This window comes from Comamonas sp. CAH-2 (genome assembly GCF_009668305.1).
Classification (GTDB): domain Bacteria; phylum Pseudomonadota; class Gammaproteobacteria; order Burkholderiales; family Burkholderiaceae_C; genus Comamonas; species Comamonas aquatica.
Genome location: NZ_VSWF01000027.1, coordinates 1 through 50,718, shown reverse-complemented (window position 1 = coordinate 50,718; position 50,718 = coordinate 1). Strand labels below are relative to the sequence as shown.

Genomic DNA, 50,718 nt, shown 5'->3' with positions numbered 1-50,718 from the left:
CGGCTACCATGCGGTCACCGCTTGCCCGCACCCGCCATGGCCCCGCCCTCCCAACGCCGCGTCGTCCTCACCCTCGGTCTGGCCCAGACCCTGGCCTGGGCCTCCACCTACTACCTGCCTGCCATGCTGGCCGCCCCCATGGCGGCCGATCTGGGGCTGGCCACGCCCACGGTGTTTGCCGCCTTTTCCCTTGCGCTGGGGGTGGCCGCCCTGGTGGGGCCGCGCGTCGGCCAGGCCATGGACCGCTGGGGCGGGCGCGCCATCCTGGCGGCCACCAGCGTGCTGTTTGCCGCCAGCCTGGTGGCCCTGGGCCATGCGCAGGGCCTGTGGTCGCTGCTGCTGGCCTGGTGCGGCCTGGGCCTGGGCATTGCCAGCGGCCTGTACGAAGCAGCCTTTGCCACCGTGGTGCGCCTGTACGGGCAGCAGGCGCGCACGGCCATCACCGGCATCACCTTGCTGGCCGGCTTTGCCAGCACCGTCGGCTGGCCGCTGACGCACTGGATGCAGCTGCACTTGGGCTGGCGCAGCACCTGCTGGGTCTGGGCCGGCGTGCACCTGGTCCTCTGCCTGCCGCTGTACCTGTCCCTGCCCAGCGACCGGCAGGCGCCCACGCCCGCACCGGCACCCACGGCGGGGCCTGACGGCGCACAGCGCCCCCGGCTCGATCTGCGCACGGGCCTGCTGGCCCTGGTGTTTGCGGCCTCGGGCTTCATCAGCAGCGCCATGGCCGCGCACCTGCCGGCACTGCTGCAGGCCTGTGGCATCGCGGCCGGGCTGGCCCTGACAGTGGGCATGCTGATGGGACCGGCCCAGGTGGCCGCGCGCCTGCTGGAGTTCAGCCTACTGCGCCACCTGCCGCCGCTGGTCAACGCCCGGCTGGCGACCGTGCTGCACCCCGTGGGCGCCGCCCTGCTGTTGCTGCTGGGCCCCCCCGGGGCGCTGCTGTTTGGCGTGCTGCACGGCGCGGGCAACGGCATGCTGACGATTGCCCGGGGCACGCTGCCGCTGCAACTGTTCGGGCCCCAGGGCTACGGCCACCGCCAGGGCCTGCTGCAAGGCCCGGCGCGCGTGGCCCAGGCACTGGCCCCGTGGCTGTTTGGCGTGGCGCTGGCGCAGTGGCAGGGCCAAGCGCTGTGGTTGTCGGCCGCGCTGGGCCTGCTGTCCGTGACTGCCCTGCTGGTGCTGTCGCGCCGCATGGCCAAGGACTGAGGGCCTCGCCCCCACTGCGCACTGCCGGCGCCGCCAGGGCTTTCAAATCCATAGCTGGTCGCGCTTGCTGGGCCTGCGCGCAAGCCCGTTTTTATGCCGAACTCAGTCTGCGGCGATTTGCGCAGCGGTGACGATGACCTCGATGCGGTAGTCCGGGTTGATGGCCGGCGCAATCACCGTCGCACGCGGCGGCGTGTGGCCGGGCACGATCCAGGCGTCCCACACCGCGTTCATCGCTGCAATGTCCTGCGCCTCGCGGATGAAGATCTGGCACATCAGGATGTGGGCCTTGCTGCTGCCGGCCTCGGTCAGCAGGCGCTCCACGTGGCCCAGCACCTCCTCGGTCTGCACGCGCATGTCGGCGCCGGGGCTGTGCTCGGGGATCTGCCCCGCCAGATAGACGGTGCCGTGGTGGATGGCGATTTCAGACAGGCGGGCGCCCACATGGTGGCGGGTGACGGGGCCGGAGGTGGAAATGGTCATGGTGCAAAAACAGCATTGAAGCCAAAAACCCGAGGGTAAAACGCTTTCACCCGGTTCTGGATCAGTAGAAGGGTTTTGACATGTTTTTGCCACTTGACGCAGGTGCCACCAGAGCAGGCAGCTATGGTTTCCTACACCCCCACCCTAGCGGGAGACTCGCTTCTGCCCAAAGCCCTGCTCTCAGCCTGCAGGCCAGGCGGTTAAAAAACCAGAGCCTTTTGCCCCAACTCAAGCCCCTGCCTTTCTCCAGGCAACGCGCCACAACGCACACATTCTGTGGGCACACCGCCGCCTACACTTTGCGGCAGCACCACAAGACCGAGGAAGCTTGCCCATGCCCCGCCAAGGCATCCATATCCGCGACAATGACCTGGAAGTGCTGCGCCCCGTGCTGCAGGCCTGGATCGACGGTACCCAGCGCTACGTCAACCTGTTCCAAGGCGACGACCTGCCCTATTGGTACAACGAACGCGCTAACGTGGGCATGCTCAGCGCCGCTGCGTGGCAGGCAGGCATGGTGGCACTGGAAGAATTCCAGAGTCTGAAATATGCGGTCCCCAGCCTCGACGCCACGTCCACCCCAGACAACAGCCCCGCGTTGAACCCCCACCGCAAGGGCCGCTGCGACCTGTACTTGGCGAATGCGACCGAAGAGTTCTACATCGAGGCCAAGGTCACCTACCCGCGCCTGAACAACACCGCCACCTGCTTCCAGCTGGGCCTGGAACGCGTCGCCGACGACGGGCGTAACGTGGCCGACTACGGCTACCACTTGGCGGCTCTGTTTTGTGCCCCCTGCGCACCCGGCGAAGCCACGAACCTTCAGGACGAGATCGACCACCACCTGGAATGCGCCCAGGCCCTGCCCATGGACGCCCACGCCTGGATAGCTCCTTCGTTGGCCCACCATGCCCTCAGCCACAACGGCTACCGCTATCCCGTCGTGTCCCTGTTTTTGCAGGTGCTGCAAAAACCGGCCCGCCCCAACTGGGCGTTGACCATGGCCTGACGACTCGCCATGCGGCACTGCGGAAAACCGCTTCACATCGCTGGCAGCGCTGATGTTGCGCGATCAAGTCAAAAATCAATTTTTGATTCAAATAACGCGAGAGGGAGAAAACGGAGACGTCACCCTCACGCCAGCCACAAGGTTGGTGTGCCTCATTGCAGTACTTCATGCTTACTGCGGCTGTATGAGCGGAGCGTTGCACGCGTGCAGCGAGTTCCCCCGGACCAGCCCGCTGCAAGCAGCGTCTTTTCTTTCCCCGGTTTCTTTTGACGAAGCAAGAGAAATCGGTTCGTCGCTGGGCGACTACCGGTCTCTGTAAGCAGGGCACGAGCTGTCGCTCGCAAGCAGCACAACACCCAAAGCAAAAAGGCTGTCAACTCCGCAAAGAGTTAACAGCCTTTTCAGCCTCCAGCGCTGATCCAACAAGCGCCTCCAGCTATCCAATTAGCAGATCCTCACTCCGCCCGGAAAATCCCCGTGGGTTTGAACGTCCACCCCGTGGTCTTGCCCTTGGCGCCGCGCTTGCCCAGTGCGGCATTCAGCGAGCGGATCTCCAGCGATTCCTCCCGTTCCTTGCCGCCGCGGCCCACGCCGGTGATGCGCACGGAGCGGGTGTAGGCAGCGGCGCCGACCAGGGCGTCCTGGTCCTCGACCTTCATCAGCTGCAGGCCGCGCCCGCCGGTCATGAGCTTGAGTTCGGACAGGGCATAGGTCAGCACGTTGCCGCTGGCCGTCAGGCAGGCGACGTGGGTGGCATCGGGCAGTTCCACGCTGCCGTTGGTGCCGCCGATGACGGAGGGCTGGCACAGGGTTTCGCCGTCCTGGATGGTGACAAAGCCCTTGCCGCCCTTGTTGCGGGCGCACATGGACTCGACCTTGGCGATGAAGCCATAGCCGCCGCTGCCGCTGATCAGCAGTTGCGCGCTGACCGGGCCGGCGAAGTAGCTGGCGATTTTGCTGCCGGCTTCCAGGTCGATCAGGGTGTTGATGGGCTGGCCATCGCCACGCCCGCCCGGCAGGGTGGCCACGGGCACGCTGTAGACGCGGCCGTTGGTGCCGAAGACGATGAGCTGGTCCACGGTGCGGCATTCAAAGGTGCCCCACAGCTGGTCGCCGGCCTTGAAGCTGAAGTTGCCGGCCTCGTGGCCGTGGCCCTTGTGGGTGCGCACCCAGCCCTTGTCCGAGACGATGACGGTGACGGGTTCGTCCGGCACCTTGATCTCGGCGGTGACCTTCTTCTCTTCCTGGATCAGGGTGCGGCGCTCGTCGGCAAAGGTCTTGGCGTCGGCCTCGATCTCCTTGACCATCAGGCGCTGCAGGCTCTTGGGGTTGGCCAGGATGTCCTGCAGCTTGCCTTCGTCCTCGCGCAGCTCGTTCAGTTCCTTTTCGATCTTGATGGCTTCCAGCCGCGCCAACTGGCGCAGGCGGATTTCGAGGATGTCCTCGGCCTGGCGGTCGCTGAGGTCAAAGCGGGCGATCAGTGCGGCCTTGGGCTCGTCGCTCTCGCGGATGATGGCGATCACCTCGTCGATGTTGAGCAGCACGATCTGCCGCCCTTCGAGGATGTGGATGCGGGCCTGCACCTTCTCCAGCCGGTGCGTGGAGCGGCGGGTGATGGTGGTCTGGCGAAACTCCACCCACTCCTGCAGCATCTGGCGCAGCGATTTCTGCACCGGACGGCCGTCCAGGCCGATCATGGTGAGGTTGATGCTGGCGTTGCTCTCCAGGCTGGTGTGGGCCAGCAAGGTGGTGATCAGGTCCTGCTGCGGGGTCTTGCCGGTCTTGGGCTCGATCACCAGGCGCACGGGGGCGTCCTTGCTAGACTCGTCGCGCACGCCGTCCAGCACGGACAGCACAGTGGCCTTGAGCTGCTGCTGCTCCTGCGTCAGCGCTTTTTTGCCGGTCTTGACCTTGGGATTGGAAAGTTCCTCGATCTCTTCCAGGATCTTCTGCGCCGACACGCCGGGCGGCAGCTCGTTGACCACCATCTGCCACTGGCCGCGCGCCAGCTCCTCAATACTCCAGCGCGCACGCACCTTGAGGCTGCCGCGCCCGGTGCTGTAGGCGTTGCGGATGTCCTGCTCGCTGCTGATGATCTGGCCGCCACCGGGGTAGTCGGGGCCGGGGATCAGGGCGTACAGCTCGTCGTCCGACAGGCCGGGCTGCTTGAGCAGGGCCACGCAGGCGCTGGCCACTTCGCGCAGGTTGTGGCTGGGGATTTCCGTGGCCAGGCCCACGGCAATGCCGCTGGCGCCGTTGAGCAGGGCAAACGGCAGGCGCGCGGGCAGCTGGCTGGGCTCCTGCGTGCTGCCGTCGTAGTTGGGCACGAAGTCGACCGTGCCCTCGTCGATTTCGTCGAGCAGCAGCGTGGTGATCTTGGACAGGCGCGCCTCGGTGTAGCGCATGGCGGCGGCGCCGTCACCGTCGCGGCTGCCGAAATTGCCCTGGCCGTCGATCAGCGGGTAGCGCTGGTTGAAGTCCTGGGCCATGCGCACCAGGGCGTCGTAGGCGGACTGGTCGCCGTGCGGGTGGAAGCGGCCCAGCACATCGCCCACCACGCGGGCGGATTTGACGGGCTTGGCGGCGGTGTTGTTGTTGGGGCCGGAATAGCTCAGGCCCATGCGCTCCATCGCATACAGGATGCGGCGCTGCACGGGCTTCATGCCGTCGGCCACGTCGGGCAGGGCACGGCCCTTGACCACGCTCAGCGCGTATTCCAGGTAGGCGCGCTGGGCGTACTGGCCCAGTTCCAGGGCATCACCCGAAGCCTGGGTGGAGAGGTCCAACAATGGGGTGTGTTCGCTCATGGTTTCTTCGTTGTGGCTGCGGGCACTCGGCATCTCCTCCAATGCCGGGGCCCTGCATCTGAATCAGGGACGTGGGTGCGGGCGGTGCGCAACGCGGCGCCGCATCACCGGACGGTGCGCCCTCGGCGGGCCGGCAGGCTGCTGCGCAGGCGCGCGCTGCGGGCCACGCTGCACACCTGCTGGGCAGGCATGTTGCACAGGGTGGAGACGCTGTCGCCGCCCCAGCGGGGCTGCAGGCTCTGGTAGAGGGTCATCACGGTTTTCACGTAATTTTGTGTTTCTTGGTAGGGCGGAATCCGGTTGCCGTAGCGCTGCACAGCCCCCTCCCCGGCGTTGTAGGCGGCCACCACCAGGTCGGTGCGGCCCGGGAACAGGGTCTGCAGGTGGCGCAGGTAGCGCGCGCCCAGCGGCACGTTGATGGCGGGGTCCTTGAGCTTTTGCTCCAGCGAGCGCTTCTTGTCGCCCTCCACGCCAAAGCGCAGGGCCGTGTCCGGAATGACCTGCATCAGCCCGATGGCCCCCTTGGGCGAGACCGCCTGGGCGTTGAAGCCCGACTCCGCCGTGGCGATGGCCTTGAGCAATTGCTCGTCCACGCCATGCTGGTCGGCGGCGGCACGCAGCTGGCCGGCATGGCGCTGGTAGCCGCTGCTTTCGGCAAAGTAGCGCGCGGCGGCTTCGGGGTCGGTGTGCGTCGCTTCGGCCAGGGCACTGGCGGCCGCGCGCACGTCGACAAACAGCGGGCCGTCACCCGGGGGCAGCGGGCTGATGGAGAAACGGTGGTAGCGCTCGTCCACCTGCTCGGTGGCGTAGTGCAGCTCGCCCTGGAGGTCGACGAAAAACCAGGTGTCCCCTGCGGACGGCGCCGAGGTCTGGACCTGGGCCTGCACGCTGGCCACCATGCCCAGGCTGGCCAGCGCCAGCTGGCGCAGCGCACAGCGCGCACGCGCCAGGCGGGCGCTGGAGCACAGGGTGGTCGAGGGGGCAGCGTTAGTCATCACTCACATTTAAGCACTGTGCGTGCCGTTGGCAAGCCGGACAAATCAGATATCCACCTCCACCGCGTCGCCGTGCAGCTCCATCAGCTCGCGGCGCGCGGCGGCTTCGCCCTTGCCCATCAGCTGGCCGAAGATGTGGGCCGAAGCGGCCGCATCCAGGCTGCTGACCTGCACCGGCAGCAGGCGGCGGGTGTCGGGGTTGAGCGTGGTTTCCCACAGCTGCTCGGCGTTCATCTCGCCCAGGCCCTTGAAGCGGCTGATCTGGCACTTCTCGCGCGCCACGCCTTCCTTGGCGGCCTTGTCGAGGATGGCGTTCAGTTCGCCATCGTCCAGGGCATAGACCTTGGCGGCGGGCTTCTTGCCACGCGCCGGCACGTCCACGCGGAACAGCGGCGGCAGCGCGATGTGCACATGACCGGCTTCGATCAGCTTGGGGAAGTGCTTGAAGAACAGGGTCAGCAGCAGCACCTGGATGTGCGAGCCGTCCACGTCCGCATCGCTCAGGATGCAGATCTTGCCGTAGCGCAGGCCGGACAGGTCGGGCGTGTCCTCGGGGCCGTGGGGGTCGACGCCGATTGCCACGGAGATGTCGTGCACCTCGTTGTTGGCGAACAGGCGGTCGCGGTCCACCTCCCAGGTGTTGAGCACCTTGCCGCGCAGCGGCAGCACGGCCTGGGTGGCCTTGTCGCGGCCCATCTTGGCCGAGCCACCGGCGGAGTCGCCCTCGACCAGGAACACCTCGTTGTCGGCAATGTCGCGGCTTTCGCAGTCGGTCAGCTTGCCGGGCAGCACGGCCACGCCGGAGCCCTTGCGCTTCTCGACCTTCTGGCCGGCCTTCTGGCGGATTTGCGCGGCCTTGATGGCCAGCTCGGCCAGCTTCTTGCCGAACTCCACATGCGCGTTGAGCCACAGCTCCATCGCGGGCTTCACGAAGCCCGAGACCAGGCGCACGGCATCGCGGCTGTTGAGCTTTTCCTTGACCTGGCCCTGGAACTGCGGGTCCAGCACCTTGGCCGAAAGCACGAAGCTGGCGCGCGCGAACACGTCGTCGGGCATCAGCTTGACGCCCTTGGGCAGCAGGGCATGCAGCTCGATGAAGCTTTTGACGGCCTGGAACAGACCATCGCGCAGGCCGCTTTCGTGCGTGCCGCCAGCGGTGGTGGGAATCAGGTTGACGTAGCTCTCGCGCATGGGCGCGCCCTGCTCGGTGAAGGCCAGGCACCAGGCGGCGCCTTCGCCTTCGCTGAAGGTGTCACTGTGCTTGTCGGCATAGCCTTCGCCTTCGAGCAGCGGGATGACGGCGTCGGCAGTCAGCGTCTGCTCCAGGTAGTCCTTGAGGCCGCCTTTGTACTGCCACTGCTGGACGTCCTTGGTCTTTTCATTCGTCAGCGTGACGCTGACGCCGGGCATGAGCACGGCCTTGGAGCGCAGCAGGTGGACCAGCTCGCCCATGGGCAGGTGGGGGCTGTCGAAGTATTTGGCGTCGGGCCAGACGCGCACCGTGGTGCCCTGCTTGCGGTCGCCGGCCACCATGGCACGGCGGGCCAGGGGTTCGACCACATCGCCACCGGAAAACGCCAGCGTGGCGACTTCGCCGTCGCGGTGCACGGTCACTTCCAGGCGCGTGGCCAGGGCATTAGTCACGGACACGCCCACGCCGTGCAGGCCACCGGAGAAGCTGTAGGCCCCGCCGTTGCCCTTGTCGAACTTGCCGCCGGCGTGCAGGCGGGTGAAGACCAGCTCTACCACGGGGGCTTTTTCCTCGGGGTGCAGGCCAAACGGAATGCCGCGGCCATCGTCTTCCACACTGACAGAACCGTCGGTGTGCAGGGTGAGCTTGATTTTCTTGCCGAAACCGGCCAGCGCTTCGTCGGCGGCGTTGTCGATCACCTCCTGCAGGATGTGCAGGGGGTTGTCGGTGCGGGTGTACATGCCCGGGCGTTGCTTGACGGGCTCCAGGCCCTTGAGCACGCGGATCGAGCCTTCGGAATACGCGGATGCAGAAGTAGAGGGTTTAGCTGCCATGGGGGCGGATTGTAGTTCCGGCCACAGCTCAGTGCTGGATAAATTCACAGTAACCAAGACCAGACTCCGAGTCGCAAAGGCGGCATCGTGCCACCTGATGGCGGGAATATGCAATGCCTATCCCGCAGGTTGCAGCAGGTGGCGAAGCAATTCGCTACATTGCTTTCCATGCAAAACCAATCACAACAATCCATGCAGCGCCTGCCCATGCTCCAGGTGCTGCTGTGCGGGGGCATGGTCGTGACACTGGCCATGGGCATTCGGCATGGCTTCGGTCTGTGGCTGCTGCCCATCACCCAGGAAATGGGCTGGACGCGCGAGAGCTTCTCGCTGGCGATTGCCATCCAGAACCTGTCCTGGGGGGTGTTCGGCATCTTCGTGGGCATGATTGCCGACCGCATCGGCGCCTTCAAGGTGCTGATTGGCGGCGCCATCCTGTACGCGCTGGGGCTGGTGGGCATGGCGCTGTCGCCGACCACGCTGCTGTTCACCCTGACCACGGGGCTGATGATCGGGGCGGCACAGGCCGGCACCACCTATGCCGTGATCTACGGCGTGCTGGGGCGCCAGATTCCGGTGGAACGGCGCAGCTGGGCGATGGGTGTGACGGCCGCGGCCGGCTCGTTCGGCCAGTTCTTCATGGTGCCGGTGGAAGGCACGCTGATTGCCCAGTTCGGCTGGAGCAATGCGCTGCTGATCCTGGCGCTGATGGCGCTGATCATCGCCGTGCTGGCCTTCGGCCTGCGCGAGCCAGGCTTTGGCAAGGGCGCGGTGCTGCACCGCGAGCAGACGGTGGGCCAGGCCCTGAAGGAAGCCTGGACCAACCCCAGCTTCGTGCTGCTGCTGTCGGGCTATTTCGTCTGCGGCTTCCAGGTGATGTTCATCGGCGTGCACATGCCCAGCTACCTCAAGGACTTCGGCATGGCCCCACACGTGGCCAGCATCGGCCTGGCGCTGGTGGGGCTGTTCAACATCTTCGGCACCTACCTGGCGGGCAACCTGGGCCAAAAGTACCCCATGCGCAAGCGCTACGTGCTGTCGGGCATCTACGGCCTGCGCTCGGTGGTGACGGTACTGTTCCTGCTGGCGCCGCTGTCGCCGTGGTCGGTCTATTGCTTCACCGCCGCCATGGGCTTTCTGTGGTTGTCCACGGTGCCGCTGACGAATGCCACCATCGCGCAGATCTTTGGCGTGCAGCACCTGTCAATGCTGGGCGGCTTCGTGTTCTTCAGCCACCAGATCGGCAGCTTCATGGGCGTGTGGCTGGGCGGCTACCTGTACGACCAGAACGGCAATTACGACATGGTCTGGTATGTGTCGATCGCACTGGGCATTTTTGCGGCGCTGGTGAACCTGCCCATCCGCGAGGCCAGCCTGGTGCGCCGGCCGGCCTCCGCGTAAGATGGCCGGCATGACAAGCGCCGCCCCCTCCTCCCTGCCCCTGGCGCTGCCCTTGTGGCAGCGCGCACTGATCTGGGCCTGCGTGCTGGCCGTGCTGCTGGGGGTGTTTGCCCTGTACACGCTGCCGGACTTCATGGTCACACTGGCCGGCTATATCTGGGCCTGCTTCTGAGCCTGGGCTCCCCGGCCCAGGGGGTGGGCCGGGAGTCGCCTTGTGCCCTGCTTTGTGATCACCGGTGCCTCGGAGGGCATCGGCGCTGAACTGGCCCGCCAGCTGGCCCACACCCACCAATCCCAAGTCCAACTGGTGCTGGCCGCCCGCACGGCGGCCAACCTGGCCAGCGTGGCCCAGGCCTGCCGCGAGGCCCAGGCCCAGGTGCTGGTGGTCCCCACCGACGTGTCCGACCCTACACAATGCCGCGCCCTGATCGACCAGGCCGTGCAGCAGTTTGGCGGCATCGACACCCTGATCAACAACGCCGGTGTCTCGGCCCATGCCCTGTTCTCAGACGTGCGCAGCGAAGACCTGCACTGGTACGAGAGCGTGATGCGCACCAACTTCTGGGGCAGCGTGTGGTGCACCCACGCGGCCCTGCCCCACTTGCAGGCACGGCGCGGGCGGATTGTGGCAGTGTCATCGCTGGCCGGCCTGGTGGGGGTGCCGGGGCGCACGGCCTACAGCGCCAGCAAGTTTGCGATGAACGGTTTTTTCGAGGCGCTGCGCGCGGAACTCAAGCCCCAGGGCGTCAGTGTCACCCTGGCCTACCCGGGCGTGGTGGACACCCGCATCCGCTACCACGGCTACAACGCCCGCGGGGAGGCCGCGGGCCGCAGCGGCCTGAAGGAAGAAGGTGCGATGCCGGTGGCCGAGTGCGCGCGCCTGATCCTGGCGGGCATGCAGCACCGCCAGCGCGAGGTGGTGATGACCACGCGCGGCAAGCTGGGGCGCTGGCTCAAGCTGCTGGCGCCCGGCGTGGTCGAGCGCATGGCGCTGGCCGCACTGCAGGACGACGTGCAGCCGCACTGAGCCCCGGCCAGGGCCGCGTATATTGGCGGCCTATGACTTGCTCTTCCCACGCGGCGGCCGTGACCGCTGCACCTTCCGCATGGGTCCAACGCTTTGCCCACCTGCTGCCACCTGGCGCACAGGTGCTGGATCTGGCCTGTGGCAGCGGCCGCCACGCCCGCTGGCTGGCCGCCCAGGGCCATGCTGTGACCGGCGTGGACCGCGATGCGCACGCGCTGGCCGCGTTGCCCCCGGAGGTGGACACCCTGGTCGCCGACCTGGAAAACGCCCCCTGGCCCCTGCAGGACCGCCGCTTTGACGCCGTGGTGGTGACGAACTACCTGTGGCGCCCACTGTGGCCGCAGGTGCTGGCCAGCGTCCGGCCCGGTGGGGTGCTGCTGTACGAAACCTTTGCCCAGGGCAACGCTGCCTACGGCAAGCCCTCGCGCCCCGATTTCCTGCTGGCCCCCGGTGAACTGCTGCAGGTCTGCGCTGGCTGGACCGTCGTGGCCTACGAGCACGGTCTGCTGCGCCAGCCCGAGCGCGTGGTGCAGCGCGTGGCCGCCATCGCGCCCGGTCTGACTGCATCGCCCCCCGTGGCGCTGTCCGCCTGATTGTTTGCCGCACTGGCGCCTTTTCCGCAATTGCCCCCATGCCCAATTACGCCCTGCTGCTGGCCCACGACGAACGCCCGACCGCCACCACCCTCTGGCCCACCGAACCCGGCCTCCCCGGTGCGGTCTGCGAGGGCTGGGCCGAATGGTTCAACCACACGCCGCTGCTGTTCAGCCTGCTGATGGGCGATGCACTGCACTTGCCTGAGCGGGTGCCCTGCAGCTTCTATCAAGAGGCGGACAGCCTGTCGGCCCTGGCCGCACCCATGACCCAGGTGCAGGCCCGCTGGGCATGGCTCAAGCACCTGCTGGGCGCCGCGCCCGGCAACTGGCCCGCCGCGCTCGCTCAGCAATGGCAGGCGATTGACCACACCATTACCACCAGCCAGCGCCAATGGCTGCTGCTGGACTGCGCCACGCTGTGCCCGCACGACCTGGGCACCCCCGAATTTGCCGCCTTTCTGCAGGCCCAGCGCGATCAATGCCTTTTATGGGATTGCAGCGCTTCCAGCCTGCCACAACCGCTACACGCTTTGCAGCAGCACCCGGACCACCAGCTGGGCTGGTGGAACCCCGCCGTGGTGGCACGCACCGCCACCATCGAGCGTGCCCACAGCGACGACTGGCCCAGTTGGCTGGCCGACGCCTACGAAGAGCGCTACTACGCGGCATGGGAAGAGGAGATCGACGCCTACGAGGTCATGCCCCGGCTGCACCCGCGCACCGGCCAGCCTTGCCGCACCGAGGACGAGCGCGAGCACTGGCCCGTCGGCCTGGTCACCCCCTATGGCCGCTGGCTGCTGTCGCCGGAGGCCGGCGCCCACAGCGCCTTCGCCAGTGGCGGCTGCATCAACCTGGGCTATCCGCCGCAGACCCCTGGCCAGGATGAACGCTGCGGCATTCAGGATGCAAACGGCCTGTGGCTGGTGCAGCCCGACCTGGGCCACCGCGAAGCCTGGGCGTTGACCCCGCAGCTGATGCAGTCGCGCACCGCGGAGGGCCACTACGCACTGCACCGCCTGCCCGATCTGGCCTTGCTGCACAGCGGTCTGACGGCCATCGACCTGTTCCCCGACGACCAGTTGATCCGTGCCCGCCGCAGCGACGACACCGTGATGGTGCTGGATGCCTCGGGCCAGCCCCTGTTCGACAGCCCCTACGAGCATGTGCTGAACTTCAACCCCAAGAACGGGCTGGCCGTGGCCTTTCAGCGCCAGCGCCCGGGCGACCGCAGCAGCCCCCTGCTTGAAGGCGTGCTGCACCGCAGCGGCACGCTGCGCGTGCCCTGTGCGTTCGCCCAGATCGAGCGGGGCTTCAACGACTCGCCCCCCAAGGTCTTTCCCGGTGGCAAGCTGCTGGCCTACAGCCCCGAAGGCCAGCTCCGCGTGTTCAACACCCAGGGCCAGTTGCTGAGCGCGCCGGACTTGTGGTGTCCGCCGCTGGCCCGTACGGTCAATAAAAACCTGCTGCTGGCCGGCGTTGGCAGCGGGCCCGAGGCCGCCATGGGCTGGTTCTCGCTCAAGGACTTCAGCTTCACCCCCACCGGGGAAACCTGGGGCGATATCACCCAGGCCTTGCGTCGCGGCCTGGAGGGAGACACCGACGTCGAAGTGCGCGTACTGCGCCGCAGCGACCTGGTCGATGCCGAAGACACGGACTGGATGCAGGACGTGGCGCGCACCCTGTGCCTGGGCGATGCCGAGGCAGCCACCGCCCTGGTCGCCACCTGGCGCGCGGCGGTCGCACAGCCGGACCCCGATGACTTTGGCTGGGACACCGAGGACCCGGACTTCGACCCCGACCTGCTGGAGTTGTGCGGCGAGGACAACGATCTGACGCTGTACTGGCAGCACCTGCTGGCCGTGGGGCCACAATTCGCCCGCCTGGACTGGAAGGACGCCGACGGCCTGGCCGGCAGCCGCTGGCTGCCCGGCGCCCACGACTGGCACTGGGACACTAGCACCCAGGGCCACGGCATGGAAGACGGCTTTGACAGCCTGGCGCAGCACCTGGCGCCGCAGCAACTGGCCCTGGTGCGCCTGCGCACCAGCGATGACTCGCTGCGCTTTGTCGTGGTGCGGCAGCCCGATGCCGCGGATCTGCTGGACCGCCTGGCGCAAGCCGCCGTCGATGCCTGGGTGCATGCCGCGTGAGCTGCCGCACACGCCCAGCCCACGGACGGTCCTCCGTGTCAGGGCCCTTGGCCCATGCGCCGCGCTTGGCGGCGGGTGCTCAGGGGGCAAACGCCCCCTGCAAAGGTCGATTGTTTTTCGCCAGGGCGGCAGAGATTTACATCAAAATAGCTAAAAACAGGGGCCCACACGTTGCCTCTGTGTCTGGCCTGTGTTCGCACTCCGAAAGCGGCTGGGTAGAATGCTTTTTTTCCCGTTTCACTTTGCGGACATGACCACTTCTTCCGTCGCCCTGCAGGGCAGCATCGTTGCCCTTGTCACACCCATGCACGCCGACGGTAGCGTCGACTACCCCAGCCTGCGCAAACTGATCGACTGGCACATCGCCGAAGGCACGAATTGCATCGGCGTGGTCGGCACCACGGGCGAGTCCCCCACGGTCAACGTGGAGGAACACTGCGAGATCATTCGCGTGGCCGTCGAGCAGGCGCAAGGCCGCGTGCCCGTGATGGCCGGCTGCGGTGCCAACAGCACCCACGAGGCGATCGAACTGGCCAAGTACGCCAAGAAGGTGGGCGCCGACAGCCAGCTGCAGGTCGTGCCCTACTACAACAAGCCGACCCAGGAAGGCCAGTACCAGCACTTCAAGGCGATTGCCGAAGCCGTGGGCGACCTGCCCATGATGCTGTACAACGTGCCCGGCCGCTCCGGGGCCGACATGCTGCACGACACCGTACTGCGCCTGGCACAGATCGACAGCATCTTCGGTATCAAGGAAGCCACGGGCAACATCGAGCGCGCACAATGGCTGATCCGCGATGTGCCCCAGGGCTTTGGCGTGTACTCGGGCGATGACCCGACCGCTGTGGCCCTGATGCTGTGCGGTGGTCACGGCAACGTGTCGGTCACCGCCAACGTGGCCCCACGCCTGATGAGCGAACTGTGTGCGGCTGCGCTGGCCGGCAACATCCAGCGTGCCATGGAGATCCAGTTCCAGCTCATGCCCCTGCACAAGCACCTGTTCGTGGAAGCCAACCCCATTCCCGTCAAATGGGCCGTGGCGCGCATGGGCCATTGCGGCGGCACGCTGCGCCTGCCCATGACCGAATTGTCGGCCGCCAACCAGCCTGTGGTAGAAACCGCGCTGCGCAACGCCGGTTTGATCTGACCGGTCCTGCCTTTTGCTTTTTGCATCACCCAAGGAATTCCGCGTGAAAGTGACACAACACACCGCCCGTTTGAGCCTGATCGGCTTGGCCGTCGCACTGTCTGCCTGCTCCGTCATTGAAGAGGGCAAGATCGACTACAAGAGCGCCAAGAAGGGCAGCACGCTGGAAGTGCCGCCCGATCTGACCCAGCTCACCAAAGACACCCGCTACACCGCCAGCCCCGACCGCTCGGTCTCGGCCGTGGCGCTGCAGGCCGGTCAGGCCCAGGTGCCGACCGTGGAGCGCGCGGCCCCGCTGCAAGTGGGCGACGTCGAAATCATGCGCGATGGCGACAAGCGCTGGCTGGTCGTAAACCGTCCCGTGGACCAGCTGTGGGAACCCACCCGCGAGTTCTGGCTGGACCATGGTTTCAACCTGGCGCAGGAAAAGTCCGATCTGGGCATCATCGAGACCGAATGGGCCGAGAACCGCGCCAAGCTGCCGCAGGACATCATCCGCTCCACGCTGGGCAAGGTGTTCGACTCCCTGTACTCCACCAGCGAGCGTGACCGCTTCCGCACCCGCCTGGAGCGCCGTGCCGACGGCAAGACCGAGATCTACATCACCCACCGTGGCATGGAAGAGGTCTACAGCAACACCAACAAGGACTCGACCATCTGGCAGCCCCGCCCGGCCGATCCCGAGCTGGAAACCGAATTCCTGCGTCGCCTGATGATCAAGCTGGGCACCAGCGAAGAGCAGTCGCGCGCCCTGGTGGCCTCCAACAAGGCCGTGGCCGCACAGCCCACGGCAGCTGCCCAGATCGCCACCGTCAACGGCCTGCCGGCCCTGCAACTGAGCGAGCCCTTCGACCGTGCCTGGCGCCGTGTGGGCGTGGCCCTGGACCGCACCGGCTTCACCGTGGAAGACCGTGACCGCAGCAAGGGCCTGTACTTTGTGCGCTACGTACCGCCCAGCGCCGACAGCACCGAGAAGAAGAAGGGCTGGTTCAGCGGTTGGTTCAGCAGCAAGCCCGAGAACAAGCCCGGCCAGTACCAGATCGCCGTGCGCACCGCGGGCGAGAAGACCCAGGTCACCGTGCTGGACGCCAAGGGCCAACCCGAAACCACCCAGGCGGCACAGCGCATCGTGCGCGTGATTGCCGACGACCTGAAGTAAGCACCACCGCCGCTGGCCCCCTGGTCAGCGCCACCGACGCCAGTCCTGCGACTGGCGTTTTTTTATGCGCTGCTCACACGCGCATCAAGCCTTACAAGGCGTAAAAAAACCCGCTGCGCACATGCGCAGCGGGTTTTTCATTCACGCCCCAGCGGAAACCCGCTGGAGGGAGCCAATTACTTGGCTTCGATGGCGGACTTGGCAGCGTCGGCAGCAGGAGCAGCAGCGTCAGCGGCAGGAGCGGCTGCGGGAGCAGCAGCGTCAGCAGCAGGAGCAGCGGCTTCAGCAGCGGGAGCAGCGGCTTCAGCGGCGGGAGCAGCAGGTGCTTCAGCGGCAGGAGCGGGAGCTTCCACAGCAGGGGCTGCAGGAGCAGCCACGGGAGCCTCTTCCTTCTTGCCGCAAGCGACCAAAGCAGCAGAAGCGATCACGGTAGCCAAGATGAGAGAGTTTTTCATGTCAATACCTCTAGGGGTGTAAAAAGTTGGGGGCGGCGCAGCAGACTTGCCGCAATTCCTGCCACCAATGCCGATAGCCAGCATTGGCTTCCCCTGCACAACGGTCCAGTTACAAACTTGGTTTACAGCTTTGCGCACTAAATTTGTAACAAGAACCAAATCAGCCTTCGACGCTGTCGGCCCAGCCGGCATCGACCCAGGACGACAGCAGTTCCAGGGCATCGTCGCTGAACTGCTGCACCTCGCGGCGCGACAGCTGGCGCTCATCGGCCAGCTTGCGCATCAGCTGGGCGTCCTTGCCGCCGGCCAGATAGCTTTCGCCGTTGATGAAGATGTGCTTGGCGTCGTACAGCATGCGGGTACGGCGGTTCAGGCGCACGCCTTCGAGCATGCCGAAATCGTCCGCAGGCTCGAACCAGACATTCGGCTTGGGATCGCTCATGTACTCGCCCAGCGCGCGCTCCAGCGCCAGGGGTTCGGCCAGGGCCTTCTTCAGGGCCTCGCGCGCGAAATCGTACAGGTCGGCGGGGATCTCGGCAGGATGTGCCACAGCAGGCTGCTTGGGGTCCTTGTAGACCACGTCCTTGGGGCACTCGTCCGGGGCATCCGACATGCGCAGGAAGATTTCGCGCGCCATCTCGTCCTGCTTGGGCGAGCGGAAGCCGATCGAGTAGGTCATGCACTCGCCCTCGGCGATGCCGTCATGCGCCCACTTCGGGGGCAGGTACAGCATGTCGCCGGGCTCCAGCACGAACTCTTCCTCGGGCTCGAAGTTGGTCAGGATCTTCAACGGCACATCGGGCTGCAGCGAGAAGTCCTTCTGGCGGCCGATGCGCCAGCGGCGCTTGCCATGAGCCTGCAGCAGGAACACATCGTAGTTGTCGAAGTGCGGACCCACGCCACCCTGGTCAGTGGCGAAGCTGATCATCAGGTCGTCCATGCGCGCATCGGGCACAAAGCGGAACTGCTGCAGCAGCGCATGCGCCTGCTCGTTGTGCAGGTCCACGCCTTGCACCAAGGCCGTCCAGCCGGGCTTGCTCAACGCCGGCAGCTTGCGGCGCGGAAACGGACCGTGCGAAAGCTTCCAGGCCCCATCACCCAACTGCTCGATCAGGCGCGCCTCCACGCCCTCTTCGCCCGCCAGCGCCAGCAGCTGTGCACGATTCAGGATGGGCTTGAAACCGGGGATCGCCTGGCGGATCAGCAACGGTTTCTTGTGCCAGTAGGTGCGCATGAATTTCTCGGGCGAGATACCGCCAAGCAGCGCGATGGGAAGTGTGGTGTCCATAGGAAAGAGCGGGCAACGATTCTGTAAAGCAGCCCCTATTGTCTTATGACCGGCCCCGCGGAGCTTGACCCAGCACAGCTCAACCATGCAGGTCCACCTGATAAGGACCGGCGCACCGGTGCCCCACCTGCACCGACCGTCGGGCAGGCGCATGGCTGTAGGCCAGCGCAGACCTTATGCTTGACAGCCTCTCCCGCAAAGGATTTGCCCCATGCTCCAACCCAGCTTGCTGATGGGCGGCCAGGCCGCCACGGCCACCGGCGGCGCCAGCTTTGACCGCCACAACCCACTCGATGGCCAGGTGGCCACGCGCGCACCGGCCGCCACGCCGGACGATGCACGGGCGGCCGTCGATGCCGCAGCCCAGGCCTTTCCCGCCTGGGCTGCCCTCGGCCCGGGGGAGCGCCGTGCCCTGCTGATGCGGGCCTCGCAGGCCCTTGCGGCCAAGGGCGAGGCCATCGCGGCCGCGATGGCGGCGGAAACCGGGGCTTCCGGCCTTTGGGCCGGCTTCAACGTGCATCTGGCGGCCGACATGCTGCTGGAAGCCGCGGCACTGACCACGCAGATCAGCGGACAGATCATCCCCTCCAACATTCCGGGCAACGTAGCCATGGCCGTGCGCCAGCCCGCAGGCGTGGTGCTGGGGATTGCGCCATGGAATGCCCCGGTCATCCTGGCCGTGCGCGCGATTGCCACCCCGCTGGCCTGTGGCAACACCGTGGTGCTCAAGGGCTCGGAGCTGTGCCCCGCCACGCACGGGCTGGTGATTGAAGCCCTGCAGGATGCCAGCCTGCCAGCCGGTGTGGTGAATTTCGTGACCAACGCCCCGGCCGATGCCGCAGCCGTGGTCGAGGCCATGATCGCCCACCCGGCCGTACGCCGCGTCAACTTCACCGGCTCCACGCGCGTGGGCCGCATCATCGGCCAGACTGCGGCCCGGCACCTAAAGCCCGCGATCCTGGAGCTGGGCGGCAAGGCCCCCTTCATCGTACTGGACGATGCCGACATCCCGGCGGCCGTGGCGGGCTGCACCTTTGGCGCCTTTGCCAATTCGGGGCAGATCTGCATGTCGACCGAACGCATCATCGTGGACGAGCAGATCGCCGACGACTTCGTGGCCCGGCTCACGGCCCACGCCCAGGCGCTGCCGCTGGGCGATCCGCGCCAGGGGCCGGTGGTGCTGGGGTCGGTGGTGGACATGCACACCGTGCACCGCGCCAACGCGCTGATCGACGATGCACTAGCCAAGGGTGCCCGGTTGCTGTGCGGCGGCAAGGCCAGCAGCACGCTGATGCCCGCCACGCTGCTGGACCATGTGACGGCCGACATGGACATCTTCCGCGAAGAGACCTTTGCACCGGTCAAGTCCATCGTGCGGGTGCGCGGGGTCGAGCAGGCGATTGCCGTCGCCAATGACAACGAGTTTGGACTGTCCTCGGCCGTCTACGGGCGCGACACGGCCCGCGCCTGGCAGGTTGCGGCACGCCTGGAAACCGGTATCTGCCACATCAACGGCCCGACGGTGCACGACGAAGCCCAGATGCCGTTCGGCGGCGTCAAGGCCTCGGGCTATGGCCGCTTTGGCGGCCAGGCCGGCATCGATGCCTTCACCGACACCCGCTGGATCACCATGCAGACCCGCGAACGCCACTACCCGTTCTGACGGGTGGCCAGCGACTGGCAATGCCCGGCACACAGCCAGACCTGGGCAGCCATGGGAAAATCCCGCCCAGTGCGCCGCCTGCGCGCCCCCCACGGGGTGCTGCGCAGCCGGCCGTTTTCTTTTTTCCTCTGCGGAACTGGCCGCACAAGGCTGCAACTCATGGACATCACCGAACAATGCGTGGTCGCGCTGACCTGGACCCTCAAAGACACCCTGGGCGATGAACTGGACGTGCTGGACGAGCCCGTGGAATTTCTCGTCGGCGGCGACGACCTGCTCAAGCGCATCGAAGAAGCCCTGCAAGGCCACACCGTGGGCGACACGCTGCAGCTGCACCTGGAGCCCGAGGACGCCTTTGGCGACTACATCGACACGCTGATCTTTCTGGAAAAGCGCGAACTCTTCCCCCAGGAACTGGAAGAGGGCATGACCTTTGAAGGCAGCGCCCTGCCGCAGGGCTGCAACCCCGAGGCCCCCAAGGATGCGCTGTACACCGTGACCGAAATCTACCCCGAGCATGTGGTGCTAGACGGCAACCACCCCCTGGCCGGGATTGCCCTGCGCATCGAGATCAAGGTCGAAGCCGTGCGCGAGGCCACGGAAGAAGAAGTTGGCCGCGGCAGCGCGGGCACGGGCTTCTTCCGCATCCAGCCCCAGGCGCCGGGCAGCGACCTGTTGCACTGACCCGGTCAGCGCATCTGGAAAGCCTCCTGGTGCAGGCGCCAGCCACGCTGGCGATCGGCGGCCTGGCGCACCGCCTGCCCCAGTCCGGCGGGCCCGCACAGCCAGATGTCCAGGGCCGTGCCATGCGGCACCAGGTGTTCGGGCCGCAGGCAGTCGCCCTGGGCCGCATCGTGCACCTGCAGGTGCACCGGAGGTTGCGCCTGCTCGCACAGCTGCCGCACCCGGGGTAGCACGGCATCCTGCGCCGCATTGCGGGTGCAGTAGTGCAGGTGCGCCGGTTGCAGCGCATCGGTCTGCGCTGCACCGGGCTGCCGCGCCTCCAGCAAGGCCAGAAACGGCGTCACCCCCACGCCCCCCGCCACCCAGACCTGGGTGCGCGCCTGGGCGCCCTGCCCGTCGAAATGCCCGTATGGCCCTTCGATGCGCACGGTCTGCCCCGGCTGCAGGGCCGCATGCAGGCTGCGCGTGTAGTCGCCCAGCGGCTTGATGACCAAGCGCAGCAGCGGGCGCCCATCGGGGGTGCTGCCGCAACTGCCCGGCGCACTGGCGATGGTGAAGGGGTGTGGCCCCTCCAACCCCTCGAAGCTGGCAAACACGAACTGCCCGGGCTGGTGTCCCTGCCAGGTGGTCGGCATGGCGCATAGCACTTCCAGCGGATCCCGACCGGCCACCGGCCCCAGCAGTTGCACCGCATGCACCTGCCCCCTATGGCTGTTGCGCCCACGGCCGATGCGTCCCGCCAGCGACCACAGGGCGGCGCCGCTGCCGACGCCCAGCAGCACCGCCATCAAGCCCCCCATGGGCAGGCGCCAGAACGACAGTGGCATCAACGCCAGCGTATGGAAGGCCAGCATCAGGTACAGCGCCGGCATCACGCGGTGCAGGCGGCGCCAGGGCCGATAGGGCAGCAGGCGCTGCCACAGCGTCAGGACCACCAAGGCCAGCAGGGTGTAGAAGGCCCACTCCCCCAGGTCCTTGGCGGTGCCGCGCCAATCCACGGCCCAGGCCAGGACGGCGTCGCGTGCCGGGCGCCCGGCGGTCCCCCAGACGTCCTTGATCAGCCCGCTGGATTCCTTGGCCCCCCAGTGCATGACCGCTGCCACGGCGGCGCCGATGCCGGCCCATTTGTGCAGGCGGTAGACCTGGTCCATGCCGCCCAGGGGCCACTCCATCCAGCGCTGGCGCAGCGACAGCAGCATGACCAGCGACATCATGCCGATGCTCCAGACGCCGCTGAGGTACAGCGCCTGCTGGCGCAACTGCCACCAGAACGTGGGCTCCGCCACTCCAGCGCCGCCCACCCAAGGGGCCGCCACCGCCATCCACGCCAGGGTCAGCCCCAGCCACCACGCTCCGAAAGCGATCCGCACACGCATACATCCTCCTTGCTGGTTCCGATGGTACGCAGAGCGACCCCTGGCCGCCCTGCCCGTTCTCAATGCTTGACGCGGCTGCGCAGCACGGCGCCGGTGTTGCCGTCCACGTCCAGCTTCACGCGTTCGCCCTGGGCGTTGCGGGCCTTGACTTCGTAGCGGCCATCGGACCACTCCACCTCGCGCAGATCGCGGTAGCCGGCGGCCTCCAGGCGGTCATACACCTGGCGGATGTTCAGTTGTGGCCCCGGGACGGTGGTCACAGCCTGGGCGGCAGGGGCCGTGGGTGCAGCTGCTGGGGCGGAAGCGGTGGTCTGGGCGATGGCGCCAGCGGCCAGACCCGCCAGCAAGGTGGCGGCGGCGAGACGGCGAACGGTGGCAAACTGCTGTGTGTACATGGTGAAGAACTCCTTGTGGGTGTGATGCAGGACCAGCACCGTGCTGGCCTGAAGTCATTCTTCAAAACCCGGGGTGAATGCATGCTGAAGCACCTGTTCATGTGCCATTCATCCCCCTGCCGGTATAAGTTTGGGGTGTTCACCTGCACGAGGAAGCATTGCCATGGTCACCCGCTCTTCACTGTCCCGCCTTCGCTGGCCCGCGCTGCTGGGCGCCTTTGCGCTGGGTGGCGCGCTGTGGCTGGGCGCCGGCCTGGACCTGCCCCAGGCCCACTCCGACGAAAGCGACCACGAACTGGCGCGCCAGGCGCTGCAACAGGGCAAGGTGCTGCCGCTGCGCACCGTGCTCGACCAGGTGGAGCGCCAGTACCAGGGGCAGGTGCTGAAAGTGGAGTTCGAACACGACAACGGCCGCTTCATCTATGAGATGCGGCTGCTGCACCCGAATGGCCAGTTGAGCAAGCTGAAGGTGGATGCCGTCGACGGCCGCGTGCTCAGCGTGCGCAGAAAGGGGCAGGACTGATGCGCATCCTGGTGGTGGAAGACGAACCCACGCTGTGCACCCAGTTGGCCCAGGCCATCGAGGCCGCCGGCCACACGGTGGAGACCGCCACCGACGGCGCCACTGCACGCTACCTGGGCGAGGTCGAGGATTTCGACGCCGTGGTGCTGGACCTGGGCCTGCCCGTGGTCGACGGCCTGAGCGTGCTGCGCCACTGGCGCGCCCAGGGGCGCAGCATGCCGGTGCTGATCCTGACGGCGCGCAGTGCCTGGCACGAAAAGGTCACCGGCATGGATGCCGGGGCCGACGACTACCTGGCGAAGCCTTTTCACATGGAAGAGCTACTGGCCCGGCTGCGCGCCCTGCTGCGCCGCCTGTCGCCGCACAGCAGCGCCGAATGGCAGTGCGGCAGCATCCGGCTGGACACGCGCCAGGCCACGGTTTCGGTCGATGGCCAGCCGCTGGCGCTGACCAGCCACGAGTTCAAGCTGCTGTCGCTGCTGATGCAGCGCGTGGGCGAGGTGCTGTCGCGCACCGAGCTGTCGGAGCACCTGTACCCGCAGGACAGCGAACGCGACTCCAACACCATCGAAGTCTTCGTGGGCCGTCTGCGCAAGAAGCTGCCGCCCGGCAGCATCGAGACCGTGCGCGGCCTGGGCTACCGCCTGCTGCCCGTGGAAGGTGCGGCGTGAAGCTGCCACGCGCCCTGTCGCTGCGCCATGGCTCGCTGCGCAAGCGCCTGCTGCTGGGCACGCTGGCCTGGATGGCACTGGCGATGGCCGTGGCGGGCTGGGGCCTGCGCGGCCTGTTCCAGGAACACGTCAACCAGCAGTTGCAGGGAGAGCTGGTGCGCCAGCTGGACCAGCTCAGCGCCAGCGTCAACCTGGATGCCGCGCAGCGGGTGGAAGTGCTGCCCATGGCCGGGGATGCACGCCTGAACGCCCCGCTGTCCGGCCTGTACTGGCAGGTGGACCTGCTGCCCGAGCAAGGCCCGGCCCAGCTGGGCGTGCTGCGCTCGCGCTCCCTGTGGGACCAGGTGCTGCCCCTGCCGCGGGACACGGCCTTTCCCGGCACCACGCGCAGCGGCCACGCCGTGCTGCAGTTGCGCGACAGCCAGAACCACCAGCTGGTGGCCGTCAGCCGGCCGCTGCAACTGCCCGAGGCCGAAGCCCCCCTGCTGCGCCTGACCGTGGCGGCCGACCAGGCCCTGGTGGCCGAGCCGGTGCAGCGCTTCACCACCATGCTGCTGGCCGCCCTGGGCACGCTGGCGCTGGGCCTGGTGGTGGCCGTTGCCGTGCAACTGCAGCTGGCCCTGCAACCGCTGGACCTGCTGCGCCAGCGCCTGGCCACGGTGCGCACCGGCGAAGCCACCCAGCTGGATGGTCAGTTCCCCGACGAGCTGCAGCCGCTGATCAACGAGTTCAACCATGTGCTGGCGGCGAATGCCGACATCGTGCAACGCGCCCGCACCCAGGCTGGCAACCTGGCGCATGCGGTGCACACGCCGCTGAGCATCCTGGGCAACGCCGCCGCCCAGAACGACACGCCGCTGGCGCGCCTGGTGCAGGAGCAGGTGGCCACGGCGCAGCGCCAGGTGGACCACCACCTGGCCCGCGCCCGCGCAGCCGCCGCCATCCGCGCCACCGGCCTGCGCACGCCGGTGCAGGGGCCGATGCAGGCCCTGCTGCGCACCATGCAGCGCCTGCACGCGGCGCGCTCGGTGCAGTTTGTGCAGGTGGGCGAGGCCGCACCGGCACTGGCCTTCCGCGGCGAGGCCCAGGACCTGTTCGAGATGCTGGGCAATCTGCTGGACAACGCCGGCAAATGGGCGCGCAGCCAGGTGCAGCTGGGCGTGCAGCGCGACGGCGACTTGCTGTGCTTCACCGTGGACGACGATGGCCCCGGCATTGCCCCCGCCGAGCGCCAGCGCATCTTCGAGCGGGGCGAGCGCCTGGATGAACAGCGCCCCGGCGCCGGCCTGGGCCTGGACATCGTGCGGGAGCTGGCCCAGACCTATGGCGGTTCGGTGCAGGCCGACAGCGCACCCCTGGGCGGGCTGCGCATGCGCCTGTGCCTGCCGGCCGTGGCCACGGAGGCCACACGGCCTGCGTCGCACTGAAGCCAGAAATTTTGGCATGATTTTGGCCGGCAGCGCTTGCTGGCTGTGCGCCAGCAGCTATGGATTCGAGAGTCCATCCCGACACGGATGACAACGCCGCCGGCAGGCCGAAGGTTTTGAGCCTGGGACGCACACAGCCACTGCGCTGGCTGCTCTACATTTTGAAAGGCCGCGGGCCCACAGGTCCGCGCCAGCAGCTCGGGATCAGCGGTAGATCTGGTTGCCGTCCACGCGCACGTTGTCGCCGATGCGGAAAGGCGGTGGGTTGGGGTAGTCAAAGCTGCGCTGGCTGCCGTCCTGCAGCTGCACGGTCACGCGGTAGATGTCGCGCACGCTGCCCCCCATGTTGTTTTGCACCGCATTGCCGGCCAGCGCACCGCCGACCACGCCCGCAATCGTCGCCAGGTCGCGGCCCGTGCCTTTGCCGACCTGGCGCCCCAGCACCCCGCCGACCACACCGCCGACGATCGCCCCACCCGCACCAATGCCGCTGGAATCCTGCACGCGCACGGTCTCGATGTTGGCGATCTGGCCATAGGCCATCTGGCCGTACATGCCGCCGCCCTGCTGGACCGGGTAGCTGGTGGCGGGATAGGCCGGCACCGGGTAGCTGGTCACCGGCTGCGGGGCCGTGGGATAGGCCGTGCGGGGATAGCCATGGCCGGGATAGCCGGCGCAGGCACTCAGCAACAACGCCACGCTGGCGGCAGCGGCAAGACGGGGCCAATGGGAAAGAGGATGCATAAAAACTCCGGGTCACGTGGGCGGGACACGCGGGGCCGCAGAGCGGGCGGCTCGGCCCATGCCGGAGCCCCATGTGTTCGGAGTTTCAACGCAGCCACCCGCAGCCGGGACGACGGCCCTCACACTTGCTCACAAAAGAATGAGCGCTGCCGCTGCGCTCACGCCCGTCTGCCACGGAAGTTTTCCCCGCAGCAGGCCAGCGCCGCCGGGCATTTGGAATGCGGCGTGGAGCCAACGCACCTCGTCCAAAGACCGAGGCCGCTGTGGCGACGCACCAGTGCTTACTGCTTGCCGGTCGAGCCGTAGCCGCCTTCGCCGCGCTCGGACACGGCTTCGAATTCGTCCACCAGGTTGAACGTGGGCTGCACCACGGGCACGACCACCAGCTGGGCCAGGCGGTCCATGGGCTGCAGGGTGAAAGCGGTGGGCGAACGGTTCCAGGCGCTGACCATCAGTTGGCCCTGGTAGTCAGAGTCGATCAGGCCGACCAGATTGCCCAGCACGATGCCGTGCTTGTGACCCAGGCCCGAGCGCGGCAGGATCATGGCGGCGTAGCCCGGGTCCTTCAGGTAGATGGCCATGCCGGTGGGAATCAGCTGCCACTGGCCGGGCTCCAGCGTGATCGGCGCGTCGATGCAGGCGCGCAAATCCAGGCCGGCGCTGCCAGGGGTGGCATAGGCGGGCATGTTCTCGCGCAGGCGCGCATCCAGGATCTTCAGGTCAACGTTCATAGCAAAGGGGTTCGGTGCCGGCCGCCACGGTGGTGGCCCAGGCAAAACAAAGAAGGCACGGATTGTGCCGGGGACGGACCACCGCAGCGGCCCGCGCGGGCATGTCAGGCCGATTCGCTGGCCGAACGAATGCCGCGGCGCACCGCGTTGATGATGGCAAACAGCAGCACCAGCGCCCCCAAGCCGGGCAGGGCCACGCTGAGGACGGCCAGGATCAGCAGCCCCACCACGCGCCCCGGGGTGATCCGGAACCAGGGGCTGCGCGGGCCCGCGGCGGGCGTGGCCGGCTTCGGCGGTGCCTGCCGCGCCGCGCGGGCTGGGCGGTCGCCGGCCTTCTTGGGCGATGCCTGGCCGGCCGGGCTGCGGCTGGCGGCCTGGGCCTGCTGCTGTGCCTGCTGCTGTGCCTGCTTCTGGGCCTGGGCCATGGCGGCCTGGGCCCGCTCGCGCACCCGCGTCAGCACGGAGCCCGGTTGGGCCCCGGGGGACAGCACCTCGCCGGAGAAATCGCTGCGACTGGCCTCCCGCAGCACCCGCCCCAGGCTCTGGTGCAGCGGGCTGGCGCGCAGCAGTTCATCGACGTAGCGCGCATAGTCGCCGCCGCGGGGGCCTTCGTAATTGGACGTTGACATGGGTTTCAGCCTCGCAGGTATCGGTGGAGTGCGCCTCAGGCGCGGGGTGCCGGTGGCAGGCGCCGAGCCAGCTCCTGCACCAGTTGCACGCCCAGCGCAGCCTTGCTGGCCCGCGGCAGCTCGCGGTGGCCCTGGGCATCGACCAGCAACAAGGCATTGTCATCCTGGCCGAAGGTGGCCGGGCCGATATTGCCGACCAGCAAGGGCACGCCCTTGCGCACCCGCTTGGCCGTGGCGTGCTGCAGCAGGTCGTGGCTTTCGGCGGCAAAACCGACGCAGTACAGCGCTCCGCTTTGGGCACGTGGCGACTGGGCGACGCTGGCCAGGATGTCCGGGTTCTCGACAAACGCCAGCGCAGGCACATCGCCCGTGCCGTCCTTCTTGATCTTTTGGTCGCTGGCATTCGCCGGGCGCCAGTCGGCCACGGCGGCCGTGGCGATGAAGATGCTGGCCTGGTCGGCCTGGGACTGCACCGCCGCCAGCATCTGCCGGGCCGACTGCACGTTGATGCGCTGCACGCCGCGCGGCGTGGGCAGGTGCACGGGGCCGGCCACCAGGGTCACCACAGCGCCCGCCGCCTGCGCGGCCGCGGCGATGGCAAAGCCCATCTTGCCGCTGGACAGGTTGGTGATGCCGCGCACCGGGTCGATGGCTTCGAAAGTGGGGCCGGCCGTGATCAACAGCCGGTGCCCGGCCAGCAGCTTGGGGGCGAAGCAGGCGGCGATGTCCTCCAGCAGCTCTTCGGGCTCCAGCATGCGGCCATCGCCGGTTTCGCCGCAGGCCTGGTCGCCCGCACCCACGCCCAGCACCTGCGCGCCATCGGCGGCGGCCTGGGCAAAGTTGCGCTGCGTGGCGGGGTGGGCCCACATTTCGCGGTTCATGGCCGGGGCCAGCAGCAGGGGCACGCGCTCGGTCGGCCGGGCCAGGCACATCAGGCTGAGCAGCTCGTCGGCACGGCCCTGGGCCAGCTTGGCGACAAAATCGGCGCTGCAGGGGGCGATGACGATGGCATCGGCCTCACGGCTGAGGTTGATGTGGGGCATGTTGTTGCCCTCGCGCGCATCCCACTGCGAGGTGTAGACCGTGCGGCCCGACAGGGCCTGCATGGTCACCGGGGTGATGAACTGCTCGGCCGCCTCGGTCATGACCACCTGCACGGTGGCGCCGGCCTTGGTCAGCAGGCGGCATAAATGTGCTGTTTTGTAACAAGCAACGCCCCCGGAGAGGCCCAGAACAATGTGTTTGCCAGCGAGTTCTTGCATGGCGCGAATGTAGCAGAGGCCACGGGGCTGATTGCCCCAGCTTTCAGCGGCAGTTTCTGGCCGGCACCTATAATTCGTCTTTACCACCACCATAAAAACGAACAAGACATGACCAAATTCGTCTTCGTCACAGGCGGTGTGGTGTCTTCCCTGGGCAAGGGAATCGCCTCAGCCTCCCTTGCTGCGCTGCTCGAGTCGCGCGGCCTGAAAGTCACCCTCATCAAGCTGGACCCGTACATCAACGTGGACCCCGGCACGATGTCCCCCTTCCAGCACGGCGAAGTGTTCGTGACGGACGATGGTGCGGAAACCGACCTGGATCTGGGCCACTACGAGCGTTTCATCGAAACGCGCATGCGCCAGTCCAACAATTTCACCACCGGTCGCATCTACCAGAGCGTGCTGGAAAAAGAGCGTCGCGGTGACTACCTGGGCAAGACCGTGCAGGTCATCCCCCACATCACCAACGAGATCCAGGAATACGTCAAGCGCGGCGCCGGCATCGGCACCGACGACGCTGTGGACGTGGCCATCTGCGAAATCGGCGGCACCGTGGGTGACATCGAGTCCCTGCCCTTCCTGGAAGCCGTGCGCCAGCTGTCCCTGAAGCTGGGTCCCAACAATTCGGCCTTCGTGCACCTGAGCTACCTGCCCTACATCGCAGCCGCCGGTGAACTCAAGACCAAGCCCACCCAGCACACCGTGCAGAAGCTGCGCGAAATCGGCATCCAGCCCGATGCGCTGCTGTGCCGCGCCCAGTACGCCGTGCCCGATGAAGAACGCGAGAAGATTTCGCTGTTCACCAACGTGCAGGAATGGGGCGTGATCTCCATGTGGGACGTGGACACCATCTACAAGGTGCCCCGCATGCTGCACGAGCAGGGCCTGGACGGCCTGATCTGCGACAAGCTGCGCCTGAACACCGCGCCGGCCAACCTCAAGCGCTGGGACGATCTGGTCTACGAAACCGAGCACCCCCAGGGGGAAGTGCAGGTGGCCATGGTCGGCAAGTACGTGGAACTGTCCGACGCCTACAAGTCGGTCAACGAAGCGCTCAAGCACGCCGGCCTGCGCAACCACACCCGCGTGAAGATCACCCACATCGACTCGGAAACCATCACCGACGCCAACGCCAAGGAACAGCTGTCCCAGTACGACGCCATCCTGGTGCCCGGCGGCTTTGGTTCGCGCGGTGTGGAAGGCAAGATCTCGACCGCCAAGTTCGCCCGTGAAAACAAGGTGCCCTACCTGGGCATCTGCCTGGGCATGCAGGTGGCCACCATCGAATACGCCCGCCACAAGGCCGGCCTGGAAGGCGCCAACTCCACCGAGTTCGATCCCCACACGCCCAACCCCGTGATCGCGCTGATCACCGAGTGGAAGGACGAGGACGGCACCATCAAGACGCGTGACGCCAACTCCGACCTGGGCGGCACCATGCGCCTGGGCGCCCAGTCGTCCGACGTGCAGCCCGGCACCCTGGCCCACAGCATCTACGGTGACGTGGTAACCGAGCGCCACCGCCACCGCTACGAAGCCAACGTGCAGTACCTGGACCAGCTGCGCGCAGCCGGTCTGGTGATCTCCGCGCTGACGCAGCGCGAGCAACTGACCGAGATCGTGGAACTGCCCAAGGACGTCCACCCCTGGTACATCGGCGTGCAATTCCACCCCGAGTTCAAGTCCACGCCCTGGAACGGCCACCCGCTGTTCAACGCCTTCATCAAGGCGGCCATGGACCAGAAGAAGGCCTGATCCCGGCATCCGGGACAAGTCTGAAAAAAGGAGCTGCCAGCGCTTGAAACGCAATGACTTCAGCATCATTTAAAGCTGAAGTCATTGCATCACCTGCGCAAGCAGCTTTGATTTTTGAAGCATGCACCGCATGCCATAAAGGAACACCCCATGAAACTCTGCGGCTTCGACATTGGTCTGGACCAGCGCTTCTTCCTGATTGCCGGCCCCTGCGTGGTCGAGTCCGAGCAACTGCAGATGGACGTGGCGGGCCAGCTCAAGGAGATCACCTCCGCGCTGGGCATCAACTTCCTGTTCAAGAGCAGCTTCGACAAGGCCAACCGCTCCTCGGGCGCCAGCTTCCGTGGCCCCGGCATGGAAAAGGGCCTGGAGATCTTGGCCAAGGTGCGCAAGGAGATCGGCGTGCCCGTGCTGACCGACGTGCACACCGTGGAGGAAATCCCCCACGTGGCATCGGTGGTCGACATGCTGCAGACCCCCGCCTTCCTGTGCCGCCAGACGGACTTCATCCGCGCCGTGGCCCAGTGCGGCAAGCCGGTCAACATCAAGAAGGGCCAGTTCCTGGCACCGCATGACATGAAGAATGTCATCGACAAGGCGCGCGCCGCCGCCATCGAAGTGGGCCAGGACCCCGACATGTTCACCGCCTGCGAACGCGGCGCCAGTTTTGGCTACAACAACCTGGTCAGCGACATGCGCTCGCTGGCCATCATGCGCGAAACCGGCGCCCCCGTGGTGTTTGACGCCACGCACAGCGTGCAGCTGCCCGGCGGCAACGGCACCTCCAGCGGCGGCATGCGCGAGATGGTGCCCGTGCTGTCGCGCGCGGCCGTGGCCGTGGGCGTGGCGGGCCTGTTCATGGAAACCCACCCCGATCCCTGCAACGCCCTGAGCGACGGCCCCAACGCCGTGCCCCTCAAGCACATGAAGGCCTTGCTGGAGACTTTGGTGGCGCTGGACGACGTGACCAAGCGCCACGGTTTCCTGGAAAACCACTTTTCCGCCTAAGTTTGCGTAAGATGCGCAGCGCGCGACCCGTGAACCAGCTTTCAGCGACAAAGCACGCTCCGTGGGGCGTGCTTTTTCACATGCGCACCGCGCATGCCAGGCAGCCTCGGCCGACACCACAGCCACCATCCCAGTTGCAGCTGCCGACCCAGTTTTGAAAACCTTCCGAGGAAAACACCATGAGTGCAATCGTTGACATCGTAGGACGTGAAGTCCTGGACAGCCGCGGCAACCCCACCGTCGAATGCGACGTGCTGCTGGAATCTGGCGTGATGGGCCGTGCGGCCGTGCCATCGGGCGCGTCCACCGGCTCGCGCGAAGCCATCGAACTGCGTGACGGCGACAAGGGCCGTTACCTGGGCAAGGGCGTGCTCAAGGCCGTGGACAACATCAACGGCGAGATCGCCCAAGCCGTGATCGGTCTGGACGCGTCGGAACAGGCGTTCCTGGACAAGACCATGATCGACCTGGACGGCACCGAGAACAAGAGCCGCCTGGGCGCCAACGCCATGCTGGCCGTGTCCATGGCCGTGGCCCGCGCCGCAGCCGAAGAGGCCGGCCTGCCCCTGTACCGCTACTTCGGCGGCATGGGCGGCGTGCAACTGCCCGTGCCCATGATGAACGTGATCAACGGCGGCGCCCACGCGAACAACTCGCTGGACCTGCAAGAGTTCATGATCATCCCCGTGGGTGCCCCCACCTTCCGTGAAGCCGTGCGCTGGGGTGCCGAAGTGTTCCACGCGCTGAAGGCCATCATCCACCACAACGGCATGTCAACCGCCGTGGGCGACGAAGGCGGTTTCGCACCTTCCGTGGAAAACCACGAAGCCGCGATCCAGCTGATCATCGAAGCCATCGAAAAGGCCGGTTACACCCCCGGCGAGCAGATCGCACTGGGCCTGGACTGCGCCGCTTCCGAGTTCTACAAGGACGGCATGTACGTGCTGGAAGGCGAAGGCAACATGACGCTGAACGCCACCCAGTGGACCGACATGCTGGCTGGCTGGTGCGACAAGTACCCCATCATCTCCATCGAAGACGGCATGCACGAAGGCGACTGGGACGGCTGGAAGATCCTGACCGAGCGCCTGGGCGCCAAGGTGCAGCTGGTGGGTGACGACCTGTTCGTGACCAACACCAAGATCCTGAAGGAAGGCATCGACAAGAAGATCGCCAACTCCATCCTGATCAAGATCAACCAGATCGGCACGCTGACCGAGACCTTCGCCGCCATCGAGATGGCCAAGCGCGCCGGCTACACCGCCGTGATCTCGCACCGCTCGGGTGAAACCGAAGACAGCACCATCGCCGACATCGCCGTGGGCCTGAATGCGGGTCAAATCAAGACCGGCTCGATGAGTCGTTCGGATCGCATCGCCAAGTACAACCAGCTGCTGCGCATCGAGGAAGACCTGGGCGACGTGGCCGTGTACCCCGGCCGTGACGCTTTCTATAACCTGCGTTAATCTTCGGGCTCACCCCCTGCACCAGAACCGGGGCCAACTGGCCCCGGTTTTTTGAATCCACCCATGGTTTCTCGCATCGTCACCGTCGTCTTGCTGAGCCTGCTGGCCATTACCCATGCCCAGTTGTGGCTGGGTGCGGGCAGCATGGACCGCGTGGCCGAACTGCGCGCCCAGATCAACGAACTGCACGCCACCAACGCGCAGGCCCGCAAGGAAAACGAGCGCCTGTCGTCCGAGGTCGCCGACCTGCGCGACGGCCAGGACAGCATCCAGGAAAAGGCGCGCAGCGAGCTGGGCATGGTCCGCCCCAACGAGATTTACGTGCAGATCATGCGCCGCTGAGGGCGCCCGGTCTGCCCTTCCTGCCTTCGGGCCACCCGCTTGCGCCAGCCCTTGCCCCCTGCCCCCCGCATCCTGTTGTGCGCCAGCGCAGCCCACTGCGCCCAGGTGCTGCACGCCGCCGCCCAGGCGCGCGTGCCGCTGCACGGCCTGCAGCCGCTGACGCAATGGCCCACGCCGGCCATGCCGGCAGACAGCCTGCTGCTGTGGGCCCTGCTGCCTACCGGCGCGCCCGATGCCGCACTGCGCCTGGAAGCCGCCTGGCGTGCCGAGCACCTGCCGCACAGCCCCTGGCCGGTCCACATGCTGTACGGCAACGCCGCGCAACAGGCCCAGCAGCTGCGCCCCTGGATCACCACGCCTGCCCAGGGCAATGCCCCCCATCTGCAGGACGACTGCCAGGAGTGCCTGGACGCCGCCAGCGAACACCAGCTGTTCCAGCACCTGCTGCAGCGCTGAGCGCCAGCGCGGCCACGTTGGGCATAAAAAAATAGCTGCCTGCGCTTGTTGGCCCTGGATTTCCGATCTCTTGAAACCGGAAATCCAAGCACACCGCGCGCTGGCAGCTATCTTTCATGCAGCACCCTGCGGGTGCCGCGGCTCCTGAATTACTGCACCGAGGACGAGCCAGGTGCCTGGTGCTGCGCGGCCGTGAACAGCTGGGCCGCATCCACCGCGTCAAAGCGGTACTGGGCGCCGCAGTAGTCGCAGCCGACTTCCACATGTCCCTGCTCCTGCACCACCTGCGCCACTTCTTCCTGGCCCAGGTTGCGCAGCATGTCTTCCACGCGTTCGCGGCTGCAGGTGCAGGCGAAGTGCGGGCCCTGGTCACCGTCCTGGGGCACGAAGCGCAACAGCTTCTCCTCCCAGAACAGGCGGCGCAGGATGGTGTCCACATCCAGCGCCAGCAGCTCGTCGCGCGTCAGGCTGGCGGCCAGGGTGGCGATGCGGTTGTAGTCCTCGCTGGCGCCGATGGCGTCCTGCTCGTCCTGGCGGCTCTCGGTGGCCCCGGCCAGGTTGTCCTGGCCCTTGAGCGGCATGCGCTGGATCATCAGGCCCGCCGCCACCTCGTCGTTGGCGGCCAGCACGATGCAGGTGTCCAGCTGTTCGGACTGGCGCATGTAGTGCTGCAGTACTTCGGAAATCTTCTCAAACGGCTCGCCGTCCATGCCCTGCAGCGGCACCACGCCCTGGTAAGGCTGCTGGCCCGGCAGGCGGTCCTTGGGATCGAGCGTGATGGCGCAACGCCCGCCCCCCTGGAGGTTGACCAGCTCCGCCAGCTCCGCCCCCGCAGGCACGGCGCCATGCACCGAGGCCGTGGCGCGCAGCGCCAGGTTGGACTGCACCTCGGCCACGGCCACCTTGACCGGGCCGTCACCAAAGATCTGGAACACCAGGGCGCCGTTGAACTTGATGTTGGACTGCATCAGCACGCTGGCCGCCGCCATCTCCCCCAGCAGCTCGCGCACGGCGGCCGGATAGGCCCCGGTGTCGGTGTTGCTGGCGCGACGCTGGAGGATGTCCTTCCAGGCATCGGTCAGTCGCACGATCATGCCGCGCACCGGCAGGCCATCGAATAGGAATTTGTGGAGTTCAGACACGCTGTGTGTATCCCAGTCAGTGATTGCTGTAAGTGCCAGGCCTCAGCCCAGCTTGCGCAGCCCCGCCTTGAAGCGGCGCGCATTCTCGATATAGTGCTGCGCACTGCGGCGCAGGCCTTCCATCTGCTCGGGGGTGAGCTGCCGAACCACGCGGGCCGGACTGCCGATGATCATCGATCCATCCGGAAACTCCTTGCCTTCGGTCACCAGCGCACCTGCACCCACCAAGCAATTTTTGCCAATTTTCGCCCCGTTGAGCACGATAGCGCCAATTCCGATCAAGGACTCGTCGCCGATCGTGCACCCGTGCAGCATGACCTGATGGCCCACGGTCACGTGTCGGCCAATCGCCAAAGGCATGCCGAAATCGGCGTGCAGCACGCTGGCGTCCTGCACGTTGCTGCCTTCGCCGATGCTGATGCTGTCCGTATCCCCGCGCACCACGGTGCCAAACCAGACGCTGGCGTCGGCGCCAATCTGCACCTTGCCCATCACCTGGGCGCTGTCGGCGATCCAGGCGCTGTCTGCCACCTCGGGCACCAGTTCTTCCAATGCGTATACGGCCATGCTGTGTCTCCTGTTTTTGTCTGCGCGGGAAAATTAGAATTGTAGGTATGGAGCTTCGACAACGCGCCCTTGAGGTTTTGTGCCTCTGCGACCCCATCCACAAAGCGACGGCTGCTATGGAAATGTTTGCGCACAGCGCACAGTTCTCCATCGCCCCGACCGCGCCCGCTCTGCCGGCCGACTGCCACCTACCCGGGCATCCGCAGCGCCCGGTGCTGCGCCACCACACCGAAGTGGCCCGCCGCTCCCCGGCCACCCTGGAGGGCCGCATCACCCTGATGCACGCGATCGCGCACATCGAATTCAACGCCATCAACCTGGCGCTGGATGCCATCTGGCGCTTTGATGCCATGCCTGCGGCCTACTACCAAGATTGGTTGCAAGTGGCTGGTGAGGAAGGTAAGCATTTTTTACTAATCCGCGACTGGCTTTTGGCCCAGAAGCACGACTACGGCGACTTCCCGGCGCACCAGGGACTGTGGACCATGTGCGAGAAAACCGCACACGACATCACCGCCCGCATGGCCCTGGTTCCGCGCACGCTGGAGGCGCGTGGACTCGACGCCACGCCGCAGATCCAGGCCAAGCTGCGCCAGGCAGGCACCCCCGATGCCTGGGCCGCCGTGGAGATCCTGGATGTCATCCTGCGCGAGGAGGTGGGCCATGTCGCGATCGGTAACCATTGGTATCGCTTCTTATGCCAGCGCAATGATATGGATCCGCAATCGCACTACACTGCATTGGCTCTGAAATACGAAGCGCCTCGCCCTCGCCCACCGTTCAATACCCAGGCCCGACAGGCCGCAGGGTTTACCGACGAAGAGCTGGCCTGGCTGGAACAGCACTGACATGCTGGATTCACAGACCACCCAGATTACGCAACGCCAACCCGCAGACATGTCCGTTATTGCCCCCGTCCAGCCCTCATCCACGCCTGTTGCTCATGCCGGTTCTCCCATGATTGCACGCCAGGCCATCGTGAATGTGGACAAGGATGTGATTGGCTACGAGCTGTTCAACCGCTCCCGCGCTCCGGCCGAACACACGGCGGCCACCGACGTCATCCTGCTGTTCACGGCCATGTCCCATGCCGGCCGCGAAGACCTGGTGGGCACCAAGCTGCTGTTTGTCAACAGCACGCACGAAAGCCTGGCGGGCGGGCACCTGGAGTTGCTCAACCCCGAAAAAGTGGTGCTCGAGGTGGAGCCCCTGGGCCATGTGGCCGCCACCGAGGCAGTGGCCCGCCTGCCGATCCTGCGTGGCCTGCGGGAACGCGGCTTCAAGCTGTCCTTCAACCACACCGTGCTGGAATCGGCCTACGCCACTTGGCTGCCGCTGGCGGACTTCATCAAGCTGGACCTGACCGTGCTGCGCCCTGAGCAACTGGCCGTGCTGGTCAGCTACGCGGCGCGCCATTCCAAGGCCCAGCTGATTGCCACCAAGGTCGAGACCCCGCAGCAGTTCGACCTGCTCAAGAGCATCGGCGTCTCCCTGTTCCAGGGCTACTGGTTCTCGCGCCCTGCCGTGGTCGAGACCAAGCTGCTGGCCCCCAACCAGGCCAGCATCATCCAGCTCATCAACCTGCTGCGCCGCCAGGCCAGCACCGATGAGATCGAGGAAGTGCTGAAAAAGGACGCCGGGCTGGCCTTCAACCTGATGCGCCTGATCAATTCCGCCGGCTTTGGCACCGCGCGCGAAATCACCTCGTTCCGCCAGGCCGTGATGATCATGGGTCTGAAGAAGCTGTTCCGCTGGGCGGCCCTGCTGCTCACCGCCTCCAAGTACGGCAACACCAGCGCCTCCATCGGTCATACCGCCGTCATCCGTGGCCGCCTGATGGAACTGCTGGCCCTGGAGTTCATGAGCGAGGAAGAGGCGGAGCAGGCCTTTGTGGTCGGCATCTTCTCGCTGCTGGACGCGATGCTCAGCATTCCCATGCAGGATGCGCTGCAACTGATCAACATCCCGACCGCCGTGCGCGATGCCCTGCTCAAACACGAAGGCGTCTTTGGCGAGCTGCTGCAGCTGGCCGAAGCCTGCGAAAGCAGCGATGACCTGGCCTTCGACCACTCGGCCTCGGTGCTCCAGCTCACCAGCCAGCAGATCAACTGGGCCCACCTGCAAGCCCTGGCCTGGTGCGACCAGATCACGCAATAAACCTGCGGGACATCACGTACGGAATACCGGTCGCCACGGTGTTGCCAATCCAGTACAGTGGGGCACCAGAGCCTGTTGCACCCACTACCATTGGCGGTTATCTGCTGCCCGCAAAGGCCCATGACCGCGTACACACCACCGATGACCTCTGATTCCAGTGCCTATCCGACCGCTCCCGCCCTGCCTGCCGGCGTGACCGATGACTCCGTGTCCATGATTGGCCGCCAGGCCATTCTGAACGAGCGCCGCGAAGTTTTTGGCTATGAGCTGTTCGATCGCACGACCGCCGTGGATGCGCACACGGCCGCCAGTGATGCGGCACTGCTGTTCAACGCCCTGTCGTATGCCGGCACCGAGGCCCTGGTCGGACGCAAGCTGGTGTTCGTCAACTGCACCCACGAGAGCCTGGTGGGCGGCCACCTGGAGCTGATCCACCCCGACAAGGTGGTGCTGGAAGTGCCCACCCTGGGCGATGACGCCACGCCCGAAGAAATTGCCGCCCTGATCCCCGTGTTCCAAAGCCTGCGCCAGCGCGGCTTTCGCCTGGCGTTCGACCAGAACCTGCTGCGCCGTGCCTACGTGCACTGGCTGCCGATGGCCAGCTTCATCAAGCTCGACATGCTGAGCTTCCCGGTCGAGAGTGCCGAAGCGCTGGTGAAATTTGCCCAGACCCACACCACGGCACAAATCGTGGCGGAGAAGGTGGAGACCCAGGAACAGTTCGACCTGATGCACTCGCTGGGCGTGCGCCTGTTTCAGGGCTTCTGGTTCGCCCGCCCCGATGTGGTGTCCGCCAAGACCGTGCGCCCATCGCAAGGCACCATCTTGCAATTGCTCAACCTGGTGCGCAGCCAGAGCAGCACGGCAGAGATTGAGGAAGTGCTCAAGAAGGACCCCACGCTGTCCTTCAACCTGCTGCGATTCATCAACTCCTCGGGCTTCGGCCTGTCCTGCGAAATCACCTCGTTCCGCCATGCGGTCATGATCCTGGGGCTCAAAAAGCTGTTCCGCTGGGCCGCTCTGCTGATGACCACCTCCCGCGCAGGGGGCACCGCCCCTGCCGTCGGTCAGACCGCCGTGGTGCGCGGCCGCCTGATGGAGCTACTGGCCGCCGAGATGCTGTCCACGGAGGAAGTCGACAATGCCTTCGTGGTCGGGGTGTTCTCCCTACTGGACGTGATGCTGGGCATTCCCATGGACAAGGCGCTGAGTTCGATCGCTCTGCCCCAGACGGTCCAGGACGCCCTGCTGCACAAGACAGGGGTCTACGCCCCCTTCCTGGAGCTGGTGCTGGCCTGCGAGAACGGCGACGACGAAGTCTTTGCCCGCACCTCCGAAGCCCTGCACCTGTCCAACCACCAGGTCAACTGGGCGCACCTGCAGGCCCTGGCGTGGGCCGACAACCTGGCCGACGACGTCGGCTGAGCCGGCACACCACGCCACCGCACATAAAAAAAGCCACCTTTGCGGTGGCTTTTTACACGGCCTCGCGGCGCTGCATCACTGCGCGCGCAGGTTGGCGGCCTTGATGATGCGGGCGTTGTTGGCCGACTCTTGCGCAATCTGCTTGGCAAAGGTCTGCGCATCGCCACCGGTCGGAACGTTGTCCGAAGCCTTGAGCTTGGCCTGGATGTCAGGCTCGGCCAGCGCCTTGTTGAATTCCTTGTTCAAACGCTGCAGCACAGCCTGCGGAGTCTTGGCTGGCGCAAAGATGCCGAACAGCGAGGTGGAATTGGCTCCGGGAAAGCCCAGCTCCGCCAGTGTGGGGACCTGCGGCAGCGATTCCAGGCGCTGCGGTGCACCCACGGCCAGGGCCTTGAGCTTGCCGGCCTGGATGTGCTGCATCACGGTGGGGCCGGCATTCGTCGACAGCACCTCGAACTGCCCGCCCAGGGCATCGTTGAGTTGCTGGCCACCGCCCTTGTAGGGAATGTGCGTGATGTCCACCTTGCTGCTGTACTTCACCTGCTCCAGCACGATGTGCCCCAAAGAAGCCAGGCCGGCGGTCGCCCAGCGCACCGCACCGGGATGGCTCTTGGACTCTGCCAGCAAGGCCTGGAAACTGGACGCACGGTTGGCGGAAGTGCCCAAGATCAGCACGGGCGAATACATCACGCTGACCACGGGGGCCAAGTCCTTTTGCGGATCGAACGGTACCGCGCCCAGGTGCGGGTTCAGGGCCACGGGGCTGATGGCGGCAAAGCCGATCGTGTAGCCATCGGGGGCCGCCTTGGCCACGGCATCCAGGCCAATCGTGCCACCGGCACCGGCCTTGTTCTCCACCACGATGGGGGTGGCCAGTTGCACGCTGAGCTTCTCCCCCAGGGCACGCGCCACCGTGTCGCTCACGCCCCCACCGGGGTAGGCCACCACGATGCGGATCGGCTTGCTGGGCCAGGGTGCGGTCTCAGCCCAGGAAATGGCGGGTGCTGCAGCAGACAGCAGTGCGGCGGCCAACAGGCCGCGGCGCATGGCGTTCATGATCGTTACTCCGTATTGACAAACCAGTCTTTGATTTTGCATCAAGATTAATTTGCCTTAATCCACATCAACACCGCTTAAGCACCTCCGCCACGCGGGTGGTGCTGGGCATGCAGTTGCTGCAGGCGCTCGCGCGCCACATGCGTGTAGATGGTGGTCGTCGAAATATCGGCATGCCCCAGCAGCATCTGCACCACGCGCAAATCCGCGCCATGGTTGAGCAAATGCGTGGCAAAGGCATGGCGCAGCGTGTGGGGCGACAGCGGGGCCGTGATGCCCGCCACCTGGGCATATTTCTTCACCAGCACCCAGAACATCACCCGCGTCATGCCGCTGCCACGCTGGGTGACGAACAGGTCACTCGTGCTTTGGCCATGCAGGATGGCGGCACGGGCTTCCTGCAGATAACGCAGCAGCCAGGCCTGCGCCTCCTCGCCAAACGGCACCAACCGCTCCTTGCGGCCCTTGCCCTCGGTGCGCAGCACGCCGGCCGGAATGTCCAGATGGTGCATCTGCAACCCCACCAGCTCGCTCACCCGCAGGCCGCTGGCATACATCAGCTCCAGCATGGCGCGGTCCCGCAGCCCCAGGGGCGTGGTGACATCCGGCGCCAGCAGCAAGGCTTCCACCTGGGCCTGGGTCAGGGTGTGGGGCACGCGCAGTGGCTTCTTGGCGGCCAGCAGGCGCACCGTGGGATCACTCTGGATGCGGCGTTCGCGCAAGCCCCAGTGGAAATAGCGGCGCAGCACGCTCAGCCCACGGTTGCTGGACACGGCCTTGACGCCCTGCACATGGCGCGCCTGCAAAAAGGCCTGCAGGTGCGACTCCTGCGCCGCATCCAGCGTACAGGCTGCATCGGTCTGCGCCAGAAATTGCGCGCAGGCCGTCAGATCCCGGCGGTAGGCCTGCAAGGTGTTAGCGGACAGGCCATCCTCCAGAAACAGGGATTCGATGAAATCATCGATGGCCGATAGACTGGCCTGCAGGGTTGCATCACTCATGGTCAGCGATTGTGGGCGATAAAAAAGGCGCGGCCCCTATAGGGCAGCGCCTTGGTACCCGGGGACCGATCAGGTCCTCATTCCAGCGTCAGCTTCTGCTCGACCACGACCTTTTTGTAGGTCTCGTACTCCGCCTTGATCTGCTGCGCAAACTCTTCCGGCGTATTGCCGATCACCAGCGAGCCCGTGTCTTCGATGCGCTTGATCACGGCGGGGTCGTGCAGCACCTTCTTGACAGCAGCATTCAGCTTGTCGACCACGTCCTTGGGCATGCCCTTGGGACCCACGATACCGTAGTAGGCCATGCGGTTCACGGGCTCCAGACCCACTTCCTTGAAGGTGGGCACATCGGGCAGCACCGCCAGGCGCGAGGGCGCGGCCACAGCGATCGGCAGCAGGCGCTTGTCCTTGATGAACGGCAGCGCCGAAGGCAGGTTGTCCAGAATCATGGGCACCTGGCCCGCCACCGTGTCGTTCAGCGCGGGGCCCGCGCCACGGTAGGGAATGTGGGTGATGAAGGTGCCGGTCAGGCTCTTGTACAGCTCCATCAGCATGTGCTGGATGCCCCCGGTGCCCGAGGAGGCGTACGAGAACTTGCCCTGGGAAGCCTTCAGCGTGGCCAGGAAATCCTTGTGGTTGGTGGGACCGAACTTGGGGTTCACGGCCAGCACATTCGGTGTGGCCGCGATGTTGATCACGGGGGTGAAGTCCGTGAGGGTGTTGTAGGGGATCTTGGGATTGATGGCGGGGTTGGTGGCCGTGGTGGACACCGTGGCAATCCCCAGCGAATAGCCGTCCGGCGCGGCGCGCGAGGTCTCCAGCGCGCCGATCACGCCGCCGCCACCGCCCTTGTTTTCCACGATCACGGTTTGCCCCAGCTCACGCCCCAGAGGCTCCGCCATCACGCGCGCAATGATGTCCGTCGTGCCGCCGGGGGCAAACGGCACCAGCAGCTTGATGGGTTTCGTGGGATAGGTTTGTGCCATGGCGGCAGAACCCACCAGCGCGAATGCAAGGCCAATGCAGGTGCGACGATTCATAGGTCTGGGACTCCTCATGTTGTAAGTTTGGGTGCAGCGTTTGATGCTAAAGGACGCACTTTCCCAACGGGCAGGCAGGCAACGGCTTTTTTCTCAGTAGATTCCCGGTAACACTTTGTGCATGCCTGCGACCTAAGAACTGTCGCCGGTGCGCCAGCGCGGCAACACTCCAGACCCGCCGGCGGCGCCCGGCCAGAGTAAGCTGTGCGCCCGTGAATTACGCCCAACTCCTCTTCCCCGACTTTGCCCTCATCCTGCTGGGCTATCTGCTGTGCCGCTTCAGCCCGCTGAACCGCCCCATCTGGCAGGGGGCGGAAGCCCTGGTGTACTACCTGCTGTTCCCGGTGCTGCTGTTCCACTCCATCGTCAAAAGTCCGCTGGACTGGGCCGCCACCTCCAGCCTGATCGCGGCGGGCGTCACCTCGGGGCTGGCGGGCATCGCGCTGGCCTACAGCCTGCCGTGGTGGCCCGGGCTGCGCCGCCACATCAGCACGCGCGACCATGCTGGCGCCGCGCAGGTGGCGTTCCGCTTCAACTCCTTCATCGGCCTGGCGCTGGCGGACCGGCTGGCGGGCGCCCAGGGGCTGCTGTTCATTTCCGTGCTCATCGGCTTTTGCGTGCCGATGTTCAACATTGCGGCGGTCTGGCCCATGACGCGCGAGGGCCAGCACAGCTTCTGGGGCCAGCTGATCCGCAACCCGCTGATCGTTGCCACGGTCTGCGGCCTGTGCGCCAACCTGCTGGGCTTTCGCATGCCCAGCTGGCTGGAGCCGCCGGTGGCGCGCATTGGCGCGGCCTCCATCGCCCTGGGCCTGATGTCGGCCGGCGCCGGCATGCAACTGGGCCTGCTCACGCACGCCAAGCGCCTGAGCGTCGGCGTGCTGGGCATCCGGCACCTGCTCCAGCCCCTGATCGCGCTGGGCGCCATCCATGTGTTTGGTCTGCAGGGCGAGCAGGCGCTGGTGCTGCTGTTGTTTTCGGCCCTGCCCACGGCCTCGACCTGCTATGTGCTGGCGGCACGCATGGGCTATAACGGACCGTATGTCGCCGGCCTGGTCACGCTGTCCACCATCCTCGGTGTGCTCAGCCTGCCCTATGCCTTGTCCCTGATGTCCTTGCTGCCCACGCCATGATTCCACGCCGCACCGCCCTGCTCGCCCTGTTGTCCACATCGGTCCTGCTGGCCTGCGGTGCCAAAACACCCCCGGTGGCGGCCGTGCCGGCCGGTGCCAGCGTGCTGGCCCTGGGGGATTCGCTGACCGCCGGGGTCGGTGCCCGCCCTGGCGAGGACTGGCCCAGCCTGCTGGCCGAGCACACGGGCTGGGAGGTGACCAACGCCGGGGTCTCGGGCGACACCAGCGCCCAAGGCCTGGCGCGCCTGCCGGCCCTGCTGCAGGAGCATGCCCCGCTCCTGGTGATCGTGGGGCTGGGCGGCAACGATTTTCTGCGCCGTGCCGCACCCGGCACCACGCGCGAGGCCCTAGAGCAGATCGTGCGCAGCATCCAGGCGGCCAACGCCCAGGCGGTGCTGGTGGCCATACCCCAGCCCAGCCTGATGGCCGCCGCGGGCGCCACGCCTAGCGATCACCCGCTGTACCAGGAGCTGGCCCAGGAACTGAAGGTGCCGCTGATCGCCAACCTCTGGGGCCCCATCCTGGGCGATGCCAGCCTGCGGGCCGACCAGGTGCACGCCAACGCGCAAGGCTATGCGGCCTTTGCCCAGGCGCTGGAGCAGGCCCTGCGCCGCCAGGGCTTGCTGGCACATTGATGAAAAAAGTGAGCGTGCTGCGCTTGCACAGCGGTCGTTTGACAGCTATTCCTTAATGAAACGCTTGCGCCACGCGCGCAGGCCGCTCTTTTTTTATTCGTCCGCAGCCTGCGCCAGCGCCCACTGCACGTGCTCGCGCACCAGGGCGCTGTCGTGCGTGGCCCGCGCCTGCAGCGCCTGGCGCAGCGCCGCCCGGGCATCGGACTGGGACTCTGCGCGCAGCGCATTGCCCAGGGCCACGGCGATGTTGCGCAGCCAGCGTTCATGGCCGATGCGGCGGATGGGGCTGCCTTCGGAGCAGCGCAGGAACGTGGCCTCGTCCCAGCCGAACAGCTGCACCAGGGTGCTGCCGACCATGCCGCCGCGCACATCGAAGTCGGGCAGCGGGCTGCGCTGGGCAAACTTGTTCCACGGGCAGGCCAGCTGGCAATCGTCGCAGCCGTAGATGCGGTTGGCCATCAAGGGACGCAGCTCTAGCGGGATCGCCCCGTCGTGCTCGATGGTCAGGTAGGAGATGCAGCGCCGCGCGTCCACGCGGTGGGGGGCCACGATGGCCCCCGTGGGGCAGGCATCGATGCAGCTGCTGCAACTGCCGCAGTGCGCGGTGACCGGCGCCGTCTCGGGCAGCGCCAGGTCCACATAGATTTCCCCAAGAAAGAACATGGAACCCGCATCGCGGCTCAGCACCAGCGTGTGCTTGCCGCGCCAGCCCTGGCCGCTGCGGCGCGCCAGCTCGGCCTCCATCACCGGGGCCGAATCCGTGAAGGCGCGGTGCCCCAGCGGCCCGACCTCCTGCGCAATGCGCTCGGCCAGCTTCTGCAGCCGGTTGCGCAGCACCTTGTGGTAGTCCCGCCCCCGGGCATAGACCGAGACGATGGCCTCCTGCGGGCGCTGCAGCCGCGCCCATTCCACGGCCTGCCAGTCCTGCGGCGTGCTGTCCGGCAGGTAGTCCATGCGCGCCGTGATCACGCTGACCGTGCCCGGCACCAGCTCCGCCGGGCGTGCGCGCTTGAGGCCGTGGGCCTGCATGTACTGCATCTGGCCGTGGAAGCCCTGGGCCAGCCATTGCAGCAGCCCGTCCTCACAAGACGACAAATCCACGCCGGACACGCCGATTTGGGAAAATCCCAGCTCGCGGGCCCAGTCCTGCATCAAAGGAACCAATTGACTGCTGCACACCATAACCCTTCGATTGTAGAAAGCGGCCCGGCCGACGAGCGCGTGCTCACCTGGCAAGACGAGACGGCGACTGCGGCTTTTGCCGCTGCGCTGGCGGCCCTGCCCGAGGCCCGCAACGCCTACATTACCTTGCACGGCGACCTGGGCGCCGGCAAGACCACGCTGGTGCGCCACCTGCTGCGCAACCTGGGGGTGGCCGGCCGCATCAAAAGCCCTACCTACGCCGTGGTGGAGCCGCACGAAGCCCCGGGCCTGGCCATCTGGCACTTTGACTTCTACCGTTTCGACGATCCGCGCGAATGGGAAGATGCAGGTTTTCGTGACATTTTTGCGGCAGAGGGCCTGAAACTGGCAGAATGGCCGGAAAAGGCTGCTGCGCTGACACCGCCAGCGGACCTAGCTATTCATATTGAAGCAATTGACGAAACCCAGCGCCGCGTCACTCTGCGCACCAGCACAGAGCGCGGGCGGCGCATGCTGCAGCACTGGCCCCAATGAGCGACGACGCCGCGCACCCCCTGTTCACCGCCTACCGTCCCAACCGCCGCACCCTGCTGCAAGCCGGTAGCCTGGCCCTGCTGCTGGCGGGCAAGCAGCAAATCGCCTTCGGCGCCTCCATCATGGCGGTGCGCGTGTGGCCTGCCGAAGACTATTCGCGCGTCACCCTGGAGTCCGATGTGCCCCTGGTGGCCAAGCAGACCCTGATCAACTCGCCGCCGCGGCTGGCCGTGGACATCGAGGGCCTGCAGCTCAACAGCGCCCTCAAGGAACTGGTGGCCAAGGTGCGGCCGGACGACCCGAACATCGCGGCCATCCGCGTGGGGCAGAACAGCCCGAACGTGGTGCGCCTGGTGATCGACCTGAAGCAGGATGCCGTGCCCCAGGTGTTCTCGCTCAAGCCCGTGGCCAGCTACCAGCACCGGCTGGTGTTCGACCTCTACCCCTCCAAGCCCGTGGACCCGCTGGAAGCGCTGATCCAGGAGCGACTGCGCGATGCCAGCAGCCACCCCGACCTGCCGCCAGGCCTCAGCCCCAGCCCCTCCGCACCGGCCCAGGACCCACTGGGCGACCTGATCGCCAAGCACAGCCAGCCCAACGCCGCCCCCCCCACGCCGGCAGCCCCAGCGACCTCGACGGCGACGGCGCCCACAACGGCTGCCCCCGCGTCCAAAACACCGGGCAGCTCCATGACCGCCAGCCCCGCGCCGGCACGCAAGACCGACCGCATCATCATCGTGGCCCTGGACCCTGGCCATGGCGGCGAGGACCCCGGCGCCGTCGGCCCCAAGGGTACCTATGAGAAGGACGTGGTCCTGAAGATCGCCAAGCTGCTGCGCGACCGCATCAACAAGAGCACGGTCAACGGCAGCCCCATGCGGGCCTACATGACGCGCGACGGCGACTTCTTCGTGCCCCTGGGCGTGCGCGTGCAAAAGGCACGCCGCGTGCAGGCCGACCTGTTCATCAGCATCCACGCCGATGCCTTCACCCGCCCTTCGGCCGCCGGCGCCAGCGTGTACGCGCTCAGCCACAAGGGGGCCTCCAGCACGGCGGCCCGCTGGCTGGCGGACAAGGAAAACCAGGCCGACCTGGTCGGCGGCCTGAACGTGCGCAGCCAGGACAAGGGCGTGCAGGAAATGCTGCTGGACATGAGCACCACCGCCCAGATCAACGACAGCCTGAAGCTGGGCACCGCCCTGCTGACGCAGATCGGCGACTTTGCCCGGCTGCACAAGCCCCGCGTCGAACAGGCGGGCTTTGCCGTGCTCAAAGCGCCGGACATTCCCAGCGTGCTGATCGAAACCGCCTTCATCAGCAACCCCGATGAAGAGCAGAAGCTGCGCAGCCCCACTTACCAGGTCAAGCTGGCCGACGCCATGATGGACGGCATCCGCCAGTACTTCATCAAAAACCCGCCGCTGGCCCGTTCCCGCACGGTCTGAGGCGCGCCGGCACCGGCCGCCCGCCGTGGGTGCGGCAGCCCCGCTCCTCCAGGTCCGACCACGGCGCCACGGCCGTGCCGCCTGGGCCGTCGACGGACACCGGGGAACCTTGGGCTGGCACGCGGGTCCAGCACAGGCTGCGCACGCCCTGTGGCCTGCGCCTCCCTCCACCGCCCTCTTTGCATCGCCCATGACACCGTCCCCCCCAGCCCCTGCCAACCCCGCGGCACGCCCACGGATCCATACCGACGTCTACCGCGCCGTCTGGCGCTGGCACTTCTACGCCGGACTGCTGGTCCTGCCCTTCCTCATCTGGCTGGCGGTCACCGGCGGGCTGTTTGTGTTCAAGGACACGATCGACGATGTCTTCCACCGGGAGCTGCGCTTTGCCAGCGCCAGCACCCAGCCAATTCAGCCCAGCAGCCAGCTGATCGCCGCCGCCTTGAACGCGCACCCTGGCAGCTTCGTGAAGTACACCGGCCCGGCCACGCCCGGGCGCACGGCGGAAGTCGGCATCGCCACCGCACAGGGGCGGCTGATGGTCTATGTGGACCCCAGGGAAGGCACGGTGCGCGGCGCATTGCCCGAAGGCGGCAACGTGGCCTGGACCATCCGCAAGCTGCACAGCCTGAAGTATTTCGGCAGCATCGCCCGGGGCGCGATCGAGATCGCCGCCGGATGGGCCATCCTGCTGGTGCTGACCGGCCTGTACCTGTGGTGGCCGCGCGGGCGCATCCAGGGTGTCGTGTCCGTGCGCGGCACGTCCAGGCAGCGCGTGTTCTGGCGCGACCTGCATGCCGTGACCGGCCTCTTCGTCGGGGCTGCGCTGCTGTTCCTGGCGATCACCGGCATGCCCTGGTCGGTGTTCTGGGGCGCCAAGGCCAATGAACTGGCCAACGGCCACAACTTCGGCTACCCGGCCGGGGTGCGCGTGCAGGTGCCGATGTCCCAAGCCCGGCTGAGCGACCACACGACCACCGCCTGGTCGCTGCAGCAGGCACAGATTCCGCAGTCCGGGCCCGCCGACCAGGACGCCCATGCGGGCCACGCAGGCCATGCCGCAGCCATGCCCGCCAGCCCCACACAGGCCGACGGTGCCCTCGGCTGGGATGCGGCCATCGCCATCTTCGACCGCCTGGGGATTGCGCAGGGCTACACAGTACAGCCCCCCAAGGGCCTTACCGGCGTCTATTCCGCCTCTATCTACCCGCACGACCTCGACCAGCAGCGTGTGATCCACATCGACCAGTACAGCGGCCTGCCCTTGGTCGACATGCGCTACCAGGACTATGGCCCCCTGGGACGGTGGCTGGAATGGGGCATCAATGTCCACCTGGGCCAGGAATTCGGCATGGTGAACCAGGCCGTGCTGGTGGTGGCCTGCCTGGCCATCGTCCTGCTGTGCGTCAGTGCGGGCACCATGTGGTGGAAACGCCGGCCGGCCAAGGGCTGGGGCGTACCTCCCCAGCCGCAGGATGCCCGCAGCCTGTCGGGCATCACCGCCTTGCTGGCCGTGGGCGGTGTGCTGTTCCCCCTGGTTGGCGCTTCGTTCCTGGTCATCGCGCTGCTGGACCGCTGGCTGTGCCGCCCCGCGCAGCCGGCCACCTAGGCATACCCTCCCCCAACGCTGGCCGTCCCGGTGGGCAGGTGGGGCAGGCACAGGCTCCCTGGACCTACAGGCCTGTGCAAGCACGCCCGACGCCGGGCACGGCGCAGGCCCCGGATACTGCAGGGACTTGTGAATGACAGGAGTTCAAGCATGCAACAACCACACACTTGGCTGACCGCCCTGGCACTGACCACCACCCTGGCCCTGGGTGGCTGCGCCAACAACCAGCAATTGGGCACCGGCGTGGGGGCCGTGGCAGGGGGGCTCGTCGGCGATGCCGTGCTGGGTGGCACCATCGGCACCCTGGGCGGTGCGGCAGCCGGTGCCGTGATCGGCAACCAAATCGGCAAGAACCAAGACCAGAAATGACCGTGCGCCGCCTGGGAGCGCACAAACAAAAAGCCGACCTGGGTCGGCTTTTTGTTTGGCTGGGCACCCGTGCGCGGGTCAGGCCTGCGGCGTCTGTCGCCCGGTCTTCCAGCCGCCATACAGCGCCACCGCACCCGGGATCAGGATCAACGCCCAGATGATGGTTTCCAGGTGCTCACGCACCCACAGCAGATTCCCAAAGAAATAGCCCGCCGACACAATCCCCAGCACCCACAGCACGGCGCCGGCCACATTGAACACGCTGAACTTGCCGCGCGACATGTGGGCCACGCCCGCAGCAAAGGGCACAAAGGTTCGGATAAAAGGCATGAAGCGCGCCAGGATGATGGTCACGCCGCCATAGCGTTCATAAAAAGCATTCGCCTTGTCGAAGGCTGCACGGTTGAACCAGCGCGACTTTTCCCAGCGAAAGACCTGGGGGCCGACCATGCGCCCCACCGTATAGTTGCACTGGTCGCCCAGAATGGCGGCCGCCAGCAAAATGCCGCAGGCCAGCGGGAAATGCAGCATGCCCACACCGGCCATGGCGCCCACAATGAACAGCAGCGAATCCCCGGGCAGGAACGGCATCACCACCAGGCCGGTTTCGACAAACACGATCAGGAACAGCAGCGCGTAGACCCACGCGCCATAGGCCACGACCAAGGCCTCCAAGTGCTTGTCGATATGCACAATGAAGTCGATCAACAACGAGACGATTTCCACCACCACATCCTCAAAGTCCAGCCTGCACCGTGTGCGGACCGGCGTCCAAACAAGGCGTTAATGTAGTCCCATGCGCAGACCTCTCGGCCCCAAGCCGGGTGTTGGCGCGCTGGTTGTCCACACACTCGGACATTGCCTGCAACAAGCTGCAAACCAAAACCACAAATGCTTGCAATACGGGACAGAACTTTGCAGGAAGTTCATGCCAGCCACCGCCAGACACAGGCACAGTGGCACCCGAGTTTGAAATTCAACATGCAAGGAGGTGCACATGATCAAAGCTCGCAACACATTGTTGGTCGCCGCTGTGGTGGGCGCTTTCGCACTGGGGGGCTGTGCCCACCGCCCACCCAGCAATGCCCAGGTCGGCACAGGCGTCGGCGCGGTGGCCGGTGGCCTGCTGGGCAATGCCGTGTTCGGCTCCACCCTGGGCACCGTGGGCGGTGCCGCGGCCGGCGCCCTGATCGGCAACCAGGTGGGACAGAACAGCGACTACTACGATGGTCGCCGCCGTCGCCGCTGATCCCGGCGGGACCCGAAAACCTCTTGCCGCAGCGCCCCGAAGGGGCTGCATACAATGCGGTCAATGACCGCTTTTGCCCCTGCTGCGCCGCGCCGCGCCATCCAAGACCTGCCCGATGAACTCATCAGCCAGATTGCGGCTGGTGAGGTGGTGGAACGCCCCGCCTCGGTGGTGCGGGAACTAGTCGACAACGCCCTGGATGCCGGCGCCACCCAGATCACCGTGCGCCTGCTGGCAGGCGGGGTGCGGCTGATCGCCGTCGAGGACGACGGCTGCGGCATTCCGCGCGAGGAACTGCCCGTGGCGCTGCGCCGCCATGCCACCAGCAAGATCCGCGACCTGCAGGAGCTGGAGCACGTGGGCACCATGGGCTTTCGTGGCGAGGCGCTGGCCGCCATCGCCTCGGTGTCGGAGACCAGCATCCTCTCGCGCCTGGACGGTGAAGACAAGGCCTGGCTGCTGGAAGCACGCAGCGGCGAGCTGCGCCCCGCGCCGCGCAACCGCGGCACCACGCTGGAGGTCAAGGAGCTGTTCTTCAGCACCCCGGCGCGGCGCAAATTCCTCAAGAGCGATGCCACCGAGCTGGCGCACTGCATCGAGTCCGTGCGCCGCCACGCCCTGGCACGCCCGGACGTGGGCTTTGCCATCTGGCACGAAGGCAAGCTGGTCGAGCAATGGCGCGCCGTGCCCCTGGCCGAAGGCGCCGACCGCAACGAGGCCCTGGCCCGCCGCCTGGGCGATGTGCTGGGTGACGACTTCATCGCCAACTCCATCGCCGTGCAACGCACCTCGGCCTCCAGCGGCATCACCGTATATGGCCGCGCCGGCCTGCCCGACGCCGCGCGCAGCCGCCCCGACCAGCAGTACTGCTACGTCAACGGCCGCTTCGTGCGCGACAAGGTGCTGACCCACGCCGCCAAGAGCGCCTACGAAGACGTGCTGCACGGGCACAAACAGCCCATCTATGCCCTGTATGTGGAGATGGACCCGGCCCGTGTGGACGTCAACGTCCACCCCACCAAGATCGAGGTACGCTTTCGCGACAGCCGCGAAGTGCACCAGGCCATCAAGCACGCCGTGGAAGACGCCCTGGCCGCGCCGCGCGCCGCCTTGCTGGCCGACGCCGCGCAGGCCCCGTTGACCGAAGCCAACGCCCCGGCAGCCCCGGCCAGCCTGGGCTGGCAGCCCAGCACCAGCCCCGTGCGCGCGCCCATGGCGCCGCAGGTGCAGTACGCCATGCCCCTGCAGGAGGTGGCGGGCCACAAGGTCAACGACCTGCAGGCCCTGTGGGCGCCGCTGCGCGAGGCCACGCCCGCCCCCAGCGCCAGCC

Annotated in this window: 49 protein-coding genes; 30 read left to right on the top strand and 19 right to left on the bottom strand. The window is 66.7% G+C overall.

Annotation, left to right across the window (positions count from 1 at the left end; translation table 11 throughout):
* The first annotated feature begins 36 nt into the window (after positions 1-36).
* Positions 37-1,209 (top strand): MFS transporter, encoded by a 1,173-nt coding sequence (locus FYM52_RS13940; protein ID WP_154164526.1) that lies wholly within the window; start codon positions 37-39, stop codon positions 1,207-1,209.
* Between the two features lie 102 nt (positions 1,210-1,311).
* Here FYM52_RS13940 and FYM52_RS13935 read toward each other — a convergent pair whose 3' ends face one another.
* Positions 1,312-1,692, bottom strand: a complete 381-nt coding sequence (locus FYM52_RS13935; protein WP_154164525.1) for a RidA family protein — start codon at positions 1,690-1,692, stop codon at positions 1,312-1,314.
* A 334-nt stretch (positions 1,693-2,026) separates the two neighbouring features.
* Here FYM52_RS13935 and FYM52_RS13930 point away from each other — a divergent pair, with 334 nt between their 5' ends.
* Positions 2,027-2,701 carry a hypothetical protein gene (locus FYM52_RS13930; protein WP_154164524.1) on the top strand — a complete coding sequence of 225 codons (675 nt, stop codon included), beginning with the start codon at positions 2,027-2,029 and terminating at the stop codon, positions 2,699-2,701.
* Positions 2,702-3,156: 455 nt separating this feature from the next.
* Here FYM52_RS13930 and parC read toward each other — a convergent pair whose 3' ends face one another.
* The 3 genes from parC to FYM52_RS13915 form a co-directional block, all read right to left on the bottom strand.
* Positions 3,157-5,508 (bottom strand): DNA topoisomerase IV subunit A, encoded by a 2,352-nt coding sequence (gene parC, locus FYM52_RS13925; protein ID WP_154164523.1) that lies wholly within the window; start codon positions 5,506-5,508, stop codon positions 3,157-3,159.
* Between the two features lie 104 nt (positions 5,509-5,612).
* Positions 5,613-6,503, bottom strand: a complete 891-nt coding sequence (locus FYM52_RS13920; RefSeq protein ID WP_238826217.1) for a lytic transglycosylase domain-containing protein — start codon at positions 6,501-6,503, stop codon at positions 5,613-5,615.
* Between the two features lie 45 nt (positions 6,504-6,548).
* A complete protein-coding gene (locus FYM52_RS13915; RefSeq protein ID WP_154164522.1) occupies positions 6,549-8,528 on the bottom strand; it encodes a DNA topoisomerase IV subunit B in 1,980 nt (659 codons plus the stop codon).
* Positions 8,529-8,735: 207 nt separating this feature from the next.
* Here FYM52_RS13915 and FYM52_RS13910 point away from each other — a divergent pair, with 207 nt between their 5' ends.
* The 7 genes from FYM52_RS13910 to bamC all read left to right on the top strand — a co-directional run bounded on the left by FYM52_RS13910 (position 8,736) and on the right by bamC (position 16,008).
* Complete coding sequence (locus FYM52_RS13910; RefSeq protein ID WP_154164531.1) at positions 8,736-9,929, top strand: MFS transporter; 1,194 nt, start codon at positions 8,736-8,738, stop codon at positions 9,927-9,929.
* A gap of 10 nt (positions 9,930-9,939) precedes the next feature.
* Positions 9,940-10,101: a hypothetical protein gene (locus FYM52_RS18735; protein WP_162858926.1), complete on the top strand. Its 162-nt coding sequence runs from the start codon at positions 9,940-9,942 to the stop codon at positions 10,099-10,101.
* A gap of 42 nt (positions 10,102-10,143) precedes the next feature.
* Entirely contained in the window at positions 10,144-10,956 is an 813-nt protein-coding gene (locus tag FYM52_RS13905; RefSeq protein ID WP_162524732.1) for an SDR family oxidoreductase, read from the top strand.
* A 32-nt stretch (positions 10,957-10,988) separates the two neighbouring features.
* Entirely contained in the window at positions 10,989-11,549 is a 561-nt protein-coding gene (locus FYM52_RS13900; RefSeq protein ID WP_154164521.1) for a bifunctional 2-polyprenyl-6-hydroxyphenol methylase/3-demethylubiquinol 3-O-methyltransferase UbiG, read from the top strand.
* 38 nt (positions 11,550-11,587) lie between these two features.
* A complete protein-coding gene (locus FYM52_RS13895) occupies positions 11,588-13,702 on the top strand; it encodes a hypothetical protein (protein WP_154164520.1) in 2,115 nt (704 codons plus the stop codon).
* 250 nt (positions 13,703-13,952) lie between these two features.
* On the top strand, positions 13,953-14,849 hold the full coding sequence (gene dapA / locus FYM52_RS13890) for a 4-hydroxy-tetrahydrodipicolinate synthase (protein ID WP_043379481.1): 897 nt from the start codon (positions 13,953-13,955) through the stop codon (positions 14,847-14,849).
* A 49-nt stretch (positions 14,850-14,898) separates the two neighbouring features.
* A complete protein-coding gene (bamC, locus tag FYM52_RS13885) occupies positions 14,899-16,008 on the top strand; it encodes an outer membrane protein assembly factor BamC (protein ID WP_042415552.1) in 1,110 nt (369 codons plus the stop codon).
* A 176-nt stretch (positions 16,009-16,184) separates the two neighbouring features.
* Here the strand turns inward: bamC and FYM52_RS13880 are convergent, their stop codons facing one another.
* Positions 16,185-16,463, bottom strand: a complete 279-nt coding sequence (locus FYM52_RS13880; RefSeq protein ID WP_081770617.1) for a hypothetical protein — start codon at positions 16,461-16,463, stop codon at positions 16,185-16,187.
* A gap of 160 nt (positions 16,464-16,623) precedes the next feature.
* Positions 16,624-17,751, bottom strand: a complete 1,128-nt coding sequence (locus FYM52_RS13875; RefSeq protein WP_042415408.1) for a cupin domain-containing protein — start codon at positions 17,749-17,751, stop codon at positions 16,624-16,626.
* Positions 17,752-17,962: 211 nt separating this feature from the next.
* On the opposite strand from FYM52_RS13875, the gene FYM52_RS13870 reads away from it, so the two are divergent.
* Positions 17,963-19,414: an aldehyde dehydrogenase gene (locus FYM52_RS13870; protein WP_154164518.1), complete on the top strand. Its 1,452-nt coding sequence runs from the start codon at positions 17,963-17,965 to the stop codon at positions 19,412-19,414.
* A gap of 159 nt (positions 19,415-19,573) precedes the next feature.
* Positions 19,574-20,098 carry a peptidylprolyl isomerase gene (locus FYM52_RS13865; RefSeq protein WP_045266375.1) on the top strand — a complete coding sequence of 175 codons (525 nt, stop codon included), beginning with the start codon at positions 19,574-19,576 and terminating at the stop codon, positions 20,096-20,098.
* A gap of 5 nt (positions 20,099-20,103) precedes the next feature.
* On the opposite strand, the gene FYM52_RS13860 is transcribed toward FYM52_RS13865, so the two are convergent.
* Together FYM52_RS13860 and FYM52_RS13855 are read right to left on the bottom strand one after the other, a co-directional pair.
* Positions 20,104-21,474: a ferric reductase-like transmembrane domain-containing protein gene (locus tag FYM52_RS13860; RefSeq protein ID WP_154164517.1), complete on the bottom strand. Its 1,371-nt coding sequence runs from the start codon at positions 21,472-21,474 to the stop codon at positions 20,104-20,106.
* Between the two features lie 59 nt (positions 21,475-21,533).
* Complete coding sequence (locus FYM52_RS13855; protein ID WP_051519357.1) at positions 21,534-21,869, bottom strand: PepSY domain-containing protein; 336 nt, start codon at positions 21,867-21,869, stop codon at positions 21,534-21,536.
* 163 nt (positions 21,870-22,032) lie between these two features.
* Between FYM52_RS13855 and FYM52_RS13850 the strand changes: the two genes are divergently transcribed.
* From FYM52_RS13850 to FYM52_RS13840, 3 genes are all read left to right on the top strand, one after another.
* Positions 22,033-22,392, top strand: coding sequence for a PepSY domain-containing protein (locus FYM52_RS13850; RefSeq protein ID WP_154164516.1), 360 nt, complete (start codon positions 22,033-22,035; stop codon positions 22,390-22,392).
* The gene (locus FYM52_RS13845; RefSeq protein WP_154164515.1) at positions 22,392-23,063 is read left to right on the top strand and encodes a response regulator transcription factor; all 672 of its coding nucleotides are present in this window, start codon (positions 22,392-22,394) and stop codon (positions 23,061-23,063) included. Before FYM52_RS13850 ends, FYM52_RS13845 begins: the two co-directional genes overlap by 1 nt.
* A gap of 71 nt (positions 23,064-23,134) precedes the next feature.
* Entirely contained in the window at positions 23,135-24,490 is a 1,356-nt protein-coding gene (locus FYM52_RS13840) for a sensor histidine kinase (RefSeq protein WP_154164529.1), read from the top strand.
* Between the two features lie 204 nt (positions 24,491-24,694).
* Here the strand turns inward: FYM52_RS13840 and FYM52_RS13835 are convergent, their stop codons facing one another.
* The 4 genes from FYM52_RS13835 to coaBC form a co-directional block, all read right to left on the bottom strand.
* Positions 24,695-25,234 carry a glycine zipper 2TM domain-containing protein gene (locus tag FYM52_RS13835; RefSeq protein WP_154164514.1) on the bottom strand — a complete coding sequence of 180 codons (540 nt, stop codon included), beginning with the start codon at positions 25,232-25,234 and terminating at the stop codon, positions 24,695-24,697.
* 281 nt (positions 25,235-25,515) lie between these two features.
* Complete coding sequence (gene dut, locus FYM52_RS13830) at positions 25,516-25,965, bottom strand: dUTP diphosphatase (protein WP_042415387.1); 450 nt, start codon at positions 25,963-25,965, stop codon at positions 25,516-25,518.
* Between the two features lie 104 nt (positions 25,966-26,069).
* Entirely contained in the window at positions 26,070-26,594 is a 525-nt protein-coding gene (locus FYM52_RS13825) for a hypothetical protein (protein WP_154164513.1), read from the bottom strand.
* Positions 26,595-26,629: 35 nt separating this feature from the next.
* Positions 26,630-27,856, bottom strand: a complete 1,227-nt coding sequence (gene coaBC / locus FYM52_RS13820; protein ID WP_154164512.1) for a bifunctional phosphopantothenoylcysteine decarboxylase/phosphopantothenate--cysteine ligase CoaBC — start codon at positions 27,854-27,856, stop codon at positions 26,630-26,632.
* 108 nt (positions 27,857-27,964) lie between these two features.
* Between coaBC and FYM52_RS13815 the strand changes: the two genes are divergently transcribed.
* From FYM52_RS13815 to FYM52_RS13795, 5 genes are all read left to right on the top strand, one after another.
* The gene (locus FYM52_RS13815; protein WP_154164511.1) at positions 27,965-29,611 is read left to right on the top strand and encodes a CTP synthase; all 1,647 of its coding nucleotides are present in this window, start codon (positions 27,965-27,967) and stop codon (positions 29,609-29,611) included.
* Positions 29,612-29,761: 150 nt separating this feature from the next.
* Positions 29,762-30,619: a 3-deoxy-8-phosphooctulonate synthase gene (gene kdsA, locus FYM52_RS13810; protein ID WP_154164510.1), complete on the top strand. Its 858-nt coding sequence runs from the start codon at positions 29,762-29,764 to the stop codon at positions 30,617-30,619.
* Positions 30,620-30,798: 179 nt separating this feature from the next.
* Complete coding sequence (eno, locus tag FYM52_RS13805) at positions 30,799-32,085, top strand: phosphopyruvate hydratase (protein WP_154164509.1); 1,287 nt, start codon at positions 30,799-30,801, stop codon at positions 32,083-32,085.
* A gap of 63 nt (positions 32,086-32,148) precedes the next feature.
* A complete protein-coding gene (locus FYM52_RS13800; RefSeq protein WP_042415375.1) occupies positions 32,149-32,427 on the top strand; it encodes a septum formation initiator family protein in 279 nt (92 codons plus the stop codon).
* 51 nt (positions 32,428-32,478) lie between these two features.
* On the top strand, positions 32,479-32,883 hold the full coding sequence (locus FYM52_RS13795; RefSeq protein WP_154164508.1) for a hypothetical protein: 405 nt from the start codon (positions 32,479-32,481) through the stop codon (positions 32,881-32,883).
* A 149-nt stretch (positions 32,884-33,032) separates the two neighbouring features.
* On the opposite strand, the gene FYM52_RS13790 is transcribed toward FYM52_RS13795, so the two are convergent.
* Together FYM52_RS13790 and FYM52_RS13785 are read right to left on the bottom strand one after the other, a co-directional pair.
* Positions 33,033-34,025, bottom strand: coding sequence for an Hsp33 family molecular chaperone HslO (locus FYM52_RS13790; protein WP_162524731.1), 993 nt, complete (start codon positions 34,023-34,025; stop codon positions 33,033-33,035).
* Positions 34,026-34,067: 42 nt separating this feature from the next.
* Entirely contained in the window at positions 34,068-34,592 is a 525-nt protein-coding gene (locus FYM52_RS13785; protein ID WP_043379425.1) for a gamma carbonic anhydrase family protein, read from the bottom strand.
* A 47-nt stretch (positions 34,593-34,639) separates the two neighbouring features.
* Between FYM52_RS13785 and FYM52_RS13780 the strand changes: the two genes are divergently transcribed.
* The 3 genes from FYM52_RS13780 to FYM52_RS13770 all read left to right on the top strand — a co-directional run bounded on the left by FYM52_RS13780 (position 34,640) and on the right by FYM52_RS13770 (position 38,174).
* Positions 34,640-35,440, top strand: coding sequence for a ferritin-like domain-containing protein (locus FYM52_RS13780; RefSeq protein WP_154164507.1), 801 nt, complete (start codon positions 34,640-34,642; stop codon positions 35,438-35,440).
* A gap of 49 nt (positions 35,441-35,489) precedes the next feature.
* Positions 35,490-36,749 (top strand): EAL and HDOD domain-containing protein, encoded by a 1,260-nt coding sequence (locus FYM52_RS13775; protein WP_238826216.1) that lies wholly within the window; start codon positions 35,490-35,492, stop codon positions 36,747-36,749.
* A gap of 141 nt (positions 36,750-36,890) precedes the next feature.
* Positions 36,891-38,174 (top strand): EAL and HDOD domain-containing protein, encoded by a 1,284-nt coding sequence (locus FYM52_RS13770; protein WP_043379418.1) that lies wholly within the window; start codon positions 36,891-36,893, stop codon positions 38,172-38,174.
* Positions 38,175-38,249: 75 nt separating this feature from the next.
* Here the strand turns inward: FYM52_RS13770 and FYM52_RS13765 are convergent, their stop codons facing one another.
* The 3 genes from FYM52_RS13765 to FYM52_RS13755 form a co-directional block, all read right to left on the bottom strand.
* Positions 38,250-39,230, bottom strand: a complete 981-nt coding sequence (locus FYM52_RS13765) for a Bug family tripartite tricarboxylate transporter substrate binding protein (RefSeq protein ID WP_370513850.1) — start codon at positions 39,228-39,230, stop codon at positions 38,250-38,252.
* 77 nt (positions 39,231-39,307) lie between these two features.
* Positions 39,308-40,231, bottom strand: coding sequence for a site-specific tyrosine recombinase XerD (gene xerD / locus FYM52_RS13760; RefSeq protein WP_154164506.1), 924 nt, complete (start codon positions 40,229-40,231; stop codon positions 39,308-39,310).
* 77 nt (positions 40,232-40,308) lie between these two features.
* Positions 40,309-41,271 (bottom strand): tripartite tricarboxylate transporter substrate binding protein BugE, encoded by a 963-nt coding sequence (locus FYM52_RS13755; protein ID WP_043379412.1) that lies wholly within the window; start codon positions 41,269-41,271, stop codon positions 40,309-40,311.
* A 212-nt stretch (positions 41,272-41,483) separates the two neighbouring features.
* Here FYM52_RS13755 and FYM52_RS13750 point away from each other — a divergent pair, with 212 nt between their 5' ends.
* Both FYM52_RS13750 and FYM52_RS13745 read left to right on the top strand, forming a co-directional pair.
* On the top strand, positions 41,484-42,404 hold the full coding sequence (locus FYM52_RS13750; RefSeq protein ID WP_162524730.1) for an AEC family transporter: 921 nt from the start codon (positions 41,484-41,486) through the stop codon (positions 42,402-42,404).
* On the top strand, positions 42,401-43,039 hold the full coding sequence (locus FYM52_RS13745; RefSeq protein WP_154164504.1) for an arylesterase: 639 nt from the start codon (positions 42,401-42,403) through the stop codon (positions 43,037-43,039). The genes FYM52_RS13750 and FYM52_RS13745 overlap by 4 nt, the downstream gene beginning before the upstream one ends.
* A gap of 93 nt (positions 43,040-43,132) precedes the next feature.
* Here FYM52_RS13745 and queG read toward each other — a convergent pair whose 3' ends face one another.
* Complete coding sequence (gene queG / locus FYM52_RS13740) at positions 43,133-44,191, bottom strand: tRNA epoxyqueuosine(34) reductase QueG (RefSeq protein WP_154164503.1); 1,059 nt, start codon at positions 44,189-44,191, stop codon at positions 43,133-43,135.
* Positions 44,192-44,203: 12 nt separating this feature from the next.
* Here queG and tsaE point away from each other — a divergent pair, with 12 nt between their 5' ends.
* The 4 genes from tsaE to FYM52_RS13720 all read left to right on the top strand — a co-directional run bounded on the left by tsaE (position 44,204) and on the right by FYM52_RS13720 (position 48,139).
* Positions 44,204-44,716, top strand: a complete 513-nt coding sequence (gene tsaE, locus FYM52_RS13735; RefSeq protein ID WP_042415341.1) for a tRNA (adenosine(37)-N6)-threonylcarbamoyltransferase complex ATPase subunit type 1 TsaE — start codon at positions 44,204-44,206, stop codon at positions 44,714-44,716.
* On the top strand, positions 44,713-46,161 hold the full coding sequence (locus tag FYM52_RS13730; protein ID WP_154164502.1) for an N-acetylmuramoyl-L-alanine amidase: 1,449 nt from the start codon (positions 44,713-44,715) through the stop codon (positions 46,159-46,161). Before tsaE ends, FYM52_RS13730 begins: the two co-directional genes overlap by 4 nt.
* A 190-nt stretch (positions 46,162-46,351) precedes the next feature.
* Positions 46,352-47,770, top strand: coding sequence for a PepSY domain-containing protein (locus FYM52_RS13725; RefSeq protein WP_154164501.1), 1,419 nt, complete (start codon positions 46,352-46,354; stop codon positions 47,768-47,770).
* A gap of 150 nt (positions 47,771-47,920) precedes the next feature.
* The gene (locus FYM52_RS13720; protein ID WP_042415334.1) at positions 47,921-48,139 is read left to right on the top strand and encodes a glycine zipper domain-containing protein; all 219 of its coding nucleotides are present in this window, start codon (positions 47,921-47,923) and stop codon (positions 48,137-48,139) included.
* 78 nt (positions 48,140-48,217) lie between these two features.
* Here the strand turns inward: FYM52_RS13720 and FYM52_RS13715 are convergent, their stop codons facing one another.
* The gene (locus tag FYM52_RS13715; protein ID WP_162524729.1) at positions 48,218-48,865 is read right to left on the bottom strand and encodes a VTT domain-containing protein; all 648 of its coding nucleotides are present in this window, start codon (positions 48,863-48,865) and stop codon (positions 48,218-48,220) included.
* A gap of 271 nt (positions 48,866-49,136) precedes the next feature.
* Between FYM52_RS13715 and FYM52_RS13710 the strand changes: the two genes are divergently transcribed.
* Both FYM52_RS13710 and mutL read left to right on the top strand, forming a co-directional pair.
* The gene (locus FYM52_RS13710; protein WP_154164499.1) at positions 49,137-49,388 is read left to right on the top strand and encodes a glycine zipper domain-containing protein; all 252 of its coding nucleotides are present in this window, start codon (positions 49,137-49,139) and stop codon (positions 49,386-49,388) included.
* Between the two features lie 63 nt (positions 49,389-49,451).
* On the top strand, positions 49,452-50,718 hold a 1,267-nt coding region (gene mutL, locus FYM52_RS13705; protein WP_154164498.1), incomplete at its 3' end, for a DNA mismatch repair endonuclease MutL.

What these genes read in the sequence shown, in the direction of transcription:
- FYM52_RS13765 (WP_370513850.1), bottom strand. Translation starts at nt 39,230, where the DNA reads ATGAACGCCATGCGCCGCGGCCTGTTGGCCGCCGCACTGCTGTCTGCT.
- FYM52_RS13900 (WP_154164521.1), top strand. Translation starts at nt 10,989, where the DNA reads ATGACTTGCTCTTCCCACGCGGCGGCCGTGACCGCTGCACCTTCCGCA.
- FYM52_RS13745 (WP_154164504.1), top strand. Translation starts at nt 42,401, where the DNA reads ATGATTCCACGCCGCACCGCCCTGCTCGCCCTGTTGTCCACATCGGTC.
- xerD (WP_154164506.1), bottom strand. Translation starts at nt 40,231, where the DNA reads ATGAGTGATGCAACCCTGCAGGCCAGTCTATCGGCCATCGATGATTTC.
- FYM52_RS13865 (WP_045266375.1), top strand. Translation starts at nt 19,574, where the DNA reads ATGGACATCACCGAACAATGCGTGGTCGCGCTGACCTGGACCCTCAAA.
- FYM52_RS13835 (WP_154164514.1), bottom strand. Translation starts at nt 25,234, where the DNA reads ATGCATCCTCTTTCCCATTGGCCCCGTCTTGCCGCTGCCGCCAGCGTG.
- FYM52_RS13860 (WP_154164517.1), bottom strand. Translation starts at nt 21,474, where the DNA reads ATGCGTGTGCGGATCGCTTTCGGAGCGTGGTGGCTGGGGCTGACCCTG.
- eno (WP_154164509.1), top strand. Translation starts at nt 30,799, where the DNA reads ATGAGTGCAATCGTTGACATCGTAGGACGTGAAGTCCTGGACAGCCGC.
- FYM52_RS18735 (WP_162858926.1), top strand. Translation starts at nt 9,940, where the DNA reads ATGACAAGCGCCGCCCCCTCCTCCCTGCCCCTGGCGCTGCCCTTGTGG.
- FYM52_RS13940 (WP_154164526.1), top strand. Translation starts at nt 37, where the DNA reads ATGGCCCCGCCCTCCCAACGCCGCGTCGTCCTCACCCTCGGTCTGGCC.
- queG (WP_154164503.1), bottom strand. Translation starts at nt 44,191, where the DNA reads ATGCAGGACTGGGCCCGCGAGCTGGGATTTTCCCAAATCGGCGTGTCC.
- FYM52_RS13920 (WP_238826217.1), bottom strand. Translation starts at nt 6,503, where the DNA reads ATGACTAACGCTGCCCCCTCGACCACCCTGTGCTCCAGCGCCCGCCTG.
- FYM52_RS13825 (WP_154164513.1), bottom strand. Translation starts at nt 26,594, where the DNA reads ATGTCAACGTCCAATTACGAAGGCCCCCGCGGCGGCGACTATGCGCGC.
- FYM52_RS13730 (WP_154164502.1), top strand. Translation starts at nt 44,713, where the DNA reads ATGAGCGACGACGCCGCGCACCCCCTGTTCACCGCCTACCGTCCCAAC.
- FYM52_RS13755 (WP_043379412.1), bottom strand. Translation starts at nt 41,271, where the DNA reads ATGAATCGTCGCACCTGCATTGGCCTTGCATTCGCGCTGGTGGGTTCT.
- FYM52_RS13770 (WP_043379418.1), top strand. Translation starts at nt 36,891, where the DNA reads ATGACCTCTGATTCCAGTGCCTATCCGACCGCTCCCGCCCTGCCTGCC.
- FYM52_RS13910 (WP_154164531.1), top strand. Translation starts at nt 8,736, where the DNA reads ATGCTCCAGGTGCTGCTGTGCGGGGGCATGGTCGTGACACTGGCCATG.
- FYM52_RS13875 (WP_042415408.1), bottom strand. Translation starts at nt 17,751, where the DNA reads ATGGACACCACACTTCCCATCGCGCTGCTTGGCGGTATCTCGCCCGAG.
- dut (WP_042415387.1), bottom strand. Translation starts at nt 25,965, where the DNA reads ATGAACGTTGACCTGAAGATCCTGGATGCGCGCCTGCGCGAGAACATG.
- FYM52_RS13895 (WP_154164520.1), top strand. Translation starts at nt 11,588, where the DNA reads ATGCCCAATTACGCCCTGCTGCTGGCCCACGACGAACGCCCGACCGCC.
- FYM52_RS13930 (WP_154164524.1), top strand. Translation starts at nt 2,027, where the DNA reads ATGCCCCGCCAAGGCATCCATATCCGCGACAATGACCTGGAAGTGCTG.
- FYM52_RS13780 (WP_154164507.1), top strand. Translation starts at nt 34,640, where the DNA reads ATGGAGCTTCGACAACGCGCCCTTGAGGTTTTGTGCCTCTGCGACCCC.
- coaBC (WP_154164512.1), bottom strand. Translation starts at nt 27,856, where the DNA reads ATGCAAGAACTCGCTGGCAAACACATTGTTCTGGGCCTCTCCGGGGGC.
- FYM52_RS13720 (WP_042415334.1), top strand. Translation starts at nt 47,921, where the DNA reads ATGCAACAACCACACACTTGGCTGACCGCCCTGGCACTGACCACCACC.
- FYM52_RS13775 (WP_238826216.1), top strand. Translation starts at nt 35,490, where the DNA reads ATGTCCGTTATTGCCCCCGTCCAGCCCTCATCCACGCCTGTTGCTCAT.
- FYM52_RS13935 (WP_154164525.1), bottom strand. Translation starts at nt 1,692, where the DNA reads ATGACCATTTCCACCTCCGGCCCCGTCACCCGCCACCATGTGGGCGCC.
- FYM52_RS13855 (WP_051519357.1), bottom strand. Translation starts at nt 21,869, where the DNA reads ATGTACACACAGCAGTTTGCCACCGTTCGCCGTCTCGCCGCCGCCACC.
- parC (WP_154164523.1), bottom strand. Translation starts at nt 5,508, where the DNA reads ATGAGCGAACACACCCCATTGTTGGACCTCTCCACCCAGGCTTCGGGT.
- FYM52_RS13880 (WP_081770617.1), bottom strand. Translation starts at nt 16,463, where the DNA reads ATGAAAAACTCTCTCATCTTGGCTACCGTGATCGCTTCTGCTGCTTTG.
- FYM52_RS13845 (WP_154164515.1), top strand. Translation starts at nt 22,392, where the DNA reads ATGCGCATCCTGGTGGTGGAAGACGAACCCACGCTGTGCACCCAGTTG.
- FYM52_RS13725 (WP_154164501.1), top strand. Translation starts at nt 46,352, where the DNA reads ATGACACCGTCCCCCCCAGCCCCTGCCAACCCCGCGGCACGCCCACGG.
- FYM52_RS13915 (WP_154164522.1), bottom strand. Translation starts at nt 8,528, where the DNA reads ATGGCAGCTAAACCCTCTACTTCTGCATCCGCGTATTCCGAAGGCTCG.
- kdsA (WP_154164510.1), top strand. Translation starts at nt 29,762, where the DNA reads ATGAAACTCTGCGGCTTCGACATTGGTCTGGACCAGCGCTTCTTCCTG.
- dapA (WP_043379481.1), top strand. Translation starts at nt 13,953, where the DNA reads ATGACCACTTCTTCCGTCGCCCTGCAGGGCAGCATCGTTGCCCTTGTC.
- FYM52_RS13815 (WP_154164511.1), top strand. Translation starts at nt 27,965, where the DNA reads ATGACCAAATTCGTCTTCGTCACAGGCGGTGTGGTGTCTTCCCTGGGC.
- FYM52_RS13800 (WP_042415375.1), top strand. Translation starts at nt 32,149, where the DNA reads ATGGTTTCTCGCATCGTCACCGTCGTCTTGCTGAGCCTGCTGGCCATT.
- FYM52_RS13870 (WP_154164518.1), top strand. Translation starts at nt 17,963, where the DNA reads ATGCTCCAACCCAGCTTGCTGATGGGCGGCCAGGCCGCCACGGCCACC.
- FYM52_RS13785 (WP_043379425.1), bottom strand. Translation starts at nt 34,592, where the DNA reads ATGGCCGTATACGCATTGGAAGAACTGGTGCCCGAGGTGGCAGACAGC.
- FYM52_RS13850 (WP_154164516.1), top strand. Translation starts at nt 22,033, where the DNA reads ATGGTCACCCGCTCTTCACTGTCCCGCCTTCGCTGGCCCGCGCTGCTG.
- FYM52_RS13840 (WP_154164529.1), top strand. Translation starts at nt 23,135, where the DNA reads ATGGCACTGGCGATGGCCGTGGCGGGCTGGGGCCTGCGCGGCCTGTTC.
- FYM52_RS13710 (WP_154164499.1), top strand. Translation starts at nt 49,137, where the DNA reads ATGATCAAAGCTCGCAACACATTGTTGGTCGCCGCTGTGGTGGGCGCT.